General features: G+C 70.4%; 55 protein-coding genes, 1 tRNA gene and 2 pseudogenes (1 of these 58 only partly in view). 39 read left to right on the forward strand and 19 right to left on the reverse strand.

The annotated features are described in order from the left end of the window. The 3 genes and pseudogenes from H576_RS16290 to H576_RS0105160 form a co-directional block, all read right to left on the reverse strand. Positions 1–218: pseudogene (locus H576_RS16290) on the reverse strand (ISL3 family transposase); the annotation flags it as partial. A 231-nt stretch (positions 219–449) separates the two neighbouring features. Continuing rightward, positions 450–1,025: a nucleoside deaminase gene (locus H576_RS0105155; protein ID WP_029150062.1), complete on the reverse strand. Its 576-nt coding sequence runs from the start codon at positions 1,023–1,025 to the stop codon at positions 450–452. A 35-nt stretch (positions 1,026–1,060) separates the two neighbouring features. After that, positions 1,061–1,828: a hypothetical protein gene (locus tag H576_RS0105160; RefSeq protein ID WP_029150063.1), complete on the reverse strand. Its 768-nt coding sequence runs from the start codon at positions 1,826–1,828 to the stop codon at positions 1,061–1,063. Between the two features lie 198 nt (positions 1,829–2,026). On the opposite strand from H576_RS0105160, the gene H576_RS0105165 reads away from it, so the two are divergent. Genes H576_RS0105165 through H576_RS0105175 form a run of 3 tightly spaced genes read left to right on the forward strand, consistent with a single transcriptional unit; the run spans position 2,027 to position 10,334 of the window. After that, the gene (locus tag H576_RS0105165; protein WP_029150064.1) at positions 2,027–7,606 is read left to right on the forward strand and encodes a glutamate synthase-related protein; all 5,580 of its coding nucleotides are present in this window, start codon (positions 2,027–2,029) and stop codon (positions 7,604–7,606) included. Then, entirely contained in the window at positions 7,606–9,405 is a 1,800-nt protein-coding gene (locus H576_RS0105170; protein WP_245559125.1) for a sulfite reductase subunit alpha, read from the forward strand. The genes H576_RS0105165 and H576_RS0105170 overlap by 1 nt, the downstream gene beginning before the upstream one ends. Further along, complete coding sequence (locus tag H576_RS0105175; RefSeq protein WP_029150066.1) at positions 9,405–10,334, forward strand: hypothetical protein; 930 nt, start codon at positions 9,405–9,407, stop codon at positions 10,332–10,334. The genes H576_RS0105170 and H576_RS0105175 overlap by 1 nt, the downstream gene beginning before the upstream one ends. A 10-nt stretch (positions 10,335–10,344) precedes the next feature. Here the strand turns inward: H576_RS0105175 and H576_RS0105180 are convergent, their stop codons facing one another. Genes H576_RS0105180 through mvk form a run of 7 tightly spaced genes read right to left on the reverse strand, consistent with a single transcriptional unit; the run spans position 10,345 to position 17,912 of the window. Next, a complete protein-coding gene (locus H576_RS0105180) occupies positions 10,345–11,523 on the reverse strand; it encodes an acetyl-CoA C-acyltransferase (protein WP_029150067.1) in 1,179 nt (392 codons plus the stop codon). Next, complete coding sequence (locus tag H576_RS0105185; RefSeq protein WP_029150068.1) at positions 11,520–12,671, reverse strand: hydroxymethylglutaryl-CoA synthase; 1,152 nt, start codon at positions 12,669–12,671, stop codon at positions 11,520–11,522. The genes H576_RS0105180 and H576_RS0105185 overlap by 4 nt, the downstream gene beginning before the upstream one ends. Further along, positions 12,668–13,783, reverse strand: coding sequence for a hydroxymethylglutaryl-CoA reductase (locus tag H576_RS0105190; RefSeq protein WP_084502472.1), 1,116 nt, complete (start codon positions 13,781–13,783; stop codon positions 12,668–12,670). The genes H576_RS0105185 and H576_RS0105190 overlap by 4 nt, the downstream gene beginning before the upstream one ends. Continuing rightward, the gene (gene fni, locus H576_RS14370; protein WP_036319430.1) at positions 13,780–14,868 is read right to left on the reverse strand and encodes a type 2 isopentenyl-diphosphate Delta-isomerase; all 1,089 of its coding nucleotides are present in this window, start codon (positions 14,866–14,868) and stop codon (positions 13,780–13,782) included. Before fni ends, H576_RS0105190 begins: the two co-directional genes overlap by 4 nt. Continuing rightward, positions 14,858–15,952, reverse strand: coding sequence for a phosphomevalonate kinase (locus H576_RS0105200; protein WP_029150070.1), 1,095 nt, complete (start codon positions 15,950–15,952; stop codon positions 14,858–14,860). The genes fni and H576_RS0105200 overlap by 11 nt, the downstream gene beginning before the upstream one ends. After that, entirely contained in the window at positions 15,949–16,917 is a 969-nt protein-coding gene (gene mvaD, locus H576_RS0105205) for a diphosphomevalonate decarboxylase (RefSeq protein WP_029150071.1), read from the reverse strand. The genes H576_RS0105200 and mvaD overlap by 4 nt, the downstream gene beginning before the upstream one ends. Further along, positions 16,914–17,912: a mevalonate kinase gene (gene mvk, locus H576_RS14375; RefSeq protein WP_051172203.1), complete on the reverse strand. Its 999-nt coding sequence runs from the start codon at positions 17,910–17,912 to the stop codon at positions 16,914–16,916. The genes mvaD and mvk overlap by 4 nt, the downstream gene beginning before the upstream one ends. Before the next feature lie 225 nt (positions 17,913–18,137). Between mvk and H576_RS0105215 the strand changes: the two genes are divergently transcribed. Together H576_RS0105215 and H576_RS17325 are read left to right on the forward strand one after the other, a co-directional pair. Continuing rightward, complete coding sequence (locus H576_RS0105215; protein ID WP_036319433.1) at positions 18,138–18,476, forward strand: nucleotide pyrophosphohydrolase; 339 nt, start codon at positions 18,138–18,140, stop codon at positions 18,474–18,476. A gap of 499 nt (positions 18,477–18,975) precedes the next feature. Continuing rightward, a complete protein-coding gene (locus tag H576_RS17325) occupies positions 18,976–20,349 on the forward strand; it encodes a DNA/RNA helicase domain-containing protein (protein WP_425411269.1) in 1,374 nt (457 codons plus the stop codon). Here H576_RS17325 and H576_RS17365 read toward each other — a convergent pair. Then, positions 20,322–20,477 (reverse strand): annotated as a pseudogene (locus H576_RS17365) (helix-turn-helix domain-containing protein); the annotation flags it as partial. The gene H576_RS17325 and the pseudogene H576_RS17365 sit on opposite strands and share 28 nt — an antisense overlap. 94 nt (positions 20,478–20,571) lie before the next feature. Between H576_RS17365 and H576_RS0105230 the strand changes: the two are divergent. Genes H576_RS0105230 through H576_RS0105240 form a run of 3 tightly spaced genes read left to right on the forward strand, consistent with a single transcriptional unit; the run spans position 20,572 to position 25,338 of the window. Continuing rightward, positions 20,572–21,204 carry an N-6 DNA methylase gene (locus H576_RS0105230; RefSeq protein WP_245559115.1) on the forward strand — a complete coding sequence of 211 codons (633 nt, stop codon included), beginning with the start codon at positions 20,572–20,574 and terminating at the stop codon, positions 21,202–21,204. Further along, positions 21,201–22,820 carry an Eco57I restriction-modification methylase domain-containing protein gene (locus H576_RS0105235; protein WP_029150075.1) on the forward strand — a complete coding sequence of 540 codons (1,620 nt, stop codon included), beginning with the start codon at positions 21,201–21,203 and terminating at the stop codon, positions 22,818–22,820. The genes H576_RS0105230 and H576_RS0105235 overlap by 4 nt, the downstream gene beginning before the upstream one ends. Next, complete coding sequence (locus tag H576_RS0105240; protein ID WP_245559116.1) at positions 22,792–25,338, forward strand: GIY-YIG nuclease family protein; 2,547 nt, start codon at positions 22,792–22,794, stop codon at positions 25,336–25,338. Before H576_RS0105235 ends, H576_RS0105240 begins: the two co-directional genes overlap by 29 nt. Positions 25,339–25,514: 176 nt before the next feature. Here the strand turns inward: H576_RS0105240 and H576_RS0105245 are convergent, their stop codons facing one another. After that, complete coding sequence (locus tag H576_RS0105245) at positions 25,515–26,321, reverse strand: DeoR/GlpR family DNA-binding transcription regulator (RefSeq protein WP_029150077.1); 807 nt, start codon at positions 26,319–26,321, stop codon at positions 25,515–25,517. A gap of 173 nt (positions 26,322–26,494) precedes the next feature. On the opposite strand from H576_RS0105245, the gene H576_RS0105250 reads away from it, so the two are divergent. The 9 genes from H576_RS0105250 to H576_RS0105290 all read left to right on the forward strand — a co-directional run bounded on the left by H576_RS0105250 (position 26,495) and on the right by H576_RS0105290 (position 36,584). Next, a complete protein-coding gene (locus H576_RS0105250; RefSeq protein WP_051172204.1) occupies positions 26,495–27,757 on the forward strand; it encodes an ABC transporter substrate-binding protein in 1,263 nt (420 codons plus the stop codon). Beyond that, positions 27,757–28,695: a carbohydrate ABC transporter permease gene (locus tag H576_RS0105255; RefSeq protein ID WP_036319441.1), complete on the forward strand. Its 939-nt coding sequence runs from the start codon at positions 27,757–27,759 to the stop codon at positions 28,693–28,695. The genes H576_RS0105250 and H576_RS0105255 overlap by 1 nt, the downstream gene beginning before the upstream one ends. 2 nt (positions 28,696–28,697) lie before the next feature. Continuing rightward, positions 28,698–29,603, forward strand: a complete 906-nt coding sequence (locus H576_RS0105260; protein ID WP_084502474.1) for a carbohydrate ABC transporter permease — start codon at positions 28,698–28,700, stop codon at positions 29,601–29,603. A 35-nt stretch (positions 29,604–29,638) separates the two neighbouring features. Continuing rightward, on the forward strand, positions 29,639–30,547 hold the full coding sequence (locus H576_RS14390) for a ketose-bisphosphate aldolase (RefSeq protein WP_051172206.1): 909 nt from the start codon (positions 29,639–29,641) through the stop codon (positions 30,545–30,547). A 19-nt stretch (positions 30,548–30,566) separates the two neighbouring features. Then, positions 30,567–31,763, forward strand: a complete 1,197-nt coding sequence (locus tag H576_RS0105270) for an ADP-dependent glucokinase/phosphofructokinase (protein WP_029150081.1) — start codon at positions 30,567–30,569, stop codon at positions 31,761–31,763. Next, complete coding sequence (locus H576_RS0105275; protein ID WP_029150082.1) at positions 31,760–32,746, forward strand: class I mannose-6-phosphate isomerase; 987 nt, start codon at positions 31,760–31,762, stop codon at positions 32,744–32,746. Before H576_RS0105270 ends, H576_RS0105275 begins: the two co-directional genes overlap by 4 nt. A 228-nt stretch (positions 32,747–32,974) precedes the next feature. Further along, the gene (locus H576_RS0105280; RefSeq protein WP_029150083.1) at positions 32,975–34,012 is read left to right on the forward strand and encodes a hypothetical protein; all 1,038 of its coding nucleotides are present in this window, start codon (positions 32,975–32,977) and stop codon (positions 34,010–34,012) included. A gap of 159 nt (positions 34,013–34,171) precedes the next feature. Beyond that, positions 34,172–36,397, forward strand: a complete 2,226-nt coding sequence (locus tag H576_RS14395) for a carbon starvation CstA family protein (protein WP_051172211.1) — start codon at positions 34,172–34,174, stop codon at positions 36,395–36,397. Continuing rightward, the gene (locus H576_RS0105290) at positions 36,387–36,584 is read left to right on the forward strand and encodes a YbdD/YjiX family protein (RefSeq protein ID WP_029150084.1); all 198 of its coding nucleotides are present in this window, start codon (positions 36,387–36,389) and stop codon (positions 36,582–36,584) included. The genes H576_RS14395 and H576_RS0105290 overlap by 11 nt, the downstream gene beginning before the upstream one ends. Before the next feature lie 170 nt (positions 36,585–36,754). On the opposite strand, the gene H576_RS0105295 is transcribed toward H576_RS0105290, so the two are convergent. Beyond that, entirely contained in the window at positions 36,755–37,387 is a 633-nt protein-coding gene (locus H576_RS0105295) for an HAD-IA family hydrolase (RefSeq protein ID WP_029150085.1), read from the reverse strand. 135 nt (positions 37,388–37,522) lie between these two features. Here H576_RS0105295 and H576_RS0105300 point away from each other — a divergent pair, with 135 nt between their 5' ends. From H576_RS0105300 to H576_RS0105325, 6 genes are all read left to right on the forward strand, one after another. Then, positions 37,523–40,051 (forward strand): ATP-dependent Clp protease ATP-binding subunit, encoded by a 2,529-nt coding sequence (locus H576_RS0105300; protein WP_029150086.1) that lies wholly within the window; start codon positions 37,523–37,525, stop codon positions 40,049–40,051. 501 nt (positions 40,052–40,552) lie between these two features. Continuing rightward, positions 40,553–41,059: an amino-acid N-acetyltransferase gene (locus H576_RS0105305; protein WP_029150087.1), complete on the forward strand. Its 507-nt coding sequence runs from the start codon at positions 40,553–40,555 to the stop codon at positions 41,057–41,059. A gap of 1 nt (position 41,060) precedes the next feature. Continuing rightward, positions 41,061–41,732, forward strand: a complete 672-nt coding sequence (locus H576_RS0105310; protein ID WP_029150088.1) for a hypothetical protein — start codon at positions 41,061–41,063, stop codon at positions 41,730–41,732. Between the two features lie 17 nt (positions 41,733–41,749). Next, positions 41,750–42,160, forward strand: coding sequence for a hypothetical protein (locus H576_RS0105315; protein WP_029150089.1), 411 nt, complete (start codon positions 41,750–41,752; stop codon positions 42,158–42,160). A gap of 36 nt (positions 42,161–42,196) precedes the next feature. Beyond that, positions 42,197–43,564 (forward strand): DNA repair protein RadA, encoded by a 1,368-nt coding sequence (radA, locus tag H576_RS0105320; protein WP_036319445.1) that lies wholly within the window; start codon positions 42,197–42,199, stop codon positions 43,562–43,564. Positions 43,565–43,629: 65 nt separating this feature from the next. Next, positions 43,630–43,720 (forward strand) — tRNA-Ser (locus H576_RS0105325). Between the two features lie 91 nt (positions 43,721–43,811). Here H576_RS0105325 and H576_RS0105330 read toward each other — a convergent pair. The 3 genes from H576_RS0105330 to H576_RS0105340 are packed head-to-tail and all read right to left on the reverse strand — an operon-like array spanning position 43,812 to position 45,946. Continuing rightward, the gene (locus H576_RS0105330; protein WP_029150091.1) at positions 43,812–44,924 is read right to left on the reverse strand and encodes a site-specific integrase; all 1,113 of its coding nucleotides are present in this window, start codon (positions 44,922–44,924) and stop codon (positions 43,812–43,814) included. Between the two features lie 3 nt (positions 44,925–44,927). Beyond that, positions 44,928–45,530, reverse strand: coding sequence for a hypothetical protein (locus H576_RS0105335; RefSeq protein ID WP_029150092.1), 603 nt, complete (start codon positions 45,528–45,530; stop codon positions 44,928–44,930). After that, a complete protein-coding gene (locus H576_RS0105340; protein ID WP_029150093.1) occupies positions 45,527–45,946 on the reverse strand; it encodes a helix-turn-helix domain-containing protein in 420 nt (139 codons plus the stop codon). The genes H576_RS0105335 and H576_RS0105340 overlap by 4 nt, the downstream gene beginning before the upstream one ends. Before the next feature lie 77 nt (positions 45,947–46,023). Between H576_RS0105340 and H576_RS0105345 the strand changes: the two genes are divergently transcribed. The 15 genes from H576_RS0105345 (at position 46,024) to H576_RS0105420 (ending at position 53,255) form a co-directional block, all read left to right on the forward strand. Further along, positions 46,024–46,239: a helix-turn-helix transcriptional regulator gene (locus tag H576_RS0105345; protein WP_029150094.1), complete on the forward strand. Its 216-nt coding sequence runs from the start codon at positions 46,024–46,026 to the stop codon at positions 46,237–46,239. Positions 46,240–46,427: 188 nt separating this feature from the next. Continuing rightward, positions 46,428–46,847 carry a hypothetical protein gene (locus H576_RS0105350; RefSeq protein ID WP_156888129.1) on the forward strand — a complete coding sequence of 140 codons (420 nt, stop codon included), beginning with the start codon at positions 46,428–46,430 and terminating at the stop codon, positions 46,845–46,847. Next, positions 46,847–46,999: a hypothetical protein gene (locus H576_RS16580; RefSeq protein ID WP_156888130.1), complete on the forward strand. Its 153-nt coding sequence runs from the start codon at positions 46,847–46,849 to the stop codon at positions 46,997–46,999. Before H576_RS0105350 ends, H576_RS16580 begins: the two co-directional genes overlap by 1 nt. Positions 47,000–47,001: 2 nt before the next feature. Further along, positions 47,002–47,286 carry a hypothetical protein gene (locus H576_RS0105360; RefSeq protein ID WP_156888131.1) on the forward strand — a complete coding sequence of 95 codons (285 nt, stop codon included), beginning with the start codon at positions 47,002–47,004 and terminating at the stop codon, positions 47,284–47,286. A gap of 125 nt (positions 47,287–47,411) precedes the next feature. Further along, the gene (locus tag H576_RS0105365; protein WP_029150097.1) at positions 47,412–47,672 is read left to right on the forward strand and encodes a hypothetical protein; all 261 of its coding nucleotides are present in this window, start codon (positions 47,412–47,414) and stop codon (positions 47,670–47,672) included. 17 nt (positions 47,673–47,689) lie between these two features. Next, positions 47,690–48,859, forward strand: a complete 1,170-nt coding sequence (locus H576_RS14400) for an AAA family ATPase (RefSeq protein WP_051172213.1) — start codon at positions 47,690–47,692, stop codon at positions 48,857–48,859. Further along, on the forward strand, positions 48,856–49,044 hold the full coding sequence (locus tag H576_RS0105375; protein ID WP_029150098.1) for a hypothetical protein: 189 nt from the start codon (positions 48,856–48,858) through the stop codon (positions 49,042–49,044). The genes H576_RS14400 and H576_RS0105375 overlap by 4 nt, the downstream gene beginning before the upstream one ends. A gap of 161 nt (positions 49,045–49,205) precedes the next feature. Continuing rightward, positions 49,206–49,400: a hypothetical protein gene (locus H576_RS0105380; RefSeq protein WP_029150099.1), complete on the forward strand. Its 195-nt coding sequence runs from the start codon at positions 49,206–49,208 to the stop codon at positions 49,398–49,400. Continuing rightward, positions 49,397–49,999 (forward strand): hypothetical protein, encoded by a 603-nt coding sequence (locus H576_RS0105385; protein WP_029150100.1) that lies wholly within the window; start codon positions 49,397–49,399, stop codon positions 49,997–49,999. Before H576_RS0105380 ends, H576_RS0105385 begins: the two co-directional genes overlap by 4 nt. 78 nt (positions 50,000–50,077) lie before the next feature. Beyond that, entirely contained in the window at positions 50,078–50,422 is a 345-nt protein-coding gene (locus H576_RS14405) for a hypothetical protein (RefSeq protein WP_051172215.1), read from the forward strand. Continuing rightward, on the forward strand, positions 50,419–50,703 hold the full coding sequence (locus H576_RS0105395) for a hypothetical protein (protein ID WP_029150101.1): 285 nt from the start codon (positions 50,419–50,421) through the stop codon (positions 50,701–50,703). The genes H576_RS14405 and H576_RS0105395 overlap by 4 nt, the downstream gene beginning before the upstream one ends. Positions 50,704–50,914: 211 nt before the next feature. Continuing rightward, positions 50,915–51,448 (forward strand): hypothetical protein, encoded by a 534-nt coding sequence (locus H576_RS0105400; RefSeq protein WP_029150102.1) that lies wholly within the window; start codon positions 50,915–50,917, stop codon positions 51,446–51,448. Between the two features lie 525 nt (positions 51,449–51,973). Beyond that, on the forward strand, positions 51,974–52,354 hold the full coding sequence (locus H576_RS0105410) for a bifunctional DNA primase/polymerase (protein ID WP_211215771.1): 381 nt from the start codon (positions 51,974–51,976) through the stop codon (positions 52,352–52,354). Between the two features lie 113 nt (positions 52,355–52,467). After that, positions 52,468–52,653 (forward strand): hypothetical protein, encoded by a 186-nt coding sequence (locus H576_RS0105415; RefSeq protein WP_156888132.1) that lies wholly within the window; start codon positions 52,468–52,470, stop codon positions 52,651–52,653. Between the two features lie 41 nt (positions 52,654–52,694). After that, positions 52,695–53,255, forward strand: coding sequence for a hypothetical protein (locus H576_RS0105420; protein ID WP_156888133.1), 561 nt, complete (start codon positions 52,695–52,697; stop codon positions 53,253–53,255). 350 nt (positions 53,256–53,605) lie between these two features. On the opposite strand, the gene H576_RS16080 is transcribed toward H576_RS0105420, so the two are convergent. Further along, positions 53,606–53,965: a hypothetical protein gene (locus H576_RS16080; protein WP_029150106.1), complete on the reverse strand. Its 360-nt coding sequence runs from the start codon at positions 53,963–53,965 to the stop codon at positions 53,606–53,608. A gap of 524 nt (positions 53,966–54,489) precedes the next feature. Further along, positions 54,490–55,332 carry a CPBP family intramembrane glutamic endopeptidase gene (locus H576_RS0105430; protein ID WP_245559117.1) on the reverse strand — a complete coding sequence of 281 codons (843 nt, stop codon included), beginning with the start codon at positions 55,330–55,332 and terminating at the stop codon, positions 54,490–54,492. Between H576_RS0105430 and H576_RS14415 the strand changes: the two genes are divergently transcribed. Beyond that, positions 55,246–56,160: an NAD(P)H-binding protein gene (locus H576_RS14415; RefSeq protein ID WP_245559126.1), complete on the forward strand. Its 915-nt coding sequence runs from the start codon at positions 55,246–55,248 to the stop codon at positions 56,158–56,160. The two genes, H576_RS0105430 and H576_RS14415, sit on opposite strands and share 87 nt — an antisense overlap. A gap of 46 nt (positions 56,161–56,206) precedes the next feature. On the opposite strand, the gene H576_RS0105440 is transcribed toward H576_RS14415, so the two are convergent. After that, on the reverse strand, positions 56,207–56,394 hold the end of the coding sequence (locus H576_RS0105440) for a TspO/MBR family protein (RefSeq protein WP_036319454.1). Its footprint extends 334 nt past the window's final position; the window shows 188 of its 522 coding nt (coding positions 335–522); the start codon falls outside the window, past its right edge; its stop codon occupies positions 56,207–56,209.

A 56,394-nucleotide genomic window follows, 5' to 3' on the forward strand; every position in this document is an offset into this window, starting at 1 on the left:
GGGCGATGGCCGAACGGGTCGTGCGCGAGACGACGGGCAACCGTCCCGCGCGAGAGCGCCTGACTGCCGCAACCTCGACACCACGAGTCGGGCTCCGCGACGCGACACTCGATGACCGCCCGATCACGCCGCAAGTCCAGTCCGACGGCGTCGAGTCCGAGCTCGTCGAGGCGGCAGAACACGGTCAGATCAGGGGCAGCGAATGTAGCGTGGGACACGTCGAGGTCTTCCGTCGGACGGGCAGTGTGAGAACTTCCATCCTCGGGAGACCTCGACCCCTACCAGGACACCGACGCGCCCTCACCTACCCCCTCAACTGCGAAGAGCCCCATTCGCGTACCCGGAGCGCCCGGCTGCGGGTTCCGGGTGCGCATGTGGTCGCTCGCGGCCGCGTTTCGCGACCGTTCGCGTACCCGGAGCCCGCGTGGGGTGGGTCGCGCGGTGCGCGGCTACGCCAGGGGGATCCCCGCCGCGCCCTTCGACGCCTGGTACACCGCGGAGAGCTCGTCGTAGGTGCGGGCGATCCGCTCGCCGCGCTCGCCCGCGTCGAGGGCGTGCGAGGTGAAGAACTCGTTCTCGCGGTTGTACAGGTCGCGGCCCTCCGCGGGGGCGGACCGGTCGGGGTCGGGCACGGCGTAGACGGCGCGGAGGATCCGGATGTCGTGGGGGATCGCGAACGCGTCGGCCGAGTCCTGGTGGCTGAAGAGGTACGAGAACTCGCGGAACCCGGCCCACGTGATCCCCGAGAGGCACAGCGAGCACGGCTCGTGGGTCGCGAGGAAGATGCAGTCGGCGGGGTCGGGGTGATCCGCCATCTCGTAGAAGCGCTTGATCGCATGGATCTCGCCGTGCCAGAGCGGGTTCGCGATCTCGTTGTTCGTCTCGGCGACGACGAGCGAGAGGTCGTCGCGGCGCAGGATCGCGGCGCCGAACAGCTTGTTGCCCTTCGCCACCCCCGCGCGGGTGAGGGGGACGATGTCGTTCTCGATGACGTCGAGCAGGCGGGCGGTCGTTTCGGGGTCCACGACTCGATCGTCCCACTCGCCGGGCGGAGCCGCCGTCAGTCGCGCAGCCCCGCGCCCACCGCGACGCCGTTCGCGACCGCCCCGCGGACGCCGGCCGGCACCTCGCCGTCGACGACGAGGCCCGCCTCGGCGAGCAGTGCGATCTCGCCCTCGAACCCCGGCCGCGCGTCGCCGAGCCCGGGGAAGAGCCGGATCAGTGCGGCGTCGCTCAGGCCGTTCTGCACGAGGTCGGCGATGAAGAGCGCCACGAGCGACCCCGCGGCGTCGGCCGAGAGCGCGCCGGACGCGCCCGAGCCGGCGACGGCGCGCCGCCACGACTCCTCGAGCGCGGGGATCCCGAGCGATCCGTCGCCGACGGACGACACGACCCGCGTGCGCGCCAGGGCCGCCAGGCGCTGGTCGTCGGGCAGGACCGACGACTCGATCTGCGCCATCATGAGCGCCTCGAGCGCGAGGGGAGCGGGCGCGAGATCGGCGAGGCGCCGCTCGACGAGCTCGTGCGGATCCGCCCACCCCTCGGGGGTCGGCGAGTTCGCGAGCTGGAAGTGCACGTACGCGTCGAGGGCCGACGCGATCCGCTTCTCGTCGGGGTGCCCCGCGATCGAGGCCAGCGCGGGCGCGACGGCGTCGGGCCGCCTGAGCTCGGCGCCGCGCGCGAGGAGCGACGCGATCGCGGCCGGCGCCCCCGCGGCGGGCGTCTCGGGGGGAAGCGTGCCGACCCACGTCTCGAATGCCCCGATCAGCTGGCGATCCTGCGCGGCGACGGGCCGGCGGAACGCGGCCCCTGCTTCGAAATCCGTCACCCCACAAGGCTACGGACCCGCGGGCGCGGTCGGGCCGGCCGGCATCCGCACGTTGTCATCCCGCGCTGCGATGGTTTAGGTTAGGCAAGCCTCACAATAGGCCCGATCCGTCAGGCAGCGCTGCGAACGGCCGCCGCCGAGACCCGGCGCGCGGCACGTGACCCCCGGCTTCCCCGCCACCGATCCCAGGACACGCACGTGACCCACCCCCGCTTCGGTCTGTACGACCCCTCCGCCGAGCACAGCGACTGCGGCGTCGGCTTCATCACCCGCAAGGACGGCGTGCCAGGACACGACGTCATCGAGCTCGGGCATCGCGCGCTGTGCGCGATCCCGCACCGCGGCGGGATGAGCTCCGAGGGCGTCGGCGACGGCGCGGGCGTGAGCGTCGATCTCTCGGCCGAGTTCTTCCGCGCGCTCACGGGCCGCGCGCTCGTTCCGGGTCTCTTCGGCGTCGCCAACGTCTTCCTGCCGGACGATGCCGGCCGCTCGGACGACGCGCGCCGCCTCATCGACGCGTCGCTGCGGGCCGAGGGGCTCCAGCCCGTGCTCGTCCGCACGGTACCCGTCGACCACTCGGTCACGCGGCCCGCGGCGCGGCAGTACCAGAAGGAGATCCTGCAGTGGGTCTTCACCGCCCCCGACGGCTGGTCCCGGGGGGATGCGGATCGTGCCGCGAACGCCGCCCTGCTGCGGATCGAGCGCGAGGCATACGGTGCGGGAGAGGCGTTCGCGCCTGGCGACCTCGCGGGCCTGTACCCGCTGTCGGTGAGCTGCCGCACGCAGGTCCTCAAGGGGCGGCTCAACGCGGGCGAGGTGATCCCGTTCTTCGCAGATCTGCTCGACGAGCGCCACGCGGTGCGGACCCTCTACTTCCACACCCGCTTCTCGACGAACACCGAGCCGCACCCGTCGATGGCCCAGCCGTTCCGCCTGATGGCGCACAACGGCGAGCTCAACACCGACCGCAAGAACCGCCTGAGCGACGACGCGCTCGCCCGCGCCCGCGCGCGCTCTATCGTGCGGCCTCCTGGACAGAGCGACTCGAGCCGCCTCGACCAGACGCTGCAGAGCCGCGTCTTCGACGACGGGCTCGATCTCGTGGAGGCCGTCGTCGCGCTCATGCCGCCCGCGTGGGAGAACGACCGCACGCTTCCGCAGCCCGTGCGCGACATGCTCGAGTACTTCTCGCTCTACGAGGAGAAGAACGACGGGCCGGCCGCCGTGATCTTCAGCGACGGCGACGTCGTGGGCGCCCGCCTCGACCGCCTGGGGCTCCGGCCGCTGCGCAGCGTCGAGACGGCCGAGCATCTCATGGTGAGCTCCGAGGCGGGCCAGCTGCACGTCGGCGACGCCGAGGTGATCCGCCGCGGCCGGATCGAGGCCGGCGGCATGCTCTACCTCGACCACCGGGAGCGGACGGCCGACGGCTCCGGGCGGATCCGCCGGACCCGCGAGGCGCTCGAGCTCCTCGCCTCGCGCCGAGACTACGGTGAGCTGCTGCGCGGAGCACGCGTCATGATCGACGACATCCCCGTCGCGGGCACCCGAGGCGACGACACCCTCGGCTACGAGGGCGACCTCGCGCGGGCGGGCAGGTACGTCGCGTACTCGCTCGACCAGGAGAGCTTCCGGTTCATGATGGACCCGATGCTCGCCGACGGCGCCGAGCGGATCAGCGCGATGGGCTACGGCAACGCGATCAACGCGCTCTCCGATCAGGAGGGCGGCATGGCGAAGTACTTCTCGCAGCGCTTCGCCCAGGTGACGAACCCGCCGCTCGACAGCATCCGCGAGGCGGACGGGATGACGTTCCGCGTCGCGCTCGGCGCGAAGCCGCGGGGCGGGGCGGGGCGCACGCGGCAGATCGTCGTCGAGTCCCCGATCCTCGACCACCTCGACATGGTGCGCCTGCGGCGGCAGGACGTCGTGCCGCTCGAGCGCTTCGACCTCCTCTACGAGCCCGTCCCCGGCGACACCGCCCGCAACGCCGAGGCGGTGCGCGACGCGCTCGACGCGCTCTGCGACGGGGTCGAGCGCTTCGCCGCGGCGCAGGGCGGCATCGCGCTGCTGAGCGACCGCGGCGTCGACGCCGCACGGGCGCCCCTTCCGCTGATCCTCGCGATCGCGGCGGTCAACCAGCGGCTCATCGAGCAGGGCCTCAAACTCAGCGCGTCGCTCGTCGCCGAGAGCGGCCAGCTGCCGAGCAGCCACCACATCGCGACGGCGCTGGGCTTCGGGGCGAGCGCCGTGTACAGCCTCAGCGCACGGCTGCGCGCCGAGGAGCGCTTCCCGAGCGCTGAGGTCCTCGCACAGGCCGAGACCGACACCGACCGCGCCTTCGCTCGGTTCCGCAAGGCGGCCCTCAAGTCGCTCGCGAAGACGATGGGGCGCGTCGGCCTCTGCACGGTCGAGAGCTTCATCGGGGGCGAGTTCTTCGAGCCCAACTACCTCGACACGGGGGATCCCGTGCTCGCCCGCTTCTTCCCGCACCTGCACGCGCCGGTCGGCGGCGTTGGCTTCTCGCGCATCGCCCAGACAGCATCCGACTGGCACGAGCGCGCCAGGTCCGTCGAGGCCGAGAACCAGATCCCGCTCCTCGGCCTCTTCAAGGAACGGTCCGAGGGGGCGGGACACTCCTTCGGGACGACGGCCGTGCGCGGCTTCGCGGGGATGACGGAGGAGGCCGCGGCGACGTCGTCGGCGCGCGGCGGCGACGCCCTGCGCCTCCTGACGCTCGGCCAGCTCGGCGACGCCTTCGGGCTGAGCGACGACGCATACGCCGAGACGGGCTACGAGGCGTTGCCGCCCGAGCGGATCGACGCGTTCCGGATCACCCCGGGCTACCGCGACTTCGTGTCGACGACCGAGGCCGAGCGGTCGCGCCGCCCCTCGGCGCTGCGCGACGTGCTGGCGCTCCCGGCCGATGTCACGGGGCTCCGCACCGCCGACGACTTCGCGCGCGAGCTCGGGCGCTTCAGCGGCGACGGCAACGTCGGCGTCACGGTCCGCGGCCTGCGGGTCGAGCGCGCGGGCGGATCCGGATCCGGGGAGCGCCTCCGCGTGGCGCTCACGACGGGATCCCCCGACGAGCTCCCCGGGCGCCACGCCGAGCTGGCCGCGTTCCTCGTGCGGCGCTTCGCGGGCGAGGCGGCCGGGCTGCGGATCGGGGCGGACGCCGTCGAGCTGACGGCCGCAGGAGACGCCCTCGCCTTCCTCGACCTCCTGACGGAGGCGCCGGAGAGCATCCCGCTCGACGAGGTGCAGCCCGCCCACGAGATCACCCGCGCCCTCGCCTCCGGCGCGATGAGCCACGGCGCCCTCGTCGCGACTGCGCACGAGGCGGTCGCGCACGGGACCAACATGGTCGGCGGCATGAGCAACAGCGGCGAGGGCGGCGAGCACTTCACGCGCTACGGAACGATCCGCGGCTCGCGGATCAAGCAGTTCGCCTCGGGCCGCTTCGGGATCTGGGCGGGGTATCTCGCCGACCCGCAGCTGCGGGAGATCGAGATCAAGATCGGCCAGGGCGCGAAGCCGGGCGAGGGCGGCCAGCTCCCCGTGCCCAAGGTGACCGTCGACATCGCGGCGGCACGCGGCGGCACGCCGGGCATCGAGCTCGTCTCGCCCCCGCCTCACCACGACACGTACTCGATCGAGGACCTCGCGCAGCTGATCCACGACTGCAAGGCCGCCCGCGTGCGGGTGATCGTCAAGCTCGTCTCGTCGGAGGGCATCGGCACGATCGCGGTCGGCGTCGCCAAGGCGGGCGCCGACGTCATCAACGTCGCGGGCAACACGGGAGGCACGGGGGCAGCCGCCGTGACGAGCCTCAAGTACGCCGGCCGCTCGGCCGAGATCGGGGTTGCCGAGGTGCACCAGGCGCTGCTCGTCAACGGCCTGCGCCGGAAGGTGACGCTGCGCTGCTCCGGCGCGCACCAGACGGGGCGCGACGTCGTCGTGTCGGCGCTGCTGGGCGGCGACAGCTTCGAGTTCGGCACGACGGCGCTCATGATGCTGGGCTGCGTCATGGCGAAGAACTGCAACGTCAAGTGCCCTGCGGGGCTCACGACGAACCCCGAGGTGTTCGACGGGGATCCGCGCGCGCTCGCGCAGTACCTCCTGAACATCGCCCACGACGTGCGCGAGATCCTCGCGGGGCTCGGGTTGCGCTCGCTGCGCGAGGCGCGGGGCCGCGCCGACCTCCTGCAGCTCCTCGACCACCCGTCGGCCGTCGGCCGGCTCGACGTGCGCCGCATGCTCGCGCGCGTTCCCGAGAAGGTCGTCGCGGATCCCGTCTTCCTCGAGGCCGACTTCCGCATCGACGAGGACCTCGCCGAGCGCGTGCGCGAGTCGCTCGTCGAGCGCGCGGAGCGGAGCGTGCTGATCGACGGCGTGACGCTCGGCAACGGCGACAAGTCGGTCGGCGGGCGCCTCGCGATCGACGTCGAGCGGATGCTCAACCACGAGCTCGCGGGAGCCGAGTCGCTGCCCGCCGTCGTGCGGGACGACCGCGGCCGCGCCCGGCTGCGCGACGATGCCGTGCGGGTCGAGACCCGCGGGTCGGCGGGCCAGTCCTTCGGCGCGTTCTGCAACGACGGGATCGCCCTCGTCCACACGGGGACCGCGAACGACGGCGTCGGCAAGAGCCAGTCGGGCGGGCGCGTCGTCGTCCGCTCGCCCGAGGGCGGGTCCCCGTCCGAGCGCGGCGGGAACGTCCTGATCGGCAACTTCGCGCTCTTCGGCGCGACGGGAGGCAGGGCGTTCGTGCAGGGCGAGGCCGGCGACCGCTTCGCGGTGCGCAACTCGGGAGCCACGGCGGTCGTCGAGGGGCTCGGCGAGTTCGGCTGCGAGTACATGACGAACGGTGCCGTGCTGAACCTCGGAGGCTTCGGAAAGGGCCTCGGCAACGGCATGAGCGGCGGCTTCCTCTACCAGTACGATGGCGACGGCGCGCTCGCCGCTGGCGACCCGTCCGGCCTCGTGAGCGCCGACTCGCTGCTCATGTTCCCCGTGACGGAAGAGGGGCGCGGATCCTTCCACGAGGATGCCGTCCTGCTTCTGCTCGGCTGGCACCGCGACGAGACGGGATCCCCGGTCGCCGCGCGCCTGCTGGCCGAGTGGGACACCGAGCGGCACCGCTTCTTCTGCGGGATGCCGAAGGCCCTCCTCCTGTACCAGGACGCCGACGCGATCCTCGCGGCGAAGGGGCGGAGGGACCTGCTCGACGAGCTGGCCGCCGGCATCGCGACCGACCGCGTGCGCGCGTTCAAGACCGACCTGCGCGACAGCCGCGCCGTGCTCGGCGGGCAGGCACCCCTCTTCGGAGAGGACCCTGCGATGTTCTCCCTCCTCACGGCGTACACGGTGCTCGCCGTCGCGCGCGACCTCGCCCTCGAGCGGGTTCCCGGCGCCATGGGGCCCGACGATCCGCGGGTCCTCGACGCGGCCCGCAAGCTCGTCCTCACGGAGGACTTCTTCGTGATGCAGCGCGTGCAGCGCTACCTGCGCGAGGCGCTCGAGCGCTTCGACGATGCCGAACTCGCCGCGCTCATCGCGGCCAAGCGCCTGCACGACTACAAGCGCTCGCTGGCGCTGCGCAACGTGCGCGGCATCGACGCGCCTGGCACCTACGGGTGGATCCTGCAGCAGGACCGCCGGAACGCGGCCGCGGTCGACGCCGCGCGCTTCGACGAGCTGATCGCGACGGCCTCGCTCGACGACCTCGCGCGCTCGTGGGCAGCGGCGCAGGAGACGGCTGCGGGGGTGGCGGCGTGATGGGCCTCATGCAGGCGGGGCCCGGGTCCCCCGGATCGGTTCCCCTGCCTCCCGTCGCACCGGGCACGGCCTTCCTGGCCGACGCGCCGTTCACGTCCGAACAGCGCGCGTGGCTCAGCGGCTTCTTCGCCGGCCTCGCGGCCGGGCGGGGAAGCGGGGGCGAGGCGCCGGCGGCGACCCTCACGGTCAACGTCCTCTACGGGACCCAGACGGGCAACTCCGAGGAGCTCGCGGGCCAGCTGTCGGCGGCCCTCCGCGGGCGCGGCCTCGGCGCCGTGACCGCCGAGCTCGACTCCGTGGGAGTCGGGGACCTCGCGGCGATGTCGCACGTGCTCGTCATCACCTCGACGTACGGCGAGGGCGAGATGCCCGACGGGGCGGAGCTGTTCTGGGGCGAGCTCTCGGCCGAGACCGCCCCGCGGCTCGAGGGCACCCGGTTCTCCGTCCTCGCGCTGGGCGACAGCGGGTACGACGACTTCTGCCAGGCCGGGAAGCTCATCGACCTGCGCCTCGAGCAGCTCGGCGCGACGCGGATCGCGCCCCGCGCCGACTGCGACGTCGATTTCGAGGAACCCGCCGCCGTGTGGACAGAGGGGGTCGTCGCGATCCTCGCGGCCGAGGCGCCGGCCGGAGCCGCGGCACCCGTGCCCGACTCGGCACCCGCGCCGCAGCGGGCGCGCTCGCCGTGGAACCGCAGGACGCCCTATGCCTCGCGCCTCGCCGAGAACCGCGTGCTCTCGGCGCCGGGGAGCTCCAAGGAGATCAGGCACCTCGAGTTCGAGCTGGGCGACAGCGGCATCACGTACGCGGCGGGCGACGCGCTCGCGGTCGTGCCCGAGAACGACCCTGCCCTCGTCGCGGCGACGCTCGATCGGCTCGGGCTGCGCGACGGCGATGAGTCCGACGGCCGGTCGCTCGGCGAGCGGATGACGCACGACTGGGAGATCCGGACCCCGTCGAAGGACCTCATTGCGGCGCTCGCCGAGCGCGACCCCGAGGGCGAAACGGCGCAGATGGTGCGCCGAGACGACCGCGAGGCGATGGACTCCTGGCTGTGGGGGCGCGACGTGCTCGACCTGCTCGAGGCGAGCCCCGGCGTGCGCTTCGACCCCGAGGAGCTCTCATCCCTCCTCCGTCCGCTCCAGGCGCGCCAGTACTCGATCTCGTCGAGCCCGCTCGCGAGCCCCGACCGGATCCACCTGACGATCGCGTCGGTGCGGTACGGGCGGCCGGGGTCCGAGCGGGCGCGCGGCGGGGTGTGCTCGACGCACCTGGCCGACCGGCTCGCGTCGGGCGCCGCCGTGGGGATCTACCCGCAGCCGAACGCGTCGTTCAGCGTCCCCGATGACGGGTCCGTGCCCGTCGTCATGATCGGGCCGGGGACGGGGATCGCCCCCTTCCGCGGCTTCCTGCATGAGCGCGCGGAGAGCGGCGCCACGGGCGGCAGCTGGCTGTTCTTCGGCGACCAGCACCGGAGCACGGACTTCATCTACGAGGACGAGCTGACCGCGTTCTCCGAGCGCGGGGTGCTGACCCGGCTCGACCTCGCGTTCTCGCGCGACCAGGCCGAGAAGGTCTACGTGCAGACCCGCATGCGCGAGCGTGCGGGCGAGCTCTACGCGTGGCTCGAGGAGGGCGCCCGCGTGTACGTGTGCGGCGACGCCTCCCGCATGGCGAAGGACGTCGACAGGGCCCTCCTCGACGTCATCGCGTCGCAGCGCGGGCGCGGCGCCGACGATGCGGCCGAATACGTCGCGGAGATGAAGCGGGACAAGCGCTACGTCAGGGACGTGTACTGATGTCGGCGGGCTGTGACGCGTGCGGCCACGGCGGCTGCGCCGGCGACGTGCGCATCGTGGATCTGCCCGCGCGCGACGTGCTGCGGCTCCTGCCGATGCTCGACACGGCCCTGGCCGTGACGGGCGGACCGGGTGCGGTCGTCGCGCAGTCCGGGCCGTACGCCGAACCCTCGGCGCAGGGGACGGCCCTCGCGGTCGACCCGTACGCCGTCGTCCTGCGCGTCGCTCCCGACCGGCTCTCGCCCTACGTCTTCGCGCGCCCCGACGGCGAGTGCGTCCTGCAGCTGCGCACTCGGGGCGGACACGTCGCTCACCGCGTACGCGGGATGTCCGACGCCGACCGGCTGATCCTCGCCGGCCTCGCCCGCACCGACGGCGGGGATCCCGTGTGCATGCCGGACGGGGCGGGCGACCCGTTCCCGGACGTCCCCGGACTGGTGGATCCGGCCCCCGCGGCATGGCAGGAGGGCGATCAGCTCGCGCAGCTCGATGCGATCCTCGCCGACGGCGGCGTGCTGCGGTGGAACCAGATCGCCGACTGTCCCGAGGTCGCGGTGCGCTCCGCCGACGCGGGAGTGCTCCCCGCGCTGTTCGAGCACCTGTGCGCGACCGAGCTGCCCCTCGGGGCGGCGGTGTTCGGCGAGGCGGCCGCGCAGCTCGCGTCGGGGCGCGTGCACCTCGTCACGTCCTCCGGCGAGGGCCGGCTCGCCGTCGTGCTGGGCCAGAGCACGCTCGACGTCGACCTGCACGCCGTGCACGAGTGCCTGCTCGTGCGGTCCCACGGCCCGCACGGGCTGACCTCGGCGCTCGAGCTCTACGACCCGGACGGCAGGGCGATCGTCCTGCTGACGCAGTTCGGCATCGTCGGCGAGGCCACCCACGGCGCGTGGGAGGACCTCACCGCCTCGCTGCCCGTCGCGAGCTGGTAGCGAGGCGCCGTCAGCGTCGGAGCAGGACGGCGTCGCCCTGCCCTCCCCCGCCGCAGAGCGCCGCCGCCCCGATGCCGCCGCCGCGGCGGGCGAGCTCGTGCGCGAGGTGCACGACGAGGCGCACGCCGCTCGCTCCGATGGGGTGGCCCAGCGCGATCCCGCCCCCGTGCACGTTGACGTCGTCGGGATCGACTCCCAGAAGGGCCTGCGAACGGGCGACGACGGCGGCGAAGGCCTCGTTGATCTCGAGCAGGTCGAGGTCGCCCGGCGTGATGCCCTCCCGCACGCAGGCGGCCTCGACGGCCCGGGCGGGCCTGTCGTGCAGGGCGGTGTCGGGCCCGGCGATCTGCGCGTGCGCACCGAGCGCCGCGAGCACGGTCCAGCCCTCGGACTCGGCGCGGTCGCGCGTCGTCAGGACGACGGCCGCGGCGCCGTCCGAGAGCTGCGAGGCGTTGCCCGCGGTGATCGACCCGCCCGTCGCGAAAGCGGGGCGCAGGCCTGCGAGCCGCTTGGCGGAGGCGTCGGGGCGGATCCCCTCGTCGCCCGTGACGGTGCCGTGCCGGGGCGCGTCGACGGGCGTGATCTCGGCGTCGAAGACCCCGTCCTCGGCCGCGCGCGCGGCGAGGCGGTGCGAGCGCAGCGCGATGGCGTCCTGCTCCTCGCGTGTGATGCCCAGAGCGGCGTTGTCGCGCTCGACGAGCGCGCCCATGCTCTCGTGCCCGAAGGCGTCGGTCAGGCCGTCGTGGGCCGCGTGGTCGACGGCCACGGCGTCGCCGTATCGCCAGCCGGCGCGGGATCCGGGCAGCAGGTGGGGAGCCCGCGACATCGACTCCATGCCCGCGGCGACGACGACCTCGGCCTCGCCGAGCCGGATCCTCCGGGCGGCGTCGATGATCGCGGCGGTTCCCGAGAGGCACACGGCGTTGACCGTGGCGGCGGGCGCCGACCAGCCGATGCCCGCGGCGATCGCCGCCTGCCGCGCCGGGTTCTGCCCCGATCCGGCCTGCAGCACGTTGCCCGCGAGCACGGCGTCGACGGCGGAGGCGGACACGCCGCCCTGCGCGAGGGCGCCGCGGATCGCGGCGGCGCCGAGGTCGACGGCGGAGAGGGATGCGAGGGCGCCGCCGATGCGGCCCTGGGGCGTGCGGGAGGCCGCGACGACGACGACCTCGGGGTGCGCGGCGCTCACGCCGTCGCCTCGTACACGCGCGCCCGCCCGCGCACCCCCGCGAAGCGGAACGGCGCCGTCGTGACACGGGGCGTCTCCGCGTCGTCGGAGCGCGCGCCCGACGACGCGTGGAGCGCGCGATAGGCGTCGAGGTCGAGGGGCGCCCTCGCGTCGAGGTCCATCCCGCCGGCCGCCCGCATCGCGTCGGCGTATCCCGGGCGCACGACGCCCGTGAAGAACTCGCTGACGCTGCCGGATCCGTAGCTGAACAGGCCGATCCGCTTCCCGGCGAGCGAGTCGTCGCGGCGCAGCAGCGAGCAGAGGCCCAGGTAGAGCGACGCCGTGTACGAGTTCCCGATCTGCCTGTTGTCGGCGAGCCCGTCCTCGATGAGGTCGGCGCCGATCCCCGCGCCGGTGTGCTCGGCGAGCCGCGCGTGCGCCTTGCGCGCCATCTTCGTGTACGGCTGGTGGTGCACGAAGCGGTCGATCCGCGACACGTCGGCCCCGCCGCGGGCGCGGAAGTCGTCCCACGCGCTCGTGAGGGCGTCGAGGTAGGCGTCGACCGAGAGGCGGCCGTCGACGACGGGGACGTCGCGGTCGTTGGGGCGCCAGAAGTCGTCGACGTCTGCGGTGCTGAGGCCCGAGACCGGCTCGATCTCGACGAGCGCGGGATCGGCCGACACGAGCATCGCGACGGCCCCCGCCCCCTGCGTCGGCTCTCCCGGCGAGTCGAGGGCATAGCGGGCGACGTCGGACGCGATCACGAGCACCCGGTCGTCGGGGTTCCGGGCGACGAGCCCGATCGCGGTCTGCAGCGCCGCCGTGCCGCCGTAACAGGCCTGCTTGAGCTCGGCCGTGCGGACCTGGGGAGGCAGCCCCAGCAGCCGGTGCGCGTAGACGCCGGCCGCCTTCGACTGGTCGACGCCCGACTCCGTCGCGAACAGCAGGGCGCGGATCCCGTCGGTCCCCGTGCGGCGCAGGAGGGCGGCGGCGGCGGACGCGCCCATCGTGACCGCGTCCTCGTCCGGGGCGGGCACGCTCATGCGGTCCTGACCCAGCCCCAGCCGGTACTTGGCGGGGTCGACGTCGCGGTGCGCCGCGAGGAGGTCGAGGTCGAGGACGTGATGGGCGGTCGCCGCATGGATGTCGTGGATGCCGATGGCGCTCACGCGCGACCTCCTTCTTCGCCCGTCGCGGCGACCCCGCCGCGCTCGAGCAGGTGGTGCGAGCTCATGAGCTCGCCGGGGTTGGTCTGGGCCGCGAGCAGCGAGAGCTCGCCGCACAGCACCGTCGCGGCGGTGAGGCCCGCGAGCCGGCGGGCGTCGGCCCCCGGCTCGGCGCCCGTGCGGCACCCCATGCGCTCAAGCGCCTCGTCGACGTGCGGCAGGTGCTTGCCGTTGCCGACCGTGCCGACGACGAGGTGGGGGAGGGTGCACGAGAAGTAGAGGCCGTCCGGCCGGGCCTCGGCGTACGTGATGCCCTGGGATCCCTCGACGATGTTCGCCGCGTCCTGCCCCGTCGCGAGGTAGATCGCGAGGAGCATGTTGGCGTAGTGCGCGTTCGCCGAGCGGATCGCGCCCGCGATCGTGCTGCCGACGAGGTTCTTGCGCACGACGAGGTCGGCGACCCGCTGCGCGTCCGTGCGCAGCTGCGCCGAGACGACCTCGTGCGGGATGAGGATGTCGGCCGTCGCGCGGCGGCCGCGGCCGAGCACGCCGTTCACGGCGGTGGCCTTCTTGTCGGAGCAGTAGTTGCCCGACACGGTTCCGTACTCGACGTCGAGGCCCCACGACAGGACGCGCTCGAGCACGGCGTCGGCCGCCTGCGTGACCATGTTGTGCCCGCTCGCGTCGCCCGTCGCGAGGGCGAGGCGCAGGAACAGGAGGTTGCCGACGACCTCGTCGTGCGCGTCGATGAGGCGGGCGAAGCGGCTCTGCGCCGCGATCGCCTCCCGCAGCTCGCCGAGGCGGGCGTGGATGACGCGGGCCGCGCGGTGCGCCGACTCGGCGTCCGGCGCGACGAGGAGCACCGACCGGGTCATCCGCTCGTCGGCGATGCTCACGCGGATCCCGCCCGGGACGAGGCGCGAGACGCGCGCCCCGCGCCCGACCGACGGCCACAGCGGCGTCTCGTAGGTCGCGAGGGGGACCGACACCTCGGTGGGGTCGGCCGGCGCGGGGGATCCCACGGGGGAGAAGGCGTCGCCGCCGACGCGGATCGGGCCCACCCAGCTCGTCGGGATCAGGGTGCCGGGGTGACCGTGCTCGGTCGTCGTGCTCAACTGCGCTCTCCGTCTGTCTCGTCGCTTCGTCGGGTGAGGGCGCCCGCGTCGATTCCCCTCAGCTCGCAGAACTCGCGCACGCGGCCGCGCACGAGCAGGTCGGTCGCGGCGAGGCGCTCGGGCGACGGGGCGCCGAGGAGGGCGAGCAGCTCGGCGATCCTCTCGATCCAGCCGCCGATCATCGGCACGAGCGCATCCTCGCCCCCGTCGAGCGCGGCGCGCAGGAACGGGCCGGCGACGCCCGCGGCGCGCGCCCCCAGCGCGAGGGAGCGCACGACGTCGATGGGCCCGCGCACGCCGCCCGACGCGAGGAGCGCCGGGAAGGCGGGCGCGTCGAGCAGGCACGCGGCGGCCGACTGGCCGTAGCCCGCGAGCTCCTCGCGGCCCGCGCCGCGGCGGGATCCCTCGATGCGGGCGAAGTCCGTCCCGCCGGATCCGCCGACGTCGGCGATGCGGGCCCCCATGTCGCGCAGTGCCACGAGGGTGCGGCGGCTCAGGCCGAAGCCCACCTCCTTGACCACGACGGGGACGGGGGAGGCCGCGATGACGACCTCGACACCCCGCGCCCACGACGAGAAGTCGCGTGATCCCTCGGGCATGACGGTCTCCTGGACCGCGTTCAGGTGCAGCTGCAGGCCGTCGGCCTCCAGCAGGTCGACGGCGCGGCGGGCGTCGTCGGGGGAGCGGCCCGCCCCGATGTTCGCGAGGACGAAGCCGCCGGGGTTCTCGTCGCGGATCACCCGGAAGCTCCGCGCGGCGGCGGGGTCGTCGAGGGCGATCGACGCGGATCCGGACCCCATCGGCACGCCCGTCTCGCGGGCCGCGATCGCGAGCGCGCGGTTGACGCGCTCGGCCGCGGGGCTCCCGCCCGTCATGCCGTTGACGAAGAGCGGGGCGGGCCACTCCCACCCGTCGACCCGCACGCCGAGCCGCACGTCGCCGCGGTCGATGCCCGCGAGCGCGTGGTGGACGAACTCGACGTCGTCGAAGTCGTTGCGGGGGGAGGGCGCCTGCTGGGCGGCGAGGCGCAGGTGGTCGTCCTTGCGGGCCGCCGCAGGCGGGATCCCCGTGCCGTCAGATCCCATCGACCTGTCCCTCCGCCGGGTGCACCGCGAGGCTCAGGCGCCGGATGTCGTGCGCCTCCCACGCGCGCAGGATCGCGCTCTCGGGCAGGTCGCGGGGGGCGAGCACGATGCCGCAGTCGCCCCCGCCGGCGCCGGACGGCTTGGCGGCCGCGCCGGCGTTCTCGGCGATGTCGCACAGCGTCGCGAGCTTCTCGGTCTCGATCGAGATGCCGCGCGTCTCGCCGAGGGTCTGCAGGAGGCGGCGCGCGCGGCGGATCACGCGGAGCGCGCCGGGGGCGTCGTTCTCCCGCAGTGCGTCGACGAGGGCGTCGACGCACACTCGGCTGTCCTCGACGAAGGTGCCGTAGCGGCGCCCCGCGTCCTGCCCGTGCGGGCGGACCCGGTCGACGAGGTCCTCGGTCGACGCGGGCGACCCCGTCCACCCGACGACGAGCCGCAGGGCGTCGGGCGGGGGGAGGCGGGTGACGCTGCACCCCTCCCACGCCTCGGGGGAGGTCAGGGTCCGCGCGACGCCGTGCTCGTCGCCGTGCGCGCGCAGCGCGTCGCGGTCGGGCGCCGTGTAGCGGACCCACCCGCCGAATGTGCTCGCCGCGAGGTCGCCGCCCGACGCCGTCGGGGCCACCTGCACCGTCGCGAGGAGAGCGAGCTTGAACCGCTCGGCGCGGCTCAGGCCGAGCCGGTAGAACTCGTCGAGGGCCGCGATCGTCGCGACTGTGACGGCGGCCGAGGATCCGAGCCCGAACTTGCGCCCGTCGGCGTCGTCGAGCTCGCTCTCGATCCGCAGGTCGAAGTAGCGCGGGGCGAGGCCCAGCTCGAGGCGCAGCCGGTCGACGGTCGCGATCGCCGCCATGACGTAGTCGTAGGGGTGGTGATCGAGGACGATCCTCGCGCCGCCCGGCTCGCGCGTCCACACGAGCGGCAGGCGGCCGTACTCGCGTGAGTGGACGCGCCCCGCGCCCTCGCTGGCCGTCAGCCGCACCGTGAGGTACCGGTCGACCGCCACGAGCGCGGCGGGCTCGCCCGGCTCGACGACGGCGTACTCGCCGGCGATGTAGAGCTTCCCCGGGGCGCGCGTCTCGATCATGCCGCCGCCCCCGCCGTCAGCGTCGCGCCGGGGCCGGGCGCCGCCACCCGGACGCCGCCCAGCGGCGCGAGGGCGCGCGCGAGGTCCGCGGCGTCCTCGGGCCGGCAGATCGCCACGACGTTGGGGCCCGCGTCGGCCGTCGCGTAGGCGTCGAGGCCCTCGCCCCGCAGCCGGCGCACGGCGTCGAAGACCGCGACGCTCGCCGGGCCGAGGTAGCGGATGGGCGGATCCGCCGACTGGATGACGGCGTGCATCCGCAGGGCGTTCGACTCGGCGATGCGCCCGATCCGCGTGACGTCGGCGTCGCGGAACGCCGCGATCATGGCGTCGAGGCTCTGCGCCGCCGACAGAGCCCAGGCGTCGTGGAACGGCGAGGTCAGGGCCGTGCGGCGCATCGCCTCGCGGCTCGACACCGCCTTCCCCGAGCCGTCGACCGTGACGATCACCATGCGCAGGTCGGGCCCGTCGATCGCCTCGGCGTACGAGGTCTCGTCGTCGCCTGCGTGCCACACGGCGAAGCCGCCGACGACCGATCGGGCGGCGGATCCGGATCCCCGTCGCGCGAGGCGGCTCAGGGAGCGGGCGTCGCGCGGGAGGCCGTAGGCGGCGGAGGCCGCGAGGGCGAGGGCGGCGAAGCCCGAGGCCGACGACGCGAGCCCCGCGCCCGTCGGCGCCTCGTTGCGTGAGCGCACGATCGCGCGGGGCGGCTCGCCGCCCGCCCGCTCGCGCGCGAGGTCGAGGAAGCGCGCGACGCGACGCAGCCGCTCGCCCGAGGCCGGCTCGCCGTTCAGCTCGAACGCGTCCTCCCGGGCCGACGGGTCGAGCGTCACGCTCGTCGTGGTCGGCAGCGCGTCGAGGGTCATCGACAGGCTGCCCGCGAGGGGGAGCACGAGATCCTCGTCGCGCTTGCCCCAGTACTTCACGAGGGCGATGTTGGGGTGCGCCTGCGCGGTCGCTGTCGTCATCGGGTGGCCTCCGGGATGCTCGTCGTCGCCTGCTGCGTCATGGTCCAGACCTGCCGCGCTCCCGCTGCGGCGAGGGATCCCGCGATCTCCTCCGCCTCGGCGGGAGATGCGGCCAGCGCGACGACGCACCCGCCCAGCCCGCCCCCCGTGAGCTTGGCGCCGAGCGCGCCCGCGCGGGCGGCCGCGCCGACGAGGGCGTCGAGGGCGTCGGTGCTGACGTCGAGCAGGCGCAGGAGCCCGTGCGCGTCGGTCATCCGCGCGCCGAGCGCGTCGAGGTCGCCGGACGCGAGGTCCTCCGTCGAGCCTTTGGCGAGGGATCCGAGGCGGTCGATGAGGGTCCCCGCCGTGTGCGGCCTGGCGTCGCGCATCGCGCGGACGCCTGCGACGGCCTCGGCCGTGGATCCGGGGGCCCCGCTGTCGGCGATCACGAGCGTGAGGGGTGCGCCGAGCGCGAGCGGGGCGGCGAGGCCCGCGTGGAAGCGGATCGGCCCCGCGGCGACGACCGCCCGGGCGTCGAGGCCGCTCGGCGTCCCGTGGGCCGCGCGCTCGGCGACCTGGATCAGGCCGTGGCGCTCCTCGGGGTCGAGGGCGCGGCCCACGGCACCGGCGACGGCCTGCACGACGGCGGCGGCGACGGCGGCGGAGGATCCGAGGCCCCTCCCGACGGGCACGTCGCTGCGGATCGAGACGTGCGCCGCGGGCGCGCCGACGAGGTCGAGGGCCGCGCGGATCGCCTCCACGACGGGGGAGAGCGGCGCGGGGGCGCCCTCGGCGGGCCCCGCGTAGAGCGCGCTCTCGATGCGCGACGGGGGGCCCGAGGCGCGCAGCGTCGCCGACGCGGTCGCGGCGAGCGCGGGAAGCGGGACGGCGACGGCCGGCGCCCCGTAGACGACGGCGTGCTCGCCGAACAGGACCGCCTTGCCGTGCGCGCGGGCGGCGCGCGGAGCCGGTCCGGCGTCCCGGGCCTCGCGGCCGGATCGGAGGGGTGGTGTCATGCCTGGTGTTCCGTTGGACGTGGTGCTGATTAGGCAAGCCTAACCTCAACTGTCTGCCCGGGCCTCGCCGGAGGATCCCGCGCCCGCCTCGCCGCCCCGCGCGGGCGCGCGCCCTCCCGCGGAGATCCGCCCCCGCGCGGCCGTTTCGGCTGCAGGCGGCCGCGGGACGGCGGATCCCCGCGCCGGGGCGGCGCCTTGCGCGGGGATCCGGGCGGCGCCGTCGATATGCTGTCGGGCGTGACCCTCGACGAGCTGCGATCCGAACTGCGCGCGTTCGTGGCGGAGCGCGACTGGGCGCGGTTCCACTCGCCCGAGAACCTCGCGAAGTCGGTGTCGATCGAGGCCGCCGAGCTCCTCGAGGAGTTCCAGTGGGGCGCGCCGGGGGATGAGAAGCGGCAGGACGTCCTCGACGAGCTCGCCGACGTCTTCACCTACTGCCTCATGCTCGCCGACGTTATGGGGGCGGATCCGGTCGAGATCGTGCGCGACAAGCTGCGGCGCACGCGCGAGAAGTACCCCGTCGACCGGGCGCGCGGCCGGAGCGCGAAGTATGACGAGCTTTGAGATCGAGCGCCGGGCGTTCACGCCCGCGACGATCCGGGATCTGAAGGCTGCGGGTGATCGGTACACGAACTGGCCCGTCGTCTACCTGCTGAACGACGCGCGATCCGTGTACGTCGGCGAGACGCTCAACGCCGCGAGCCGGCTCAAGCAGCATGCCGCGCCCGACTCGCGCAACCGCACGATGAAGCAGGTACGCATCGTGCTTGACGGCACGTTCAACAAGTCGGCCTGCCTCGACCTCGAGTCGCAGCTGATCCGCTACCTGAGCGGCGACGGGTCGCTCCAGGTCACCAACCGCAACGACGGCGTGATCGACGCCGAGTACTACGACAAGCACGTCTACGAGAAGACCTTCGCCGAGATCTTCGACGAGCTGCGGGCGCAGGGCCTGTTCGAGAAGTCGCGGCACGAGATCGAGAACAGCGACCTCTTCAAGCTGTCGCCGTTCAAGGCGCTGACCGACGAGCAGAGCGGGGCCGTCGAGTCGATCCTCGACGCGATGTTCGAGGATCTGCGCGGCACCTCCGAGAGCACCTCGATCGTCCAGGGTGCCGCCGGCACGGGCAAGACGATCGTCGCGATCTACATGATCAAGCTCCTGACCGACATCGGCGCGGCGGGCGATTCCGACGCCTTCGAGACCGATTCGGCGTTCTCCGACTTCTTCCTGCCCGACTTCCGCCGCCACGCGCGCGGCCTGCGGATCGGGCTCGTGATCCCGCAGCAGTCGCTCCGGAAGTCGGTGGCCGAGGTGTTCGCCCGCACGCCGGGGCTGTCGAAGGCGATGGTCATGAGCCCCTTCGCGCTCGGGAAGAGCGATGAGGAGTTCGACGTCCTGTTCGTCGACGAGACGCACCGCCTCAACCGCAGGGCCAATCAGGCGTCGGGCATGCTCAACCGCGACTTCCGGCTGATCAACGAGAAGCTGTTCGGATCCGATGCCGACCACTGGACCCAGCTCGACTGGGTGCGGGCGAAGAGCCGCCACCGGATCCTGATGATCGACAGCGGGCAGAGCGTGCGGCCGGCCGACCTCGGCAAGGCCGAGCAGCGCGATCTCGTCGAGCAGGCGCAGCGCGAGCACCGCTTCCACCGGCTCATGACGCAGATGCGGGTGAAGTCGACGAGCGACTACGTGGGTTGGATCCGCGCGATCCTGTCGGGCGAGCGGCCCGCGCCGATCGACCTCGGCGCGTACGACATGCGTTTCTTCGACGACCCCGTCGAGATGCGCGAGGCGATCAGCGCGCGCGAGAACGAGGGCGGGCTCGCGCGGATGGCCGCGGGGTATGGGTATCGCTGGAGCTCGCGCACGGATCCGTCGGCGTGGGACGTCGTGGCCGGCGATCTCCGGATGCGCTGGAACTCGAAGACCGTCGACTGGATCAGCTCGCCGGGCTCGGCCGACGAGGTCGGGTCGATCCACACGCTGCAGGGCTACGACCTCAACTACGCGGGCGTGATCATCGGCCCCCGAGCTGCGGTGGGACGCCGAAGCCGGGCGGATCCGCGTCGACCGCGACAGCTACTTCGATGCCAAGGGCAAGGAGGACAACCCGCGCCTCGGCATCGCCAACAGCGACGACGACCTCCTCGCGCTGATCGTCAACATCTATGTCGTCCTCATGACCCGCGGCATGCTCGGCACGTACGTGCACGTGCACGATCCCGCCCTGCGCGAGGCGCTGCGGGGGCTGTTCCGGGCGTAGGGCGGGGCGGCTACGCCTTCGAGGCCCGGCGACGGCCGTCCGCCGCGTTTGATGGGAACATGCTCGGCGTGATGCCGTCGAGGAGCTCGCCGGGCTCGAGCGCGAGCGCGTCGGCGACCCGCACGAGCGTGAAGAGGTTCATGAGCGCGCGTCCGTTCTCGTAGGTGCGGACGTTCGCCGAATCGATGCCCGCCCGAACCGCGAGCTCGTCCTGCGTGAGGCCCATGCGCGTCCGCTGGCCCCGGATCAGCTCGCCGATGTGCTGAGCGGCAGCAGACGGGACGCGGGGCATCACGACAGCGTCGCCGAACCCGGGTTGATGCACCAGAGCGTGAGATACCGGGTACAAGTACACTCGGCGGTATGTGTAGCGCGAGTGCACGATCGTGAGCGACGAGCGGCTTGTGAAGTCGCGTCAGCGGGTTGCCGATCACGGCGAGGTGTTCACGCCGCGCTGGCTCGTGGACGACATGCTCGACCTCGTCAAGGACGAGACGGAGCGCATCGATTCGCGCTTCCTCGAGCCCGCCTGCGGATCTGGCAACTTCCTCGTTCCGGTGCTCGAGCGCAAGCTCGCCGTCGCGAAGGCGCGGTATGCGAGAAGCGAGTTCGAGCTTCGGCACCAGGCGCTGCTGGGGCTCATGTGCATCTACGGCATCGAACTGCTCGCGGACAACGTCGAGGAATGCCGCGAGAACCTCGAGGGTACTTTCACCCGGGTGCTGAAACTCGCTCCGACAAGTGAGCTGGTTCGGGCGGCGCGCGCGGTGCTCGCGGTCAACATCGTCCAGGGCGACGCGCTCGCGATGACCGACGCCGCGGGCGGACCCATCGTGTTCGCCGAGTGGGGATACCTGGGCCGCGGGAAGTTCCAGCGCAGCGACTTCACCTTCGAGAACCTCACGCAGCGCGCGCAGTACCAGGCGGCCGACTCCCTCTTCGCCGCCTTCGAGGACGACGACCTCTTCACGCCGGTCAAGTCGTACCCCCAGATGACGGTGAAGGAGCTCGCCGCGTGAGCGCGCCGGCCGCCCTCGACTTCCGCGGCCACAACCCGGACGTCCTGACGTGCATCGCGAACCTGTCGAACGACGAGGTGTTCACCCCTCCTGAGTTCGCCAACCGGATGCTCGACACCCTCGAGCACGCCTGGGCGGAGTCGAACGGCGGAGCGTCCATCTGGGCCGACCCGAACGTCACCTTCCTCGACCCGTTCACGAAGTCGGGCGTGTTCCTCCGCGAGATCACGCGGCGCCTCACGGAAGGGCTCGCGGGTCGGATCCCGGATCTGCAGGAACGGGTCGACCACATCCTCACCCGCCAGGTCTACGGGATCGGGATCACGCAGCTCACCTCACTGCTCGCGCGGCGGAGCGTCTACTGCTCGAAGGATGCGACCGGGCGGCACTCCATCGCGAAGTCCTTCGACCGCGACTGGGGGAACGTGTGGTTCGAGCGGACCGAGCACACCTGGGCCGGGGAGCGGTGCGGGTACTGCCGGGCCACGCGTTCGGCATATGAACGCGGCGTCGAACTTGAGACTCATGCGTATGCCTTCATTCATGCGTCGGACATTAGAAAGAGAATTGCTCGCCTGTTTGGAGATGAAGTGAAGTTCGATGTCATTATCGGAAACCCTCCGTACCAATTGGATGATGGAGGGACGGGCATGAGTGCAAGTCCCATCTACCATCTGTTCATTCAGCAGGCGAAGAAGCTCGAGCCGAGGTTCCTGAGCATGGTGATCCCGTCGCGATGGATGGCGGGCGGAAAGGGGCTCGACGGGTTCCGGGCTGAGATGTTCGTAGACCGAAGCATCCGCGATCTCGTTGACTATCCGGACGCCGCGGACGTGTTCGGCCCGGGGATCAAGATCAAGGGCGGGGTGTGTTACTTCCTGCGTGACGATGCTTGGGAGGGGCGCACCGCCGTGACCACCATCCGCGGCGCCCATGTGAGTGGGCCACTTGACCGAGACCTCGACGAGTACGACGTCTTCGTGCGTGATGTGGAATCTGCACGGATCCTCAAGAAGGTGCTTGCGCACGATGAAGAAAGTGTGAGGACCCTGTTTGGCGGAGATTTCGGGTTCGATACGAATTTCGCGGACTTCCACGATGTCCGAGCCGACGGTGATCTAGCGATTCACGTGAATGTGGGAGGAATGGGGCATAAGCGAGCTATTCGGTATGTCCTTCCAGATCAGATCTTGAGGGGCCAGGAACTCGCTGGTGCGTGGAAAGTGCTTGCTCCCAAGGCCGCCGGATATGGAAGTCAGCAGGTCCCGGATCGGGTGCTGGGGAGACCGATCATCGCAGGGCCGGGTGAGGTTGCGACGCGTACGTATCGGATCGCGGGCGCGTTCGCTTCAGAGAGTGAGGCGGCGAGCTTCGAGTCGTATTACCTCACGAAATTCTTCCGCTTTCTGGTCATGCTTCGAAAGATCACGCAAGACGCAGCTCCGAAGGTCTATGCCTGGGTCCCGATGCAGACGTGGGACCGACAGTGGACAGACGCCGAACTGTATGAGAAGTACGGCCTCGATGCCGACGAGATCGCATTCGTCGAGGCTGTGATTCGGCCGCTTGAATCAGGGACGACGCGAGTTGACGGGCTCGACGACGGTGCAGAGTAAGTCTCAATCCGAACTCCTCCCCGAGAAGCACGAGGCTCGCCTCCGGATCTACGCCTACTCGATCCACGATGAGGCGCACGCCGCGCTCCTCAAGGTCGGCCAGACGACGCAGGACGTCAAGACGCGCGTCGCGCAGCAGCTCAAGACCGCTGCGATCGAGAACTTCGCGATCGTCCTGGACGAGCCGGCCGACCGCGAGGACGGCACGGTCTTCACCGATCACGATGTGCGGGCCCGGCTTCGGAAGAAGGGCTTCGAGAACACGCAGCTCGAGTGGATGCGCTGCACGGTCGAAGACGTGCGCACGGCGATCGCGGAGCTGCGGCTGGGCGCCGAGGTCACGGGAACCCACCACAACACCTTCGGCATGCGCGACGAGCAGCGCGAGGCCGTCGAGAAGGCCTACGCCTATTTCCGCTCCTTCCAAGACGTCGACGACGTTCCCGAGTTCCTCTGGAACGCGAAGATGCGCTTCGGGAAGACGTTCGCGACCTATCAGCTCGCGAAGAAGATGAACGCGCGGCGCGTTCTCGTCATCACGTTCAAGCCCGCGGTCGAAGACGCGTGGGAGACCGACCTCCTCACCCATGCCGACTTCGACGGCTGGCAGTACCTCTCGCGTCAGAGCCGGGGAGATCCGACCCCCGCCGACCCCGATCGTCCGCTCGTCTTCTTCGGGTCGTTCCAGGATCTGCTCGGGCGCGACAGGTCGGGGAACTTCAAGGAGAAGCACGCCTGGCTCAGCGAGCTGCCGTGGGATCTCGTCGTCTTCGACGAATACCACTACGGCGCATGGCGCGATTCCGCGAAGGAGCTCTTCGAGGGTGAAGAGGCCGCCGCCGCGAAGGCCGAGGCGAAGGCCGATCGGGATCAGGACGACTTCGCCCTGCACGCGGAGGAGCTGAGCGAAGAGCCCGACGAATTCGTGCCGGTGCAGGCGAACGCGTACCTGTATCTCTCGGGCACCCCCTTCAAGGTGCTCAAGGAGGGGCGGTTCATCGAAGAGCAGATCTTCAACTGGACCTACACCGACGAGCAGCGCGCGAAGCAGCGCTGGGCCGCAGAGCGTCCGGGCGATCCGAATCCGTACGAGGCGCTGCCCGAGATGCGGCTGCTCACCTACCAGATGCCCGACGAGCTCCTCGCGGTGGCGAGCGGCGGCGAGCACGACGAATTCGATCTCAACGCGTTCTTCGAGGCGACGGGCGTCGGCGTCGAGGCCGAGTTCGTCCACAAGGACGAGGTCCAGAAATGGCTCGACATCATCCGCGGCTCGCATCTGATGACCCAGATCGACTCGATGAAGTCAGGCGAGAAGCCGCCGCTGCCCTACTCCGACACGCGACTGCTGCCGTACCTGCAGCACTCGATCTGGATGCTCCCGCGGACGTCGTCCTGCGCGGCCATGGAGAACCTCCTGGCCGAGCGTCAGAACGCGTTCTGGCACGACTACCGGGTCGTCAACGTGTCGGCGCCGGGCGTGGGCGTCGGACTCGACGCGCTTCCTCCCGTGCGGAAGGCGATCAAGAGCGGGTTCGACACGAAGTCGATCACCCTCACGGTCGGAAAGCTCACCACGGGGGTCACGGTCAAGCAGTGGTCGTCGATCCTCATGCTCCGCAACCTCACGGCGCCCGAGACGTACTTCCAGGCGGCCTTCCGCGTGCAGTCGCCGTGGGCCGTGCGGAACCCGAACGGCGATGATCCGAACGAGATCGAGGTCGTCAAGAAGGTGTGCTTCGTCTTCGACTTCGCGCCCACGCGCGCACTGCGCCAGATCAGCGAATACGGTCAGGGGCTGCAGCCCGAGGCGACGAACCCCGAACAGGCGGTCGCGGAGCTCGTCAACTTCCTGCCCGTCCTCGCCTACGACGGATCGCACATGACGCAGGTCGACGCCGGCGGGATCCTCGACATCGCGATGGCCGGAACCTCGGCGACTCTGCTCGCCCGCAAGTGGGAGTCGGCGGTGCTCGTCAACGTCGACAACATCACGCTCAAGCGGATCATGGGGAACCAGGCCGCGATGGACGCCGTCATGAACATCGAGGGATTCCGAGCGCTCGGACCCGATGTGTTCGAGACGGTCGTGAACAAGAGCGAGGCGGTCAGCGACACGAAGCGCCGGAAGGGCGACGACGTCTCGCCGAAGGAGAAGAAGGAGCTCACCGCGGAGGAGAAGGAGTACAAGTCGAAGCGGAAGCAGATCCAGGAGAAGCTGATCAAGTTCGCGACCCGGATCCCCGCATTCATGTACCTCACGGACTACCGCGAGAACACGCTGAAGGACGTCATCACGAAGCTCGAGCCGGAGCTGTTCCGCGCCGTCACGGGCCTCACGGTCGCCGACTTCGACCTGCTCGTGTCACTCGGCGTCTTCAACGCGGCGCACATGAACCAGGCGGTGCTGGGATTCCGCCGCTACGAGGACGCGAGCCTCAGCTACACCGGCATCGAGTCGCATCGCGGCCTGCGCCGGATGGGCGCATTCGACACGGTGGTCGCCGTCGAGCGGTGAGCGCGGGCGGCGCGGATCCCTCGTCGCGTGAAGGCCGCGCCGGCGCACCCTTCACGCGGAGATCGACTCTCGCGCGGGGCTTTGGGGCAGGAACGGCCGTGCGGAGGCGGATCCCCGTGTGAGGGCGGCCGCTCGCGCGGAGAAGCGTGGTTCTGGGATCCGGCGGGTCACCGTCGTCACTCCGGCGCGATGACCTCCACCCCGGCCTCCGCCAGCGCGTCGGCGAGCGCTCCCGTCGGGCGGCGGCCGGTGATGAGGGCGTCGGCGGTCGCCAGCGGGGCGATGCGGGCGAAGAGGCGCTGATCGAACTTCGATGAGTCGGCGAGGATGATCGTGCGCCTCGCGTGGGTCATCATCTCCGACATCATGGCCGCGTCGGCGAGGTTGCTCGACGTGTAGCCCGCGTCGTCGACGGCGCCGACGCCGATGAACGCGACGTCGGCGGCGACGTCGAGGTCGGGGCCGCCGAGCATCGCGCGGAAGCTCACGGGGCCCGTCGTCGCCTGCGTGATCGTGCGGACGGATCCGCCGAAGACGAGCAGCTCGCGGAGCGCGGCTGACGAGAGCTCCGACGGCAGCACGAGGCTGTTCGTCGCGATCGTCAGGTCGCGCTTGTCGCCGAGGTTCCGCCCGAGGGCGAGCGTCGTCGTGCCCGAGTTGATGATCACGACGGATCCATCGGCCACCTGCTCGGCTGCGAGACGCCCGATCGTCTCTTTCTCGGGGGCCCGCACGCGCATGCGCACGCTGAGGCCCTCGTCGGGCGGCGCGCCCTGGTCGGCGCTCACCGCGCCGCCGTGCGTTCGCACGAGTTTGTTGTCGGCGTCGAGCTGGTCGAGGTCGCGGCGGATCGTGTCGATCGAGACCTCGAACTCCGCGGCGAGCTCGCCGACAGTCACGTGACCGTGCGACGTGACGTAAGCGAGCAGTTCGGCCTTGCGCCCGGCGGGGTGCCGCCGCGTGCGGGACTTGTCGGTGTCCATGTGCCCATCCTATGCACCCCCTCGCGCGAAAAGGTGCATGAAGCGGCAGAAAACTGCAAGGAGTGCTTGTGGAGCGTCAGAGTCTGCGGTTATGCTCGGCCCCAGTCACGAAAAGCATGGGGAAACCAGCAGATAGTGGCACGTTCACGAAGGTTCGGGCAAAGGAGCTCAACATGAAGAACACGCGCAAGGCGCTGACCGCTTTCGCCGTCGCAGGGGCCGTCGGCCTGGTCCTCTCCGGCTGTGCGGGGAGCAGCGCGGGCGACAGCGGCGACGTCACGATCGAGTTCGCTCAGTGGTGGGAGCCCGAGCTCTCCGACGGCGAGCTCCGCGCGCTCATCGATCAGTTCGAGGAGGAGAACCCCGGCATCACCGTCGACCTCCTCAGCGGCCCTTACAGCTCGACGCGCGAGCAGCTCTTCGCCGGATCCGCCTCGGGCACGATGTCCGACGTCGTCGGCCTCGACGGCGCCTGGGTGAGCGACTTCGCGAAGCAGGGATCCATCGCCGACCTCTCGTCGCTCATGTCCGACGCGGGCTTCGACGAGAGCCAGCTCGCGTCGCAGGTGCAGATCGACGGATCCACCTACATGCTTCCGGCCGTCAACTTCGTCTATCCCCTGTACACGAACGACGACCTGCTCGCCGATGCCGGCGTTGACGCGCCCCCCACGAACCGCAGCGAGTTCGCCGACGCGGCCCAGGCGATCACCGGCGGCGACGCCTACGGAACCGCGATGCCGCTGTCGCTCGAGTCGCCGAGCGGCATCCAGAACCAGGTCATGTCGTGGGTGTGGGCGTCGGGCGGATCCATGCTCGCCGACGGCCAGCCCGACCTCACGAACGACGACGTCACGAGCGCGATCGAGTACATCGACGGCCTCTACCAGGACGGCGTCTTCTCGCCCGGCGCCTTCACGATGCGCGAGCAGGACATGGTCGAGGAGTTCAGCAACGGCCGCGTCGGCATGATGGTCGACTCGCTCGCGCACCTCACGACGATCCGCGAGGCGAACCCCGACCTCAACTTCTCGATCAGCGCCCTGCCCGCCGAAGACGGCTACGACGGCGAGCGCGGGATCCCCTACGCCTCGTGGGGCCTCGGGATCTCCGAGTCGTCCGAGCACAAGGACGAGGCGTGGAAGCTCGTCGAGTTCCTCATGAGCGAGGACGGCAACTCGCAGCTGTCGTCGATGGCGAGCGCCTTCCCGGGCAACCTCAACGCGACGCCCGACTTCATCGGCGACGACCCGATCTACGAGCAGGCGTTCGACATCTACCAGCAGGGCTACCCCGCAAACGAGTTCACGGGCCTGCCGGTCGCCGAGGAGCTCATGCGACAGTTCGACACCGAGTTCCAGCGCCTCCTCGACGGCGAGACGACCGTCGACGAGATGCTCGCGACGGTGCAGAAGAGCTGGGAGCAGGAGTTCTGATGACGCTCCTCGCCGAGCGCGCCGCCCCCGAGACAGGGCGCGCCGCGCCACCGCCCCGGAGGCGGCGCAGCCTCGCACGCAGGTTCGAGCCGTACGGATACGTCGCCCCGACCGTGATCCTCGTCGGGCTCCTGCTGATCGTCCCGATCTCGGTCGTGATCTGGTACTCGCTGTTCGACAACGCCGTGACGAACGCGAACCCCGAGTTCGTCGGCATCGACAACTACGCGCAGCTGCTCGCCGACGGCGGGTTCTACAAGGCGCTGCTCAACACGCTCGTCTTCACGGTCACGAGCGTCGCCGCGCACCTCGTTCTCGGCCTCGGGTTCGCGCTGCTGCTCAACTCGCAGCTGCTCGGCCGGGTGAGCCTCGCCATCTACCGCGCGATCTACGTGCTGCCGTGGCTCTTCACGGTCGCGATCATCGCGGTCCTGTGGCGCCTGATCCTCAGCCCCAACGGCATCGTCAACTACGTCCTGAGCCTCTTCGGCGGCGGACAGATCGAGTGGCTCGCCGATCCGTCGCTGGCGCTCGGCGCCGTCACCTTCATCAACATCTGGGCGGGGTACCCGTTCTTCATGGTCAGCCTCCTCGCGGGCCTCCAGGGCGTGCCGGCCGAGCTCTACGAGGCGGCCCGCGTCGACGGCGCGGGCGTGTGGCGGCGCTTCGTCTCGGTCACGCTGCCGCAGGTGCGGCCCGTCGTCGTCAGCATGACGCTCCTCGACCTCATCTGGACCTCGCAGCAGTTCGCGCTGATCTGGATGACCACGGGCGGCGGCCCCGTCGACGCGACGGAGCTGCTCAGCACCTTCACTTACAAGCTCGCGTTCACACGATACGAGTTCGGCCTCGCCTCGGCCAGCGCCGTCATCGTGCTGGCCCTGTCGATGATCCTCGCCGTGTTCTACGTACGACACCAGCGACGAGAGGAGAAGTGATCATGGCCGCCGACACCGCCTTGGCGACCCAGACGATCGTCACGAAGCGACGGATCCCGCGCCGGCCGGTCTCAAGCAGAGCGCGCCGCGCGTGGTCGAAGGGGGCGACGATCGTCGGCCTCGTGCTCGGGGCCCTCTTCGCGGGGCTCCCGATCCTCTGGATGCTGTCGAGCTCGTTCAAGACGAACACGCAGATCTTCGAGACGCCGCCGCGGCTCATCACCGAGACCTTCAGCTTCGATGCGTACGCGTCGATCTTCACGGATCCCGAGAAGCTGCGCTTCTTCCTCAACAGCTACGTCGTCGCGCTGAGCGTCGTCGTCTGCACGGTCGTGGTCGCGATCCTGACGGCCTACGCGTTCAGCCGCTTCGACTTCCCGGGCAAGAGCGCGCTCAACGTCGTGATCGTGAGCGTGCAGGCGGTTCCGCCGATCACGCTCCTGATCCCGTACTTCGGCCTGGTCGTGATCCTGGGTCTGTACAACACCTACCCGGGCCTCGTCCTGACCTACCTCGTGTTCACGTTGCCCTACGCGATCATCATGATGACCGCGTACTTCAACGGGCTGCCGCGCGAGCTCGACGAGGCGGTCCGCGTCGACGGCGGCGGCAGCTGGACGGCCCTCTGGCGGGTCCTCGTGCCCGTGGCGACGCCCGGGATCGTCTCGGTCGGCATGTACACGTTCATGCTCGCCTGGAACGAGTACCTCTTCGCCCTCACGCTGACCCGCACGATCGACATGCGCACGGTCCCCATCGGGATCCAGCTGCTCATGGGCCAGCACTCCTACGAGTGGAACGAGATGATGGCGATGAGCGTCGTCGGATCGATCCCCGTTCTCATCCTGTTCCTCTTCTTCCAGCGCTTCTTCATCGGCGGCCTGACGGCCGGATCCGTGAAGAGCTGATCGATCCCACCCCTCATCTCATTAGGAGAACTCCCATGCTCATGAACGGCACGGACCTGCTTGCGGTCGCCAACGAGAACAACTTCGCGATCCCCGCGTTCAACGTCGCGGATTACCACATGTTCAACGCGCTGGTCGAGGTCAGCGAGGAGAAGAACTCGCCGCTGATCATCGCCATCCACCCCAACGAGATCACCCTCCTCGGGTTCGACGTGCTGCTGGCGATCCGCAACCGCCTGCACCGCTCGCCGATCCCCGCGATCATCCACTGGGATCACGGCGCGACGCACGAGCAGATGGTCGCCGCGATCCAGGGCGGCTTCACCTCGGTGATGCTCGACGCCTCGGCCGAGCCCTTCGACGTCAACGTCGCGATGACGCGTCGTGCGGTCGACACCGCCCACGCCGCGAACGTCTCGGTCGAGGGCGAGCTCGGCACGATCGGCAAGATGGAGACGGCCGACGGGGGGATCATCTACACGAACCCCGAGGACGCCGTGACCTTCGTCGAGCAGACCCAGGTCGACAGCCTCGCCGTCGCGATCGGAACCCGTCACGGCATCTACCCGTCCGACATCCGCCCCGAGCTCAAGCTCGACCTGCTGCGCGAGATCAAGGCGGCCGTCGGGATCCCGCTCGTGCTGCACGGCGGATCCAACAACCCCGACCACGAGATCGCCGAGGCCGCCCGTTCGGGCGTCAACAAGATCAACATCTCGAGCGACATCAAGGTCGCCTACCACCAGGCGCTGCGCGGGGTCCTGAAGGACGAGAGTCTGCGCGAGCCCGACGGGATCCAGCCGCCCGCGCTCGCCGCGATGAAGGAGACCGCCGCGCGGAAGATCGACCTCTTCGGGGCCACGGGCAAGGCCGCGCTGTACAAGCCGCTGGCCGTGACCGCGCCCGACCTGTTCGCGACGGCCCCCGTCGCCGCGACCGTCTGACGCGCGAGGCGGCACGGATATGCGGGTTCTGCTGGGAATGCAGGGCACGGTCGACTTCGTGATCGGCTGGCGGCCGGACGAGATCGAGCGCGTCGCGCGGGAGTTCCGCATCACCGCCGACGAGCTCGATCGCCCGGCCGAGATCACGGGGGAGCGGTCGCTCTTCGTCGCGCTCCTGCAGCACTTCGCTGCGGGGCGCGGCGGGGAGCGGTTCGTCCCGTCGTCCGATGTCCTCAAGGACCTCGCGAAGCGCTTCCGCACCGAGATCACCCTCGGTGGGACGAGCGTGCGCGCCGCCCTGCTGCTGCGGAGACTCGGGATCCCGTCTCTCCTGCACCTCGTCAGCGAGGACGAGAACTCGAGGCGTCTGCTGCCGGACGACTGCGCGTACATCACGAGCGCGACGGAGGACACGCTCGATCCGCACCTCATCGTGCAGTACGCCGAGGGCGATGCGGTGGTCGTCGACGGCCGGGTGCTGCGGGCTCCGTCGGCGAACAGGGTCATCATCGCGAACGACCCGCCGGCGAGCGCGCTGCGCTTCGCTCCCGAGCTCGGAGACGAGGTCGCCCGGGCCGACGTGTTCCTCGTGTCGGGGTTCAACACGATCCAGGATCCTGCGGTGCTCGAGGCGCGGCTGGACGAGATGACCTCCGTGCTCGCGCGGCGTGCCGCGGGATCCGTCGTCGTCTATGAAGACGCGGGCTTCCACGATGCCCGCTACGCGCCCGTCGTGTCGGACGCGATCGGGCCCCTCGTCGACGTCTTCAGCATGAACGAGGACGAGCTCCAGACGCGCATCGACCGAGAGATCGACCTGCACGACCCCGTGGAGGTCGCGCGCGCCGTGGAGCAGCTGCGGCGGCAGGTGCCCGATCCGACCCTCGTGGTCCACACGCGGTACTGGTCGGTCGCGCTCGGGGAGCGGGCGGACGAGTTCGCGGCCGCGATGGACGGGGGCAACGCGGCCGCCGGTGCGCGGTTCCTGCTCGGCGACGACATCGGCGCCGACGACATCGCCGTCGTCGCGGGCGGCGCACGGCAGGAGCGCGGCATCGAGTTCGCCGCGCGGCTCGAGGGGCTCGTACCGGGTGCCCGCTGCCTCGCAGCATTCGACGTGCGGCCCAAGAGCCCCACGACGATCGGGCTCGGCGACACCTTCGTCGGCGGGTTTATCGCCGAGCTCGCGCGGCGCGGCGCGGAGGTCGTGGCGTGATCGAGCTGCCGGCGAACCGGCCGCACGGCCGCTTCTATCGTGGGGGCGAGCGGATCGCGCGATTCCGATCCGAGCAGGGCTTCGCCGCGACCCACGAGCCCGAGGACTGGGTGGGGTCGACGACCGCGGTCGCGGGGGAGGCGCCGCAGGGGATGACGGTTCTGCCGGATGGTCGGTTCCTCGCCGACGCCGTCGCGGCGGATCCCGTCGCGTGGCTCGGCGCGGATCACGTCGCGGCCTTCGGGCCGGACACGCGTCTGCTCGTCAAGCTCCTCGACGCGGGGCAGCGGCTGCCCGTCCACGCGCATCCCGACGCCGGCTTCGCGGGGGAGCACCTGGGGCGGGCGCACGGGAAGGCGGAGGCCTGGTGGATCCTCACCCCGGGCGTCGTCCACCTCGGGATCCGCGAGGGGATCGACCCCGCCGACCTGCGGGATCTCGTGGATGAGCAGCGCACCGACCGGCTGCTCGGGCTGCTGCACGCGTTCGCGGTCGTGCCAGGGGACGTCGTCTACGTTCCGCCCGGCACGCTCCACGCGATCGGCGGGGGCATCCTCCTCGTCGAGGTGCAGGAGCCCGAGGACCTCTCGATCCTCCTCGAGTGGCGGGGCTTCGACCTCGACGGGGAGGCCGACGGGCACCTCGGCATCGGGTTCGAGGCCGCCATCGGGGCGATCGACCTCGCGCCGCGCCCGCGCGAGCAGGTGGCCGCGCTGATCCGGCACCCCGACCGGCTAGGCGACGACGCGCTTCCGGACGAAGCGTCGCCGTACTTCTCGTTCGAACGCGTAGTGGGCGGCGAAGAGTTCGAGCCCGGGTTCTCGATCGCGGTCGTGACGCGCGGGGAGGGCGCGTTCGATGCCGCGGGCGGAGAGTCGATCGGGGTCCGTGCGGGATCCACGATCCTCATCCCCGCTGCTGACGGCGCGATCCGGGTCTCGGGATCCGCGGAGGCCGTGGTCGCGCGCCCGCCGCGGGCGTGACGCGGATCCCGGCCCCTCCGGGTGCGCATGTGGTCGCTCGCGGCCCCGGTTCGCGACCGTTCGCGTACCCGGATCCACCCGCCCCGCGTTCCGGGTGCGCACATGGTTGCCGCGGCCCGCGGATCGCGACCAGCCGCGTACCCGGAATCCGCCCTGGCGGCGGCGCCGACCGGGATCCTAGGCTGATCGGGGCGGCAGAAGCCGCCGCCGATCGAGGGGGATGGACCGATGCGCTCACGCACAGCGCTCGCCGCGGCATCCGTGCTGGCCACGCTCGCTTTCGCGCTCGTCGCATGCGGCGGGACGCCGGGGGATCCCGCGGGCGACGTCACCGAGGTCGCTACCGAGACCACCGCGCCGGCCGAGACGCCCACGTCGACACCCGAGCCGACGACGCAGGTCGCGGAGATCGCCCCGTTCGACGAGCAGGGGCAGCTGAACGACGGATGGGCCGTCGACGAGGAGGTGCGCGACGGATCGACCATCCCGGGCACCGATTGCACGGCGTCCTCCGTGCCGTCCGGCGAGAACACCGTGGCGTGCGGGCCGACGGCGGCGTCGCTGACAGCGTGCTGGCGCACCGAGGTCGGGTCCCAGATCGCGTGCCTCGACGAGACGGGCGACGTCGGGGCGCAGCGGCTGCAGATCGTGCATCTGGGGAGCGCCGTCCCCGAGATCCCCGCGGGCGAGGATCCGATTCCCGTCTGGGTCGAGCTCGACGACGGATCCGTCTTCCGCTCCGTCCACGGCGGAGCGTGGTCGCCGCCCGAGGGCTACCTCGTCGCGTACGCGGGCGGGGGCGACACATGGAATGAGATCGTCGTGCCCGTCGACGATTCGGCCGCGGTGTTCGATACGTCGAGCGACATGTGGACCGTGACGGTCGCCGCCGACGGCCAGCCCGATATCGACACCCGGCAGGTCGTGCGCGCCTGGTGTCTCGCGGGGCGGGTGCTGCCGGCGCCCGAGGAGTCGACCGACGGCGTCGACGGGCGCTGGTGCGAGGCGCCGCAGTCGATGTCGTCGATGGGTTGCGTGACGATCGACGGCACCTCGATCACCTACCAGGACGGATCCGTCTACCCGTTGTCGATCTCCGAGGGATCCGACGGCCTCACGGCGCTGTCGGTCCCGGGCGCCCCGCTCGGCACGCTGTATCCCGCAGGTACGCCGATCCCCACGGAGAACCTGATGGGCGTCTCCGACGACCCGTCGGTCGACCGGCTGTGGAGCAGCCAGAGCGGGACAATGCTGATCCGCGGGTGATCCCGCGCGCCTCCGGGTGCGCATGTGGTCGCTCCCGGGGCCGATCCGCGACCACCCGCGCACCCGGAACCCCCCCCGCAACCGCCGCCCGCGCGCGTCGCGGTCGGACCAGGATCCCGATCGCCCCTAAGCTGGCGCGGACCGACGCGAAGGAGCGCCATGAGTACGACCAGGACGCCGCCGCCCGTGGCAGTCGACGACAAGCCGAAGTGGACCCCGCTGAAGGTCGTGATCTGGGCGGTCATCGCGCTGCTCGGCGGCGTCGCGTGGACGATGCTCGCGATCGTGCGCGGCGAGACGGTCAACGCGATCTGGTTCGTGTTCGCCGCGGTGTGCACCTACCTGATCTTCTACCGCTTCTACTCGAAGTACATCGAGCGGCTGATCGTGCGGCCGAGCGACCGCCGCGCGACGCCCGCCGAGTACAAGTCCGACGGCAAGGACTTCGTGCCGACCGACCGCCGTGTCCTCTTCGGCCACCACTTCGCCGCGATCGCCGGCGCCGGTCCGCTCACCGGCCCCGTCCTCGCCGCGCAGATGGGCTACCTCCCCGGCACGATCTGGATCATCGTCGGCGTCGTCCTCGCCGGCGCGGTGCAGGACTACCTCGTGATGTTCTTCTCGATGCGCCGTGGCGGGCGCTCGCTCGGCCAGATGGCGAAGGACGAGCTCGGCCGGTTCGGGGGCGCGGCCGCGATCCTCGCGACCCTCCTCATCATGATCATCATCACGGCGATCCTCGCGCTCGTCGTCGTCAACGCGCTCGGCGAGAGCCCGTGGGGCGTGTTCTCGGTCGGCATGACGATCCCGATCGCGCTGTTCATGGGCGCGTACCTGCGCTGGATCCGCCCCGGGAAGATCGGCGAGGTCTCGCTCATCGGCTTCGTGCTGCTGATGGGCGCGATCGTCGGCGGCCAGTACGTCGCCGCGACCGAGTGGGGCCAGGCGGTCTTCACCCTCGACCGCACGACGCTCGCCTGGTGCATCATCGGCTACGGATTCGTCGCCGCGATCCTGCCCGTGTGGATCCTGCTCGCCCCGCGCGACTACCTCTCGACGTTCATGAAGGTCGGCGTCATCGCGCTCCTCGCGGTCGCGATCGTGTTCGTGCGGCCCGAGATCACGACCCCCGCCTTCAGCATCTTCGCGGGCGGCGAGACGGGCCCCGTGTGGGCCGGATCCCTCTTCCCGTTCCTCTTCGTGACGATCGCGTGCGGCGCTCTCTCGGGCTTCCACGCGCTGATCTCGTCGGGCACGACGCCCAAGATGGTCGAGAAGGAGCGCCAGACGCGCTTCATCGGCTACGGCGGCATGCTCATGGAGTCGTTCGTCGCGATCATGGCGCTCGTCGCGGCGATCTCGATCGACCAGGGGATCTACTACGCGATGAACTCGTCGCCCGCCTCGACCGGCGGAACCGTCGAGGGCGCCGTCGCGTTCGTCAACAGCCTCGGCCTCGCGGGGGTCGACGTGACGCCCGAGATGCTGCAGGGCACGGCCGACGCGGTCGGCGAGCAGACGATCATCTCCCGCACGGGCGGCGCACCGACCCTCGCGCTCGGCCTCGCGCACATCCTGCATCAGTGGATGGGCGGCGTCAGCTGGATGGGCTTCTGGTACCACTTCGCGATCATGTTCGAGGCGCTCTTCATCCTCACGGCCGTCGACGCCGGCACCCGCGTCGCGCGCTTCATGCTGCAGGATTCGATCGGCAACGTGATCCCCCGCTTCAAGGACACGTCGTGGCGCCTCGGGGCCTGGATCTGCACCGCGATCATGGTCGCGGGCTGGGGTGCCGTCCTGATCATGGGCGTCACGGATCCGCTCGGCGGCATCAACACCCTCTTCCCGCTGTTCGGGATCTCGAACCAGCTGCTCGCCGCCATCGCGCTCGCGATCGTCCTGACGATCGTCGCGAAGCGCCGCACCTTCCGGGGGCTGTGGATCGTCGCGCTGCCGCTCGCGTTCGTGACGGTCGTGACGTTCACGGGATCCGTCCTCAAGATCTTCTCGACGACCCCCGCGGTCGGGTACTGGGCGAACTTCGCGCGCTTCCTCACGGCGCAGCGGGAGGGCGACCTGTCGTTCGCGCCGGGCGCCACCGACGCCGAGAAGGTCGCGAACATCGAGGCGACGGTGCGGAACACGGCGGTGCAGGGATCCCTGTCGATCCTCTTCCTGCTGCTGACCGCGATCGTGCTGATCGCCGCGATCGTGCAGGTCGTGAAGGCGTTCCGCGCGACGGAGGTCGTGGATCACGAGGATCCCGCGGTGCCGTCGCGCCGCTTCGCGCCCGCCGGCCTGTTCGCGACCCGCGCGGAGCGCGCCGCGCAGAAGGAGTGGGACGCGCTGCCCGCCGCCGAGAGGCCCGATCGTGGCCACTGATCTCGCCGCCCGTGCGTGGCGGTGGCTCGTGTGGTTCGCGCGCGGGCTCACGGGCGAGGCGCGCTACGACGCGTACCTCGCTCACGAGCGCGCCTGCCACCCGGGCCGCGAGCCCATGACGGAGCGCGAGTTCTGGCGCGACCGCTACCGCGCGCAGGACGCGGATCCGGGAAGCCGGTGCTGCTGAGCGGGGCGCCCCTGAGGCCGCCCTCAGCAAGGTGCGCGAAAACGGCCGCTCGCGGGCGGCTGAGCGGCCGTTTTCGACAACCACATCCGCGCCCGCCGTTCGCGAGTGCATCCCGGCCTCGCGAGTGCACTCGCGGGGCGGATCCGCACTCGCGAAGGGGGCGCCGCGCGCTACGCGCCCGCGATCACCAGCCCGCCGTCCCACGAGGCGGCGCGGAGGTCGTCGACGTGCGCGTCGACGACGGCGCCCTCGAGGTGGTCGCCGACCCCGACGACGAACCCGGCGCCCGCCGCACGGGCCGCGGCGACGCCGGCCGGTGCGTCCTCGAAGACGGCGCACTCGCCGATCGGGATCCCGAGGGCGGCCGCGCCCGCGAGATACGGATCCGGCGCGGGCTTGCCGTTCTCGACGTCGTCGGCCGTCACGAGCGCGGGCGGCGTCGGGTGGCCGGCCGCGCCGAGGCGCGCGACGGCGAGGGGCCGCGTCGCCGACGTGACGACGCACCAGGATCCCGCCGGCAGCGACGACGTCAGGGCGACGGCCCCGGGGATCGCGACCGTCGCACCGGATCCCGCGACCTCCTCGTCCTCGAGAGCCGAGACGGCCTCGGCGAAGATCGCGGGATCCACGAGTCGCGCGACGGTGTCGGCGGCGCGGACCCCGTGCTCGGCCTGCGTGCGGAAGTCGAAGTCGACGCCGTAGCGGGCGGCCCACGCGTCCCAGGCGTCGGCGGCGGCCTCGAGGGAGTCGACGAGCACGCCGTCGGAGTCGAACAGGATGGCGCGGATTCCGGGGATCGTCACCCCTCGATCGAACCATGTCGCCGGGAGTCCGCCCGCGGCGAACACGCCTCCCGAGGGTGATCTGCGTGACTAGCGTGTACTCCACGGCGCGTTCCATCCGCGCCACCGTTTGGCCACCGTGCCCGGAGGAGTGACATGTTCGAAAGGTTCACCGACCGTGCTCGCCGCGTTGTCGTCCTCGCCCAGGAAGAGGCGAAGATGCTCAACCACAACTACATCGGCACCGAGCACATCCTGCTCGGCCTGATCCACGAGGGCGAGGGCGTGGCCGCGAAGGCCCTCGAGTCGCTCGACATCTCGCTCGACGCCGTGCGCGAACAGGTCCAGGACATCATCGGCCAGGGCCAGCAGCAGCCCACGGGCCACATCCCCTTCACGCCGCGCGCGAAGAAGGTCCTCGAGCTGTCGCTGCGCGAGGCGCTGCAGCTCGGCCACAACTACATCGGCACCGAGCACATCCTGCTCGGGCTCATCCGCGAGGGCGAGGGCGTCGCCGCCCAGGTGCTCGTCAAGCTCGGTGCAGACCTCAACAAGGTGCGCCAGCAGGTGATCCAGCTGCTCTCGGGCCACCAGGGCAAGGAGCCGGTCGGCGTTGCGTCGAACGGCCAGGAGTCGCAGGAGCAGCAGGGCAAGGGCGGATCCCAGGTCCTCGACCAGTTCGGCCGCAACCTCACGCAGGCCGCGCGCGACAACAAGCTCGACCCGGTGATCGGGCGCGAGAAGGAGATCGAGCGCGTCATGCAGATCCTGTCGCGCCGCTCGAAGAACAACCCCGTCCTCATCGGCGAGCCCGGCGTCGGCAAGACCGCCGTCGTCGAGGGCCTCGCCCAGGCCGTCGTCAAGGGCGAGGTGCCCGAGACGCTGAAGGACAAGCAGGTCTACTCGCTCGACCTCGGCTCGCTCATCGCCGGATCCCGCTACCGCGGAGATTTCGAGGAGCGCCTCAAGAAGGTCACCAAGGAGATCCGCACGCGCGGCGACATCATCGTCTTCATCGACGAGATCCACACCCTCGTGGGTGCGGGCGCCGCCGAGGGCGCGATCGACGCCGCCTCGATCCTCAAGCCGCTCCTCGCGCGCGGCGAGCTGCAGACGATCGGCGCCACGACGCTCGACGAGTACCGCAAGCACTTCGAGAAGGACGCGGCCCTCGAGCGCCGCTTCCAGCCGATCCAGGTCAACGAGCCGGCCCTGCCGCACGCGATCAACATCCTCAAGGGCCTGCGCGACCACTACGAGGCGTTCCATAAGGTGCAGATCACCGACGGTGCGATCGTCGCCGCCGCGAACCTCGCCGACCGGTACATCCAGGACCGCTTCCTGCCCGACAAGGCGATCGACCTGATCGACGAGGCCGGCGCCCGCCTGCGCCTCTCGATCCTCTCGAGCCCGCCCGAGCTGCGCGAGTACGACGAGAAGATCCAGAAGGTCCGCGAGGCCAAGGAGCTGGCGTCGGAGGAGCAGGACTTCGAGAAGGCCGCGTCGCTGCGCGACGAGGAGAAGCAGCTGCTCGGCGAGCGCCTGCGCCTCGAGAAGAAGTGGCGCGCCGGCGAGGTCGAGGCGAAGGCCGTCGTCGACGAGGGCCTGATCGCCGAGGTCCTGGCCCAGGCCACGGGGATCCCCGTGTTCAAGCTCACCGAGGAGGAGACGAGCCGCCTCGTCTTCATGGAGAAGGCGCTGCACGAGCGCGTCATCGGCCAGGAGGAGGCCATCGCGGCCCTCTCGAAGACGATCCGTCGTCAGCGCGCCGGCCTCAAGGATCCGAAGCGCCCCTCGGGCTCGTTCATCTTCGCCGGCCCCACGGGCGTCGGCAAGACCGAGCTCGCGAAGGCCCTCGCCGAGTTCCTCTTCGACGACGAGGACGCGCTGATCTCGCTCGACATGTCGGAGTTCGGCGAGAAGCACACCGTGTCGCGCCTCTTCGGCGCCCCTCCCGGGTTCGTCGGCTTCGAAGAGGGCGGTCAGCTCACCGAGAAGGTGCGCCGCAAGCCGTTCTCGGTCGTCCTGTTCGACGAGATCGAGAAGGCCCACCCCGACATCTTCAACTCGCTGCTGCAGATCCTCGAGGAGGGTCGTCTGACCGACGGTCAGGGCCGCATCGTCGACTTCAAGAACACGGTCATCATCATGACGACCAACCTCGGTTCGTCGGCGATCGCGGGCGGCCCCGTGGGCTTCCAGATCGAGGGCAACACGCAGACGACGTACGAGCGCATGAAGGGCAAGGTCGACGAAGAGCTCAAACGGCACTTCAAGCCCGAGTTCCTCAACCGCGTCGACGACGTCATCGTGTTCCCGCAGCTGACGAAGCCCGAGCTGTTGCAGATCGTCGACCTGTTCACGAAGCGCCTCAGCGACCGCCTGCTCGACCGCGACATGACGATCGAGCTGTCGGGCGCCGCGAAGGAGCGCCTCATCGAGATCGGCTTCGACCCGACCCTCGGTGCCCGCCCCCTGCGTCGTGCCATGCAGCGCGAGATCGAGGACCGGCTCAGCGAGTCGATGCTCTCGGGCCAGCTCGAGTCGGGCGACCACATCAAGGTCGACATCGTCGACGGGCAGTTCACGTTCCAGAACGAGCCGCGCGGCGAGAAGGTGTCGGTCGGCATCAACACCGGCGGCGACATCACGCTCACCCCGGAGATCACCGCCTTCGGCGAGTGACCGCCTGACGGGCCCCGCTTCCTCCGGGAGGCGGGGCCTTCGTCGTGCCCGGGGTGGGTCCGGCCGGTGGGTGCTCCGCCGCCCGGGCGCACGACTACGGCAGTTTCAGCCGCGGGGTCGGGTTCTGCGGCGTGTCGGGCTCCCCCGGCTGATTTCTGCCGTCGTCCTGCGCGGCGGGGATCCGCGGGTCGCTCGGCCGCCGTCGTGCCCGGGGTGGGTCCGGCCGGTGGGGTGCTCGGCCGCCCCGGGTGCAGGAGTACGGCAGTTTCGGCCGCGGGGTCGGGTTCTGCGGCGTGTCGGGCACCCGCGGCTGTTTTCTGCCGTCGTCCTGCGCGGCGGGGATCCGCGGGCCGCTCGGCCGCCCCGGCGCAGGAGTACGGCAGTTTCGGCCGCGGGGTCGGGTTCTGCGGCGTGTCGGGCACCCGCGGCTGTTTTCCGCCGTCGTCCTGCGCGCCGCGGGCCTTCGGCATATTCGGAACCCCGCGTCCTACCCTGGGGCGGATGGTCGAATTCACCCTGCGCCCCGCGCGCGCCGAAGACATGGACGACGTGCACCGCATGCTGCAGCCGTACGTCCTGCGGCGCATCCTGCTGGGCAAGGACCTCGTGGTGCTGTACGAGGCGACGCAGGAGTTCGTCGTCGCCGTCGACGCGCACGACCGGGTGATCGGCTGCGGCGCCCTCCACGTCATGTGGGAGGACCTCGGCGAGGTCCGCACCCTCCTCGTCGCCGACGAGTGGCTCCACACGGGCGTCGGGCGCGCGATCGTCGAACGCCTCGAGGCCAACGCCCGCGAGCTCGGCCTCACGCGCCTGTTCTGCCTCACCTTCGAGACGGCGTTCTTCCATCGCCGCGGCTTCGAGGAGATCGGCGAGCACGTCGTCTCGCCCGACGTCTATTCGCAGCTCGTGCGCAGCCCCGACGAGGGCATCGCCGAGTTCCTCGACCTCGCGCACGTGAAGCCCAACACCCTCGGCAACACGCGCATGCTCAAGCGGCTGGTCTGACGTGTTCGCCCGCAGGCCGTCGAAGGCCGTCCTCCGGCGCCGGCGCCTCGTGGTCGGATGCCTCGGGCTGATCGTCTTCGCCGCGATCGTCGTCGGCATCGTGCTCGGCGTGCAGTGGCTCGTGCGGGCGCAGCCGTGGAACGACCTGCCGTTCGTCGGCAGCTCCGCGGCCGAGGCGACGGCGACGCCGGATCCGGTCCCCACGCTGTTCCCGACGGATGCGGCCGACGCGTCGCCGAACCCCTCGGCCGACCCGTCGGCGACGCCCGAAGCGTGCGCGAACGGGTCCCTCGAGGTGTCCGCCGTGCTCGACGGATCCACGTACGCCGCCGACCAGGACCCGCAGCTGTCGATGCAGCTCACGAACGTCGGCGGCGCCGACTGCGTGGTCAACGTCGGCACGACGCAGCAGGCGTTCGAGATCACGAGCGGATCCGACACCTGGTGGCGTTCGACCGACTGCCAGACCGAGCCGGCGGATCAGTGGGTGACGATCGCGGCGGGCCAGTCGGTGTCGTCGAGCGAACCGCTGACGTGGGATCGGACCCGCTCGTCGACCGACACCTGCGATTCCGACAGCCGCCCCGCGGCGACGGGCGGCGGTGCGACCTACGCGCTCACCGTGTCGCTGGGCGACGTCACGAGCGAGCCCGTCAGCTTCATCCTCGAGTGAATACGTAGGCTGGGGGCATGGCCTCCCAGCGCAAGAAGTCGGTCGCGGCCGACCCGAACGAGTTCCGGTCGGAGGCGCTCGCGCAGGCGCTCGAGAAGCAGGACATGGCGGCCGTCGCGCTGGCGCTGCGCAACGGCAACACGATCGTCCCGCTGATCAAGCCCGGCCCGCGCGACAACCCGCTCGACGGCGGCGAGGTGTGGACCTACCGCGATGCGTCGACGGGCGACGTCGCCCTCCTGCTGTTCAGCGACGCGCGCAACAAGCCCAAGAACCTGCCGCCGGGCGTCGGGGTCTACTCGCCCGCCTGGCTCGCGTCGTTCCTCACGCAGTACCACGACGAGATCACGACCGTGTTCCTCGACATCGCGGGCCCGCACGCGATGCAGGCGTCGCCTGCGGATCTCCTCGAGGCGCTGCGCTCCTGATCCTCGTCTGTCAGGGGTCGCTTCTACGCTGAGATCATGGCTTCGAAGCGATCCGCCGCCCCCGCGTACGTGTGCACCGAGTGCGGGTGGACGACGGCGAAGTGGGTGGGTCGCTGCGGCGAGTGCCAGCAGTGGGGCACGGTCGTCGAGCAGGGCGCGAAGCAGGGGCTCGAGGCGCGGTCGGTGCCGTCGCTCGCCCCGACGTCGCCCGCGCGCCCGATCACCGAGGTCACGACGGCCGATGCGCCGCGACGCCGCAGCGGCGTCGGCGAGTTCGACCGCGTCCTGGGCGGGGGAGTTGTGCCGGGCGTGGCGATCCTCCTGTCGGGCGAGCCGGGCGTCGGGAAGTCGACGCTGCTGCTCGAGGTCGCGGCGCGGGCCGCTGCCGAGGGGCGCCGCGTGCTGTATGTCAGCGCCGAGGAGTCGGTCGCCCAGGTGCGGCTGCGCGCCGAGCGCACGAACGCGCTCCAGCCGAGCCTCTTCCTCGCGAGCGAGAGCGACCTCGCGACGATCCTCGGGCACATCGACGCGGTCGAGCCCGATCTCCTGATCGTCGACTCGGTCCAGACGGTCGCGTCGAGCCTGCTCGACGGCGCGGCGGGCATGCCCGGCCAGGTGCGAGAGGTCGCGTCGACCCTGATTCGCGTGGCGAAGCAGCGCGCCCTGCCGCTCGTCCTCGTGGGGCACGTCACGAAGGACGGATCCGTCGCTGGCCCCCGCGTGCTCGAGCACCTCGTCGACGTCGTGTGCCAGTTCGAGGGCGACAGGCAGACCTCGCTGCGGTTCATCCGAGCGCTCAAGAACCGCTTCGGCCCGACCGACGAGGTGGGCTGCTTCGAGATGGCGGGCGACGGGATCCGCGAGGTCCCCGACCCGTCCGCCCTCTTCATCTCTCAGGGCGAGCCGGCGTCGGGCACGTGCGTCGGCATCTCCCTCGAGGGGAAGCGCGCGCTGCCCGTCGAGGTGCAGGCGCTGACGATCGCGGGCAACCCCGCGAACCCCCGCCGCGTCGTCTCCGGCGTCGACCGGGCGCGCGTCGACATGGTCCTCGCGGTGCTCGAGAAGCGCGCTGGCGTGCAGACGAGCAACGTCGACGTGTACGTGTCGACGGTCGGGGGCGTGCGCTTCACCGAGCCTGCGGCCGACCTCGCGATCGCCGTCGCCGTCGCCGGGGCCCTGCAGGAGTTCACGGTGCCCAAGAGCACGGCGGTCGCGGGCGAGCTCTCGCTCGCGGGCGAGGTGCGTCCCGTCACGCAGGCGGCGCAGCGCCGCGGCGAGGCGAAGAGGCTCGGCTACACGGCCGTCGTCGACGATCGGCAGAAGACGCTGCACGCCGCGCTCGCGAGCCTCCGCGGGGCGCCGCGACGCGGGCGTACGCGTGACGAGGACATCCCCAAGTTCTGACACGCCCAGGGGATCCCCAGCGCGAGGATTTGGCCGCCCGGTCACCCATCCGTAAGCTTGACCTCGGTGACGTGTCCGAGCGGCCGAAGGTGCAACTCTCGAAAAGTTGTGTGCGGTAACCCCGCACCGTGGGTTCAAATCCCACCGTCACCGCCAGAGAGCAAGAGCCCCGATCCCTTGAAAATACAGGGATCGGGGCTCTTTCCGTATCCGGTTCAGGGCCCGTGACAACGCCTGTGACAACAACTCACGCGAGCGAGGCCGCTCCGATCCGCTCAGAGCGGGCGTCATGCAGCGCCGCGGCCACGGCGTCGAGGTCGTCGTCGAATAGGTCCGCGTACGTGTCGAGCGTCATCGCTGCTGAGGCGTGCCCGAGCATCCGTTGCACGGCCTTCACGTTCGCTCCCGCTGAGATTGCGAGCGATGCCGCCGTGTGCCGTAGGTCGTGGGGCGTGACGCGTGGGAAGGTCGGATCCGCTGCTTGAGCGCGCTGCACCGCGAACGTGAACCAGCCCCGTGCGCTGTTCGGAATCCGCATCCACGTACTGCCGTCCCCGAACAGGATCGCGTCGTGCCCCTTGCCCTCGCATGCCCGGGCGATCGCGAGCGACAGGAAAACGGGGAACGGTACCGATCGCCGCTCGTGCGTCTTCGGCGTGCCGACCTCGATATGCCCGCCGACCATGACGGCGTTCTCTTCGACCGTCACGCGCCGCCGTAGCGCGTCGACGTGCTTCACACGCAGCCCTGTCGCCTCTCCCCACCGCAGCCCTGTGTACGCGAGGAACAGCACGAGGTCGGGATAGGGCGAGGAATCCGCGAGAAGCTGCACCTGCTCATGCGAGAGGTACGCGCGCGCCTTCCCCGACTTGCGGGGGAGCGTCACACCGCGCGCCGGGTTGGCTGGGATCCGCCGATCCCTCACCGCCGTGTCGAGGATCGACGACAGGATCCCGTGAGCCCGCAGGACGGACGTCGCCGAGAGGTCGACCGATAGCTTCGACACCCATGCTTGTACTCGGCTGTGTGAGATCTTCCCGACCTGCACGTCTGCCCACGCGGGGGAGACGTGCACCCGCCACGACGATTCCAACGCCCGATAGGTCGACGGCTTGAGCGTCGACGCCTTGTGCGCGAGCCATTCCTCGCCGAGCTCCGAGGTCAGCGCGAGGGCGTCGCGGGGATCCGTCCAGGTCCCATCCGAGCGTGCGACCGTGACGCGGGCGAGGTATTCGTCGGCGTCACGCTTGCGTTTGAATCCCCGTTTGGTGTGCTGCACATGGTCCGCGTCGCGGTAGGCCACGCGGTACCGCTTTGAACCGTCCGCCAGAGCGTATACGTGGACCGTGCCGTTAGCCATCGCCTACTTGCCCTGGTCGCGGATCGCGAACCAGCGGTGCGCGATGCCGGAGAAGGCGCGCGTTTCCGCGGCCTCGCGGCCGAGTTCCTCCGAGAGCTTCATCGCGCGCCACCACATGCGACCGTATTCGTCGGCCTTCCTTGCCGACGCTTTGCCGTCAGCGGGCGCGATAGCGGGATAGTCGCCCGGCGTGGTCAGACGCGCACGGCCAGGCGTCGGCAGCCCTGCTGCCCGCCGAGCCATGTCGAGCCACGCGGCGGCCTCCTTCGCGGCCTTCGCCTGGGCTTTCTCGATCTCAGAGGCTGAGTGGATCTTGATGACCTTCTCGAGGTCCCCGGCGTACCCGGCGCGCCCGAAGCCGACGATGATGCCGGACTTCTTCTTGCCATCGCCGCCGGGGATTTGCACGCGCATCCCGATCTCAGGGAGTGGACCGAGCGTCCAATCGAACGCGTAGCCCTCATCGTGCGCGCCGGATGGCGCGTAGTCGCGGTCGAGGTCGCGATAGACGACACGGACGACTGAACGCCGCTTCTTCTCCTTCGCGAGCTCGCGCCGGTCTGCAGCCTCGCGCAGTATGCGGAGAGCAACGTCCTTGACGCTCATGACTCGGTCTCGTCGTCGTCTTGAAGCAGCGAATCGAGCTTCTCGAGGCGGGCTGACACCTGATCGAGTTCCAGGCGCAGCTCCGTGAGCTCGCGGCGGATCAGTCGATCGCGCAGTGGTCGGATTGCTTGGTTCATGCCCTTGACCAGGTCGGAGCCGCGGACAACTTCCGACCCGAGGATCTGCTTCAAGTCCTCGATCTCGCCGACTCGCAAGGGCTGTTTGTCGTTCTCCACGCGACTCACCGTCGTCGGGTGCCAGTTGCTATGCCCTGCTCGCCGCATCTGCTCGGCGAGACCGCGCTGGGACATGCCGAGGGCCTCGCGTGCGTGCTTGATGTTCGAGGAGAGGACCGGGTCGGGCCTGGGTGACGAGTCATCTCCGATGACGATGATCCGGCGCGTCGTGTCGTCCATGTGTACACGATAACGAAGGGCGTGTTACATTGCTTGTGTCGGCGAACACGCCGCCTACACGATACAGAAGGATCACCATGATCGACCACGACGCCCCCGTCGAGTACGTCACCCCGAAGCAGGTGAACGAGCGCTTTCCGTGGCTGACCGTGCCCGCGCTCTCCCAGCTGCGCTACATCGGCAAGGGCCCGAAGTTCCTCAAGCCGACGCCCCGCACCGTCGTCTACCGCCTCGCCGACGTCATCGACTGGATCGAGGCCAGCGAGCGCACGAGCACCGCGGATGCCGCCTGATGTTCGATCCGGATTTCTGCGCCGCCGTTCACCCCGTCGCGGGGAGGGGATGCCTGAAGGCTCCCGGCCACGCGGGTCGACACCTCGCCGTGTCGGGCCCGTTTACGAATGAGAAAGCGCCCGCCGCAGGGGCAACTGCAAGCGGGCGCGAGAACCAGAGCACCAACCATCACGAGGGAGACCAGTTCATGTCCAAGCCTACGCGCCGGGTACGCCCGCACCGCGTGTTCCACGAGGAGCACCGCGACGGATGGCTCATCCGCATCATCCAGCCCGACAACTACATCGACGTGTACGCGGCCCCCGCGACGTGGCCGTCGACGGCACGCTCCGAGTTCTTCGGGATGGTGCAGGAGAACTTCACCGACCGGCGGCTCACGGGCGTGCTGTTCCAGGGCGCGACGTCGCAGCACCTTGCTTGGATGCTCCGCATCCTCGACCGTGCCCGATGCGAGGACCTCGAGGATCTGCCGTGGAAGTGGCACCGCATGCCCGGGGCGCGCGTCCGAGACCTTGAGGTCGGGCACATCCTCCCCTCGGATGAGGCCGTCCTGTCCGAGGTGCGCGACATCCTCGAGCGCGCCGAGCTGGAACTCGAGGCCGCCTGATGAGGGCCGCACAGGCCGCCCTCTGGGCGCTCGGCATGGCCGCGGGTGTCTCCTGCTTCATCCGCCTCACCGCGGACGGCTGGGCCATCATCGCCGCCGTCGCCCTCGCCGGCGTGATCCTCCTCGACCGGCGGATCAGGGCCCGCTCATGATCGTGCAGTCGTCCAGGCCGGTCGAGATCCATCTCGAGCGCGACGTCGTCGACCGGGTCAGCATCGTCATCACACGCCCCGACGGCACCTTCACCGAGCGGCACATTGACGAGCCCTACGGGTCGATCTGGCACATTGCCGAGGCTGACGCGGAGCTCGCCGACGCCGCGAGCGAGATCCTCTCCGCACTCTGGCACGACATGCACGAGGCCACGCAGCGCACCGAGCGGGGCACGCTCCGTCGTCGCCGCAACGCCGACGAGCACCTCCGGGAGCTCGAATCGTGACGCCGTCGACGGCGTGGGACGAGCTCGGCGGTGCCACCCGTCGTCTGGTTGGTGCCCCTGCGGTCGCCGGGACACGGGCGAGGCCGCCGAGGGATCCCCCGCATGGCGGCACGACCGGGAGACCCGTGCAGCGCACCGCTGACCCCCTCGGCCCGTACCTGCGTGCCGTGCTCGCCGAGAACAAGGCCCTTCGCTCCCGCATCGCCCACATGATGCGCGAGCGGATGCCCAAGCACCTCCGCGAGCAGCACGTCGACCAGCTCCTCGACTACGCCGCCGCCCACGCGAGAGGCGACACCGCCGACGAGCTCCTCGAGGACATCTGGGCGAAGTTCCTGATCCTCCTCGACCAACCTCCCCAGACACCCGCGCGCCGAGCCGCGTGAACTATGAAGGGCACCATATGACCGAACCTGTTCGCGAGCTCCTCCTCGAGCGCGCAGCAGACATCCGCACTCGCCGTCAGCGATGGCTCTGGGCGGACCGCATCCCGATGGGAACCGTGACGCTGTTCGCAGGTCGCGGAGGCGAGGGCAAGTCCACGTTCGCGCTGCACATCATCGCGGAATGCAACGCGGGCACGCTCGACGGAGACCTCGCCGGAACGCCCGTCGACGCGCTCATCATCTCCCACGAGGACGACTGGGGAACCGTCATGGTTCCCCGCCTCAAGGCCGCAGGAGCCGATCCTGAGCGCGTCATCCGCCTCGCCGTCGAGATGACGGTCGACGAGACCACGAGCGAGACCGTGCCGATGTTCCCCATCGACGTGCAGCTCATCCGCGACGCGATCCGGCAGACCGGGGCCCGCGTGATCCTCATCGACCCGATCACCTCGACCGTCGCGGGAGACCTCCACAAGGTCGAAACGATCCGCGCCGCGATGAACCCCCTCGCCGCAGTCGCCGCCGAGTTCGACGTGGCGATCATCGGCATCCTCCACTTCAACAAGGGATCCGGAAACCTCTCCGACAAGATCAGCGGCTCGCACGCGTGGCGCGACATCGCCCGCTCGACCGTGACATTCGCGGAAGACCCCGACAGCGGCAAGCGCGTCATCGAGTGGGACAAGTCGAACTACTCCGCCGAACGGGGATCCTCGCTCGAGTTCGATCTCGAGTCTGTGACCATCGCGACCGATGACGGGGAGCTCACGACCGTCGCCCGCGTCATCAACCTCGGCGCGACCGACGTCAAGGTGTCCGACATTATCAACCGCGAACCCGAGGACGGCGAACGCTCCGAATCCGACGAGGCCGCCGACTGGCTCGTCGGATACCTCGAGGAGGAGGGCGGCAGCGCGTTCCGCGTCGACGTGCTCAAGGCCGCAAAGGCTCAGCACTTCTCCGACAAGGTGCTCCGCCGAGCTCGCGAGAAGAAGGGCATCGTCATCACTCGGCGCGGTGTGCCGGGGAAGGGAGCTGCTCAGAGCATGTGGGCGCTTCCTGCACTCGTGCCCCGCTCCGGCCCACTCGTGCCCACTCACGAGAGCGGGCACGAGTGGGCACGAGCAGGGCACGAGCGGGACGACCAGCCCGAGCCAGAGCCTCTCGACTGGGAGGCCGTCGAATGATCCGCGACGCGTTCGGACGCCCCATCCGCACCCGCGACCAAGTCGCCGCCGCAGCCGGATTCCCCCGCAAGGGCGACTGCCCCGACTGCGATGCCGATAGCCGCCTCGTCGAGACCGCCCCCGGCGTGTACCTCCTCGAGATCCACCACGACGACACCTGCCCCGCCCACGGGAAGCACACCTGAGAGGACCCCGTCATGCCCCGCCGATGGAAGAACACAGGCCGCACCGAGCGCGCCAACATGTGGCCCCTCGCGAAAGAGCTCCACGACGCGTGGAACACGACGCGCAAGCCCCCGCGGCTTCCCCGAACTGAGACCAACACCACCCCCAGGAAGGACTACCGATGACCAGTCGAGACGAATACGACGCCAACGTGCGACGCCTCAACGAGCAGCGAGCCCACAAGGAAGGGAAGGCGCAGAGCCTCCTCGACCAGCTCGCCGAGACCAACAGGACCGGAGGCCTCGCCTTCATGACCGCGATGGGCAAGGCCCCCGCACCGACCGAGAACACCCCTCAGAACGGAGACAACCGATGATCCCCACCAACATTCAGGAAGACCTCGCCGCTGCCGAGGCAGACACCCGACGCCTCGAGGCGAACCGCACCGCGCTCCCCGGCAAGCGCCGCGAGGTGCGCGCCAAGTGGGCCGCATTCGTCGACGCCGTGCGCACCGACACGGCTCCCGCTGCCGCGTTCCGCGACTACGTCACCACGGCGAAGAACGTCGACTACCTCGCCCGCCAGGTGTTCGACGGGCGACACGGCGTCCACCAGAAGCGCGTGGCAGCCGTCGCGAAGGCCGCGAACGACATCAACGGGAGGCTCCTCGCCGCGACCGTGTACGACAACGCCGGACATACCACGGTCACGCCGTACAAGTCCGCCGAGGACCGCGACGCGATGATCCGCGAGGCGCTCGACGACGCGACCGAGCTCGCGCAGCGCCTCGGCATCGACGACTATGAGGCCCCGGCCCAGACACCCGAGGCGCGCCACGACGCCATCCGGATCCCCGCGTGGACGTTCACCGAGCACGTCGTCAAGCTCCCGAGGGTCGAGACGTCCCTCACGATCCGTGAGACCTACAGCGCGGCGCTCGACCAGGCGCAGACGGAGATCCTCCGCGCCGCGTAAGCCCCGCGCGACAGCTCTCGGCGGGTGCCCGATCCCGCGCCCGGGCACCCGCCGAGACCCCGACCGAAAGGACACATCATGACCAGCACCGAGACGCCCGACGGCCTCGAGCCCGCCGGACGCGCCCTCTGGGATGCCGTGCTCAGCGAGTACGAGCTCGCCGAACACGAGCGAGCCCAACTCGAGGAAGCCGCCCGCATCCGCGACACCATCGCCGCGCTCCGGCAGCGCCTCCACGACGACGGGCACATGCTCCCCAGCAGCCAAGGCACGCGCCTCCACCCCGCGATCGCCGAGATCCGACACCAGCAGCTCGCCCTCGCCAGGCTCCTCGCCACGCTGAACGTCCCCGCGCCCGAGGAAGACGAGCTGCCCGCCTCGCGAGGCGTCCGAGGGTTCTACGGAAAGAAGACCACCCGATGAGACGACGCCGCACAGACGAGCCTCCCAGGACCGGCCTCGACGTCGGAGACCTCCGCCCCGCCCCGCTCGACGACCTCGCCCGCGACTACGACGAGCGCAAGCGCCTCCACGAGGATTGGGTCACCGAACGCACCGCATGGGTCGAACGCCGCCGCGCCCACGACGAGGCGCACGGATGGCCCGGAGGCACAATCGCTCGCATCACAGAGGAAGACACGGCGCACCCGATCCCGGACATGCCGTTCGACCCCGACATCGAACTCGCCCGCGGCAACCTCTGACCCCGCGCCCAGAGACCGGCGTCAACAGCACCGGACACCACTTCCCGGACCTGATGGCGGAAGAGGGGCCCGATCCCTTTCATGAGCCCCAGAGACGCCGCCAGCGCCACACACCCGAGAGCCCCGTCTCCTGCCTCCAGGCCACGAGACGGGGCTCTCGCCCTGCCCCTCCACCGGATACCGTTGAGGCCCACCCCGGAAGCGATACGACATGGAACCCCACGAGCTCACCGACACCGCCCTCGCCGAGCGCATCACCGCGCTCATGGCAGCCATGCACGCCGCAGCCGCCGCACGGCGGGCAGGGGAACCCGGACCCCGCATCCGCCCCATCATCCACGAGCTCGCCACGCTCAGAAACGAGCGAGAACGCCGCGCAGAGACCGCACGCCGCCGCCGATGGTTCGGCCTCCACCTGCGCCTACAACAGGCCCGGGAGGGGATCAGACACCTCCGGGAGGGGATCACCCTCCGGGCACGCGACATCGCCATCCGTGCACGCTACAGAGGCCACAGGCCCAGCGAGTATCACCTCGACCTCTACGACACGATCCGCAGCCACAGGCACCCGGACCCCGTGCAACGGAAGGCCGACGAGATCCTCGCCTTCCTCCTCCCACTCACGGCAGAGGCAGACCTCACATACATCGAGCCGAGCTACCTCGACCGAGACCTCGAGGAGCTGCGCGACTTCGCCCGCGACACCGCGCGCGCCCGCGGAATCCCAGCGACCAAGATCCCTTGAGCGCACACGCGAACACGCACACGCGAGACACGAGCGAGAGCACGACGAGCAAGGCCTCACGATCGATCAGCCTCGACACATCGAGCATGCCCTCACGCACGACGACCGAGGCGTAGCCGACAGCGAGCTCGACGACCCTGGGGCACCACCCCTCCCACCCCAGGCCGCGGCCCTCACGGCGCATAGGGCCGTTCTCTCCCCGAGAATCGCCATCTGTCTGGCCCTTGGTCTCTGAGGGGCGTTTAGCGAGGTTGTGAGCGGCCTATCGGTGCCTCTCCGGGCACCTGAGGACCCTCTCACGGGAGATCGCCGTGTGCCGATTCGTCATAGGCGGGTGAATCGCTGAATGCGCGGAATCATACGGTTTATCCGTAACAGTCTCGGTAGACTGGGCGTATGGGTCAGAGGTGCGAGCGGTGCGGTGTCGGCAACGACATCTCGCGTCGTGGCGCGCGGTTCTGCTCGACGCGGTGCCGGGTCGCATGGCATCGAGCGGCGAAGCGTCTTCCGGGTCGGATGACGTCCGTGACGCGCTGGGTGCCTGCCGCCGGGAAGCGTCCGATCACGACGACCGGCTTCGCCGCGTCATCGACGGATCCGTCAACCTGGGCGTCGTTCGCGGAGGTCTCCCGGTCGACGGCAGGCGATGGTCACGGCATCATGCTCGGTGACGGGCTCGGCTGCTACGACCTCGACCACACGACTGACGCCGAGATGCGCGACTTCCTCGCGACGGTCACCGAGTCGGTGCTGTTCGTCGAGCGGTCCGTCTCGGGGCACGGGTTCCACATCTTCATCGAAGCTCCGGAGGGCAAGGGCTACCGGCGCGGCAATCTGGAGCGGTACACGCGGGCACGGTTCATCCGAGTGACGGGGGAGCATCTGGCCCGCGTCGATACACGATGACTGATTACAGCGATAATCAAGGAGGCGCGTATAGTCTCTCGTCAAGGCCCGCACATCGGTCACGACGTTGCGGATCTGCAAGCGTCCCCACGCGCATGATCGGAGAAAGTGACATGGCAACCGCAGCACTCGGCGGCACCTACGTTCTCGCAGACGAGGGCGCGCGTCAGCTCGCGGACATGGTCGAGAGTGGACATGTCGCTGTCACGCCCCGCTCGACTTCGTATCTGCGCGTCAAGAGCGCGCCGGAGCGCCTGTCGGTGCTTCAGAGCATGGTCCACCCCCGCCACGAGCGTTGAGCGGTACGGAGCCGTCGCGGCTCCCGATCGACGTTGTCTCGTTGGCATCGCTTGAAGACGAGCGCTATCGCGATCTAAACGATCACGTCAAGGGGCGTCTGGCAACCTTTCAGTGCGAGCGCTCTCCGCACCTACAGCGGTTCGCGCGCGAGAGGGTGAGCGCGTGGGAATCGAGCGGCCACAGCCGTACCTACGTATTCCTCGTCCCCCACGATGAGCATGGCGTGGACGTTGCGGCCTTCTTCACGATTGGCATGACGTCGCTCGACTTCTCGGCGGCGTCGAGGAGCCTCCAGAAGAAGCTCATGGGGAACATCTCCACGTCGACAACGGGCGCATACAGCCTTGCCGAACTCGCACGCGACGACCGATACGCGAGCGATGACATCCCGGGGCAGCTCATCCTCGAGCAAGCCATGCAGGTCGTGTCTCGCGCGAGGACGTTGGTTGCCGGGCGCTTCTTGGTCGTAGACGCTCAGCGAGCTGTGTTTGACCATCTGTATGAACCGGCTGGCTTCAAGGAAGTCACAGTGGCGAAGCCGCCAGCAGGGATGGAAGATCGAGACTTCATCACTGCTTGCTGTGTGATCAAGGACTTGTAATCGAATGTGACAACAGCGTGACAACATCTGCGTGTGACTCACGCGTAGCGGGTTCGCCCCCTATGGTCAGAGATCCGCGAGATCATGCGTCTCTCGACGGTCGGGGAGGGCGGTCGAGAGGTTCGATCCGAGTTCAAATCCCACCGTCACCGCCACCTGAAACCCCCGCGATCCCCTGAGGATCGCGGGGGTTTCGTCATGCCGGGAGCGGGTGAGGGTTCGCGAGCAGCCCACGGCGTCGTTGGGATCGCCGTCTGTTCGTCGTCGACTCCCGGCGATCGATGCTGCTCGCCGCTCGACATCCTGGATGAGGTGACCGATCTGGCAGCGGCCCTCAGCAGTGCCCCGGGTCAGGGCGTCGACATCTCGATGCTGGCGGCGTCGACCTCGATCGCGCCGCCGTCGACGCGGCCGAAGCGCAGGTCGTAGGTTCCCCAGCGCACGCCGCTGGCTTCCTCGTGCTCGACCGCCGACCAGTCCCAGTTGGTGATAGCGCCGCCCATGCAGGAGGGTGGGAGCGACTCCGCGACGCCGTCCTCGCAGAGCTCGGCGGTCCGTTCATCGTCGGCCGATTCGATGACGGTGTACGTGCCCTCGAGCGTGTTCGCGTCGTCGGTCGAGGCGGGTTCGTTCGCACAGCCGACCGCGAGCGTGGCCGCGGCGAAGGTGAGGAGGAACGCGGCCGGTCGTCCCGCGAGCAGCTGCGTCATCGAGATACCCCGGCTCTGCTTCTGGTCAGTGGTTGTCGGGGGAAGGAGATCCGTCATCTCACCGACAGTATCGGGATCCTCCTCAGCCGATGATCCGCCTGGTCGGGCGGTCCTGGCCGAGCAGATCGATGAGTGGGGCGAGGGGCGGCGTTCCCTCGGAATCGACGCCCTCGCCCTGACCGCCTGACCCTCGCATCCCTCGACGGACCCCGACGCGGTTACACCACTCCACGGGAGGTGACCCGACGGCGTCGAGTACCCATTCGTCCCGCGTGCCGAGAGCGTCGTCGGGGGCGAGGCGCGGACGCTGTGAGCGACGCAAGAAGGGATCTTCTCGATCGGTCAGGAACGCTGCGCGATCAGCAGAGACGGCGGGTTCCCCAAGGCGCCGTACGAAGCGTGATCGCAGCTGGCACTCCTCCCGTCAACGGCTCGCGGTGCCGAAGACGGGGCTCGGCGGGTGACAGCGGAGAATACGCCGCCGCCGAACGGTCGGGAGAGCCCGGCGCGTGCCGCCGACGCGCTCAACCGCGATGGGCCCCCGAGAGGAGCGGGAAGACGCCGACGAGCGCCACGGTCCACGCGGCGTGAATGATCAGGGGGGCATACCAGCGTCGGGTCGCGACGAGCGCCGTGCTGCTTGTCGCGCCCAGCAGGACAGCGGCGATCGTGAGTGCGAGGTTGCCTGTCGCGAGCGTCACGATGCTGTAGGCCAGCGTGGAGATCACCGGGAACCATCGCGTTGAGAGGATCCGGGAGAGCCCGATTCTGAAGAACAGCTCCTCCGACGCGCCTGTCGTAAGGGCGACGAGGAAGACCACGAGCGGGGCGCCAGCGACGCGCGACGTCGCCGTGGTCAGATCCCCCCCGAAGAGCGAGAGTTCCGTGAGGAAGAGGGCGCCGACAAGGCTCACGATGGCGAAGCCGGCGGCGATCGCCGACGACGAGAGCAGGGGGCGTCGCGACACCCATGAGCCGGTTCCTGCCGGCGCGATGCCCGATGCGGTCGGGCGCAATCGGGTCAGCGCGAACCATCCCCCGATCCAGACGGCCATGAGCGCCCCCGACCAGAGGGACAAGCTCATCGCATCGGAGGTTCCCTGGAGCGTCTGATGCAGCACGAAGGCGCCGACCGCCGTGACGACCGCTGCGCATAGGCTGGCGGAGACGAGGCGATGTCGCGCCGATTCGGTGGGCACCGTTCCAGGGTAGGGGAGGGGTCCATGCGTGTTCTGGTGATCGGTGCGACGGGGTACGTCGGCAGCCGCCTCGTTCCTGCGCTGCGGGATGACGGGCATGCTGTGCAGGCGGGCGCGCGCGACCTCGACAAGGTGACCGGCCTGTGGTGGCATGAACTCGTCGACCACGTCGAGATCGACGTGTTGGACGCACGGTCGGTCGAGACGGCGGTCTCGTCGGAGGTCGATGCGATCGTGTACCTGGTGCACGGCATGGCACGTGATGGTTTCGCCGATGCCGACCATGTCGCCGCGCAGAACGTCGCGCGAGCTGCAGACAGCGCCGGTGTGGAGCGCATCGTGTACGTCTCCGGCATCATCCCCGACGTTCCGGAAGATGAGCTGTCCGCGCATCTGCGTTCCCGCCTCGACGTCGAGCGGGTGCTCTCGGCGTCGTCCGCAGACGTCATAACGCTGCGGGCCGCGATGGTGTTCGGGGGCGGTTCGACCAGCTTCGAGTTGATGCGCCAGCTCGCCGATCGCCTGCCGGTCACGGTCATCCCGGGTTGGATGCGCCACAGGGTCGAACCGATCGCCGTCGCCGACCTCACCCGAGCGATCGTCGGTGCCCTGGAGGCCCACGGCGGAACGTGTCATTTCGACGTGGGCGGGGGCGAAGCGGTTCTGTACCCGGATCTGGTTCAGCGCTACACGGAACTGGCCGGCACGCAGCGCCCGCAGCTCAACGTGGGGTTCCTCCCCGAGAAGCTCATCGCCCAGGTCGCCTCCTGGGTCGCCGACATCCCGTCGCCGACCGTGAAAGCGCTCATGGAGTCTCTGCAGCACGACATGGTTGCGGCCGACTCGGGCTGGCGCTCGGCGCTGCTCCCCCGCGGGGCCGAGACCCTGACGATCGATGACGCGATCGCCCGTGCGCTCGTTCCGCTGGACGGGGACGATCGGCGGTCGCAGGACCCGATGCGGGGGTGGCGTTCCGACCCCGAATGGGCCTCGTAGCCGGCGGCTCACGCGGCGTCGGGACCCGCGGGGCGCGTGATGCGGGTCAGTTCAGGACGATGATCCCGATGTTGAGGCTTGTCGCAAACGCGAGCCAAGCGCCGTAGGGAAGCATGAGGAGGCTCGCGGTGCGCGACCACCGCCGAGCAGCGACTCCCAGCCAGACGACGGCCACGAGCAGCGCGGCGATGACGATCAGCGCCGCCCACCACGCGGATTCGCCGAAGAGCGGGT

Source organism: Microbacterium indicum DSM 19969 (genome assembly GCF_000422385.1).
Taxonomy (GTDB): domain Bacteria; phylum Actinomycetota; class Actinomycetes; order Actinomycetales; family Microbacteriaceae; genus Microbacterium; species Microbacterium indicum.

Bases quoted from the DNA above. Each gene is read 5' to 3' on its own strand.
- H576_RS14390 (WP_051172206.1), top strand. From the start codon at position 29,639: ATGCTCATGAACGGCACGGACCTGCTTGCGGTCGCCAACGAGAACAAC.
- H576_RS0105300 (WP_029150086.1), top strand. From the start codon at position 37,523: ATGTTCGAAAGGTTCACCGACCGTGCTCGCCGCGTTGTCGTCCTCGCC.
- H576_RS0105395 (WP_029150101.1), top strand. From the start codon at position 50,419: ATGAGACGACGCCGCACAGACGAGCCTCCCAGGACCGGCCTCGACGTC.
- H576_RS0105305 (WP_029150087.1), top strand. From the start codon at position 40,553: ATGGTCGAATTCACCCTGCGCCCCGCGCGCGCCGAAGACATGGACGAC.
- H576_RS0105350 (WP_156888129.1), top strand. From the start codon at position 46,428: ATGTCCAAGCCTACGCGCCGGGTACGCCCGCACCGCGTGTTCCACGAG.
- H576_RS0105255 (WP_036319441.1), top strand. From the start codon at position 27,757: ATGACGCTCCTCGCCGAGCGCGCCGCCCCCGAGACAGGGCGCGCCGCG.
- H576_RS0105315 (WP_029150089.1), top strand. From the start codon at position 41,750: ATGGCCTCCCAGCGCAAGAAGTCGGTCGCGGCCGACCCGAACGAGTTC.
- H576_RS0105380 (WP_029150099.1), top strand. From the start codon at position 49,206: ATGACCAGTCGAGACGAATACGACGCCAACGTGCGACGCCTCAACGAG.
- H576_RS0105280 (WP_029150083.1), top strand. From the start codon at position 32,975: ATGCGCTCACGCACAGCGCTCGCCGCGGCATCCGTGCTGGCCACGCTC.
- H576_RS0105385 (WP_029150100.1), top strand. From the start codon at position 49,397: ATGATCCCCACCAACATTCAGGAAGACCTCGCCGCTGCCGAGGCAGAC.
- H576_RS0105335 (WP_029150092.1), bottom strand. From the start codon at position 45,530: ATGAGCGTCAAGGACGTTGCTCTCCGCATACTGCGCGAGGCTGCAGAC.
- H576_RS16080 (WP_029150106.1), bottom strand. From the start codon at position 53,965: ATGACGCAGCTGCTCGCGGGACGACCGGCCGCGTTCCTCCTCACCTTC.
- H576_RS0105245 (WP_029150077.1), bottom strand. From the start codon at position 26,321: ATGGACACCGACAAGTCCCGCACGCGGCGGCACCCCGCCGGGCGCAAG.
- H576_RS0105250 (WP_051172204.1), top strand. From the start codon at position 26,495: ATGAAGAACACGCGCAAGGCGCTGACCGCTTTCGCCGTCGCAGGGGCC.
- H576_RS16580 (WP_156888130.1), top strand. From the start codon at position 46,847: ATGAGGGCCGCACAGGCCGCCCTCTGGGCGCTCGGCATGGCCGCGGGT.
- fni (WP_036319430.1), bottom strand. From the start codon at position 14,868: ATGGGATCTGACGGCACGGGGATCCCGCCTGCGGCGGCCCGCAAGGAC.
- H576_RS14405 (WP_051172215.1), top strand. From the start codon at position 50,078: ATGACCAGCACCGAGACGCCCGACGGCCTCGAGCCCGCCGGACGCGCC.
- H576_RS0105200 (WP_029150070.1), bottom strand. From the start codon at position 15,952: ATGATCGAGACGCGCGCCCCGGGGAAGCTCTACATCGCCGGCGAGTAC.
- H576_RS14400 (WP_051172213.1), top strand. From the start codon at position 47,690: ATGACCGAACCTGTTCGCGAGCTCCTCCTCGAGCGCGCAGCAGACATC.
- H576_RS0105215 (WP_036319433.1), top strand. From the start codon at position 18,138: ATGCTGTCGGGCGTGACCCTCGACGAGCTGCGATCCGAACTGCGCGCG.
- H576_RS0105345 (WP_029150094.1), top strand. From the start codon at position 46,024: ATGATCGACCACGACGCCCCCGTCGAGTACGTCACCCCGAAGCAGGTG.
- H576_RS0105375 (WP_029150098.1), top strand. From the start codon at position 48,856: ATGATCCGCGACGCGTTCGGACGCCCCATCCGCACCCGCGACCAAGTC.
- H576_RS14395 (WP_051172211.1), top strand. From the start codon at position 34,172: ATGAGTACGACCAGGACGCCGCCGCCCGTGGCAGTCGACGACAAGCCG.
- H576_RS0105400 (WP_029150102.1), top strand. From the start codon at position 50,915: ATGGAACCCCACGAGCTCACCGACACCGCCCTCGCCGAGCGCATCACC.
- H576_RS0105340 (WP_029150093.1), bottom strand. From the start codon at position 45,946: ATGGACGACACGACGCGCCGGATCATCGTCATCGGAGATGACTCGTCA.
- H576_RS0105330 (WP_029150091.1), bottom strand. From the start codon at position 44,924: ATGGCTAACGGCACGGTCCACGTATACGCTCTGGCGGACGGTTCAAAG.
- radA (WP_036319445.1), top strand. From the start codon at position 42,197: ATGGCTTCGAAGCGATCCGCCGCCCCCGCGTACGTGTGCACCGAGTGC.
- H576_RS0105260 (WP_084502474.1), top strand. From the start codon at position 28,698: ATGGCCGCCGACACCGCCTTGGCGACCCAGACGATCGTCACGAAGCGA.
- mvaD (WP_029150071.1), bottom strand. From the start codon at position 16,917: ATGACGACAGCGACCGCGCAGGCGCACCCCAACATCGCCCTCGTGAAG.
- H576_RS0105175 (WP_029150066.1), top strand. From the start codon at position 9,405: ATGTCGGCGGGCTGTGACGCGTGCGGCCACGGCGGCTGCGCCGGCGAC.
- mvk (WP_051172203.1), bottom strand. From the start codon at position 17,912: ATGACACCACCCCTCCGATCCGGCCGCGAGGCCCGGGACGCCGGACCG.
- H576_RS17325 (WP_425411269.1), top strand. From the start codon at position 18,976: ATGTTCGAGGATCTGCGCGGCACCTCCGAGAGCACCTCGATCGTCCAG.
- H576_RS0105415 (WP_156888132.1), top strand. From the start codon at position 52,468: ATGGCAACCGCAGCACTCGGCGGCACCTACGTTCTCGCAGACGAGGGC.
- H576_RS0105270 (WP_029150081.1), top strand. From the start codon at position 30,567: ATGCGGGTTCTGCTGGGAATGCAGGGCACGGTCGACTTCGTGATCGGC.
- H576_RS0105170 (WP_245559125.1), top strand. From the start codon at position 7,606: ATGGGCCTCATGCAGGCGGGGCCCGGGTCCCCCGGATCGGTTCCCCTG.